Origin of the sequence: Streptomyces pacificus, from assembly GCF_011766325.1 — a bacterium.
Taxonomy (GTDB): Bacteria; Actinomycetota; Actinomycetes; order Streptomycetales; family Streptomycetaceae; genus Streptomyces; species Streptomyces pacificus.
In genome coordinates, this window is sequence record NZ_BLLG01000019.1 from 57,672 (window position 1) to 115,093 (window position 57,422).

Consider the following 57,422-nt stretch of genomic DNA (forward strand, 5'->3'; position numbering starts at 1 on the left):
GGTCCGAGCGGCGGCTCGCCCCGGCCCGCGGCGCGCTCGCCACCCAGGTCGTCGACCTGCTCAGGGGCGCCGCGGAACTGACCGTCACCGGGGCGCTCCCCCGGCGGACGGCGAAAGCACGGGAGGCCGACCGCACCCTGACGCGGATCGCCGCGCGTGCTGCCTCCGCCACTGCGCTCGGCGGGGGACTGTCGGCCGTGGCCTGCGGTCTCACCGTGGCCTTCGCGGCGTACGCGGGCGTCGCCGCCGTGCACTCCGGCCGGATCGGGGGAGTCGAACTCGCCGTCGTCGTCCTCACACCGCTCGCCGCCTTCGAGGCCGTCATGGGACTGCCCTCGGCGGTGCGGTACCGGCAGCGGGCAAGGCGCAGTGCCCTGCGGGTCTTCGAGGTGCTCGACGCCCCGGTGCCGGTCAGCGAGCCCCCGCAACCCGTCCCCGCGCCCGCCTCCCCCTTCCCCCTGGAGGTCCGGGGGCTCACGGCTCGCCATGCCGGCGGGCGCCAGGACGCGCTCTCGGGGTTCGACCTGACGCTCACCGCCGGCCGGCGCGTCGCCGTCGTCGGCGCCTCGGGCTCCGGCAAGACCACACTCGCCCAGGTTCTGCTGCGCTTCCTCGACCTCCGGGCCGGGACGTACACGATCGGCGGGACGGATGCGACCGCGCTCGACGGGGACACCGTCCGCAGCCGCGTCGGACTCTGTGCCCAGGACGCCCATCTCTTCGACAGTTCGATCAGGGAGAACCTGCGTCTGGCCCGGACCGGTGCCACCGAGGGGGAACTGCGCGCGGCCCTGGCCTCCGCCCGGCTGCTGGAGTGGGTCGACGGTCTCCCTGACGGGCTCGACACCCTCGTCGGTGAGCACGGTGCCCGGCTCTCCGGCGGTCAGCGCCAGCGTCTGGCGCTGGCCCGCGCACTGCTCGCCGACTTCCCCGTTCTGCTGCTCGACGAGCCTGCCGAGCATCTGGATCTCGCCACGGCCGACGCGCTGACAACGGACCTGCTTGCCGCGACCGAAGGACGTACGACGGTTCTGATCACCCATCGGCTCCGGGGCCTCGAGGCGGTCGACGAGGTGCTGGTGCTGGACGGGGGCTGCACCGTGCAGCGCGGGTCCTATGCGGAGCTGGCCGCGGCGGAGGGTCCGCTGCGCCTCATGCTGGAGCGGGAGCGTGCCGCCGACCTCCTCGGAGAGCGGTACAGGGGGCCCGCTCTCCCCACCGCGTAGGATCCGAGCGCCCTCAAGACCATGAGCGCCCGAGCAGCGCGGCCCCGGACTGCCGGTGCCCCCGGCGCCGAGACACCGCACGGCCCCCGGGTCGGCCGGAGTCGCCTTCGCCGGGCCCCCGGCCCCCGGCACGGCGGGGCGAGGCTGTGCGGGACGGCCCGAGATGGCCGAGGGCGGAACAAGGCGGCCCCAAGACGGCCCAGGACACTCCAGGATTCACAAAACGGCACGAAGTCGCGGAGGAGGGAGGGCAGGCGCCCTGCGGTCGACGTTCCGTCAGAAGCCGGTGGCGGCCCCCGCCGAGCAGGGAGAGGCGGTGCTTCCCGGCCCGTTGCACGAGGGTCGTGTGGTGGGGGGAACCGCGCCGACTGGGCCGGATGGCCGTATGGATCAGGCGAAATGTGGCAAAGGCCCCATGGCGGATGTGACCATCCGGGCATGGGACACCGACAACGAGACTGCCACCGACGGCTGTTCAGGCCCTTGCTGGGGGCGCTGCTGGTCGCCTCCCCGCTGCTTCCCGCGCCCGCCGCATCCGCGAACGACGGCCCCGAAGTGAGCGTGCAGGTCGCCCAGCTGCTCGAAGAGGTGTCCAAGGCCACGGTCACGTACCAGCGCGGGCTGCAGGCGTCGGTGGCCGAGCGAGCCCGGCTCGACCAGTTGCAGTGGCAGCTCGCCGACAGGCGGCGCGAGATGCGGAGGATGCACGACAAGCTCGGTGCGGTAGCCAGGGCCCAGTACCGCAGCGGGGGGAACCTGGCACCCACCCTGGAGCTGATGTTCGCCTCCGACCCCGAGGAGCTGCTGCGCGGGCAGCGGCTCTACGCCAAGGCCACGGCGACGGTGAACCGGTTGCTGGAGGAGGCCGGGGAAGCCGAGCACCTGACATCCGTGGCGGAGGAGAAGGCCCGCGAGGCCTGGTACCGCCTGGATGCCCGGACGGCGGAGCTGGCGCAGATCAAACGGGGCATCGAGACCAAGCTCGACGCGGCGCGGTGGTCGCTGCAGGCGCAGGCGGACCGGAGCGCGGCTTCCGGGCAGTGCTCAGGTTCGGTCCCGCTGCCGCAGACGGACTTTCCGGAGGGCTCCGCCTGGGTGACGCCCGTGCAGCGCTACACGCTGTCGGCGGGCTTCGACAGCGCCGGAACCCGCTGGGCGAACCGCCACACCGGGCAGGACTTCGCCGTCGGGATCGGCAGCCCGGTGCGCTCGATCGGAGCCGGCCGGGTGGTGTCCGTCTCCTGCGGAGGAGGCTTCGGCATGCAGGTCGTCGTCCAGCACAACGACGGCTGGTACTCGCAGTACGCGCACCTCGCCTCGGTCACGGTGGACCAGGGCGACAGGGTCCGCACCGGGCAGTGGCTCGGCCAGGCCGGCACCACGGGCAACTCGACCGGTCCCCATCTCCACTTCGAGGTGCGGCTCACCCCGGACTTCGGCTCGGCGGTGGATCCGGTGAGCTGGCTGCGGAACCGGGGAGTCTGGCTCTGACCGATCGACCTGTGACCGATCGACCTGTGACCTGTGGCCCCTGAGCGGTGCGCCGCCGCTCCGTGACCCGCGGCACCGCTCACCGGCGCACCGCGGCGCCGGTACCGAGACCGTGATCCTACGACCGCGGCCGGGATCCGTCTGCGGCCAGAATCCGCTCGATCACCACCGCGACACCGTCGTCGTTGTTCGCCAACGTCCGGCCGGACGCGGCGGCGACCACATCGGGATGGGCGTTGCCCATGGCGAACGAGGTGCCCGCCCAGGTGAGCATCTCCACGTCGTTCGGCATATCACCGAAGGCCACGACCTCGTCCGACGAGATACCGCGTTCCGCGCAGCACAGTGCGAGCGTCGAGGCCTTGGAGACTCCCGGCCCGCTCACCTCCAGCAGCGCGGTCGGGCTGGAGCGGGTGATCGCGGCCAGTTCCCCTGCGGCCGTCCGCGCCACGGTGAGGAAACCGTCCGGTGTCAGCTCGTCGTGCTGGGCGAGCAGCTTCAGCACCGGGGCCGAGGACCCCGGCCCGTCCTCGTGCAGCAGTTTCTCGGCGAGGGCGACCGTGGCGCCGGGATCGAGGTGGAACGGCGGGTAGCCGGGTTCGCAGTGGATTCCCGTGGTGGTCTCCACGGCGAACGAGGTGCCCGGAGCCGCGTCGCGCAGCCGCTGTACGACGTCGAGCGCGGTGCTCCGCTGCAGGGGGCGGACCTCCAGCAGCCTCCCGCCGGAGTGCAGATCGACCACCGCCGCGCCGTTGGCGCAGATCGCCAGCCCATGGCCGTGTACATGAGCGCTGACGACGTCCATCCAGCGCGCCGGGCGGCCCGTGACGAAGAAGACCTCGATCCCCGCTTCCTCCGCGGCGGCGAGTGCGGCCACGGTCCGCCCCGAGACGGACTTGTCGTCGTGCAGCAGGGTGCCGTCGAGGTCCGTGGCGATCAGCCGGACGGTCGGGGGAAGCGGCAGGGGGTCGGTAGCTGGGGTCACCTACGCATTCTCCCGCACCCCCTGCACGACCGTGCGCGGGGTCGCACATCTGAGTGGTTCCTCGAGGCGCCGACCAGGCCCCGAGCGGGTCCCGAGCGGGTCCTCGACTGGGCCCGTGCCTCTGCTGCCCGACGGCACCCGGCCCGCCGAGCACCTCCCCCGGCCACGAAGGCGTGGTTCCGGATCCGCTCGGCCGGCACCTGCATGGCGGTGGGAAGCCCGCGTTATCGTCGGGGGCATGCGTCTGAGCACCGTGATCCTCCCCATCCACCGGTGGGCCGAAGGACAGAAGAACTGGCGACGGGCCGAAGAACTCGGGTTCCACGCCGCGTACACCTATGACCATCTGTCCTGGCGGACCTTTCGCGACGGGCCGTGGTTCGGCGCGGTGCCGACCCTCACGGCGGCAGCGGCCGTCACCGACAGGATGCGCCTGGGCACCCTGGTCACCTCGCCCAACTTCCGGCATCCGGTCACCCTCGCCAAGGAACTGATCACCCTCGACGACATCTCAGGGGGCCGCGTCACGTTGGGCATCGGATCCGGTGGCAACGGATTCGACGCCACCGCGCTCGGGCAGCAGGCGTGGACTCCGCGGGAGCGGGCCGACCGGTTCGGCGAGTTCCTTCCCCTGCTGGACCGGCTGCTCACCGAGGGCGCGGTGAGCCACACCGGCACCCACTACTCGGCGGGGGAGGCCCGGAACATACCCGGCTGCGTCCAGCGCCCCCGGCTGCCGTTCGCGGTGGCCGCGACCGGCCCGCGCGGACTCGGACTGGCCGCCCGCCACGGCCAGGCGTGGGTGACCACCGGTGATCCGAAGCTGTTCGAGAAGGGCACCCCTCAGCAGTCGGTGCAGGCCCTTCGCGGCCAGATGGAGAGGCTCGGCATGGCGTGCGCGGACATCGGCCGGAGCGTCGCCGAACTCGACAAGATCCTGCTCACCGGCTTCACTCCGGACCGCGGCACCCCGCTGGAATCCGTGGACGCCTTCGTGGACTTCGCCGGGCGCCACCAGGAGCTGGGCTTCACCGAGATCGCTGTCCACTGGCCGATCCCCGACTCCGACTTCGCCGCCGACCAGGCCGTCTTCGAGCAGATAGCCACCGAGGCCTCCGGTCAACTCGCCTGATCGGATGCTTCCACCGGTGACGCCGCGGTGGGAGGCATCGGGGCCGCAAGAACGGCGACGTGCCTGGCGCGGAGCGCACGCCAGGCACGTTCGTCGTCGAAAGCCCGGGGTCGGATCGGGACGGACGGACGGACGAGGACGGGCCGAGATGCCGGCGTCGCCCGGTCGCATCCTGATCGGTGAGGTCCGCTGCCGCCGTGCGGGTCGGTACCGTGCCGAACCACGGCCCCTCGCGAGAGTTCCGCCGGGGCAGCCGGGCATGGGCGCACACGGCGTGGAGTGCGGACGCCTCTCCCTGGCCCGCTCATCTGCCGCACGGCCGCCGAAGGCGGCACGGCTGGATCACGGTGCCCGGGCGCAGGCCCACGGCTCGCAGCCCCGGGGCTGACGCACGGGTGCGCCCGGCTTTCGGGACTCGCGGCCGTGGCCGCGCCGGTCCTGTCCAGGAGCGCTGTGACGACGGGGCGGACGACGACGCCCGGCGGGGCCCATCCGGGCCGCCGCCCCTCGTCCGGGTGAAAAGGCGCCTGAATGTTTGATCCACAGCCAACGCGACTTATCCACAGGCTAGTTGATCAATCTGTGGACAACTGGCCTCGTATACATGCGCCTTGCCCAACCCTGCGGCAATCAGGGTGCCTTGTCGTCATTGCGTGCAACGCCCTTTGGTGCACCTCCCTTTCAGCGGCGGCGGTGATGAACGCCGCGATGCGGTCGGAGCCAACAAGCCTCTCCACGGCTCTGATCGTCCCTCCGGGGAGAGCGACCTGGCACTGGTCGCCATCGCCTTCCCGCGGAGTCCCGGCGGCCAGGTGGTACCGCAGTTGCCGGACGGCGAAAAACCGCATGGCGCCGTCCAGTTCGGCATCGAAGGCCGGCTCGGTGAGCGGCCGTGACCGACGACCCGCCGATGCGCACACCGCCCCGTCTGCCTCCGGCGGGCTCGCCGCATCCCCGCCTGCCGAAGGTCGACGGCCGGGACAGCGGGCGAGGTTGCGGCGGGGAATGAACTCCCGCAAGTGCGCGACGATATGCTCCACGTGTCCGTGAAGTTCCCTCAGCTGTCCGGTGATGGCCGCGAGCGGCACTCCGGCCGTGGACAACTCGGCTGCCACGGCCAGCTCCTGGGGGCTCCGTACCAGAAACTCGGCCTCCCCGCCCGGAACACGCTCCAGCACGCCCAGTTCCACCACTTCGGCGATCGCCGCTTCACCCGGCTCGTCCCCGAAGGCCGCTGCCAGTTCGGACCGGCTGATCCGGTCGGCCTTCTCGCCGGCCGAGAGGCCGTGGCACTCGGCAGCGGGCGCTGCGAGACGCTCGTCCGCCCGGGCCTCGGCGCTGAACCCCAGTACCCCGCCGAGGCCGCGCCCCGCGTCCCAGGCCTCCAGGAGTTCCTTGATCGAGGCAAGGGTGTATCCGCGGTCGAGGAGGCCCGCGATCCGGAGCAGCCGGGCCAGATGGGACTCCCCGTACACGTTGGACCTGCCGCGCCGCTCCGGTCTGGGCAGCAGTCCGCGGTCCTGGTAGGCGCGAATCGTCCGGACCGTCGCCCCGCTGTGATGGGCGAGATCCTCGATCCGGTATTCCACCGCCTGCGTCCCGGACACGGCAACTCCTCACTGCTCCACGGCACACCGCGCCGACCGGGCCGGCCCGCGGGGGCGCCCCGGGCCGCGGGCACCGCCCGGACAGGTGGCCGGCGGCGCGATCGCGTCATGACCACGCACAGCGGAGGCCCCCCACCGGGCTAGTGTCTGCTGCAGCGCGTCCCCCGCCGGACCCGTCAGCGCCTGTGCGCCGAACCCCGGCAGTGTCGGGGGCCAGCGCCGCTGTCCCACCCGGCCGGCCTGGCGGGCGAGGATGCCGAAGGGGTACGCCCGGTGCCGGCCGTCCTGCCCCTGCCACACCATGAGGCGGTCACCGTCCTCGTAGACCGCCCCTCGGGGGGCGGCGCTCGCGCACCTCGCGTGACACCGACGAATGTGACAATTCCCGGAGGCTGCGTCAAGAGCCCTGCAGCCGACTGTGGATGACCACGGGCGCACCCGGAGTGACCACAGATGCACCCGGGGTGATAACCGGCTCCCCTGGGATGACCACAGGCTGACCACCGGCGCTCCCGGGACGGCTGCCGGCGCACCTGTGGACGACCACCGGCGCCCTCGCGGACGGTTCCGCTTCGGCGCCGCCCCCTACGGGTCCGTACGCCTTGAGTCTGACCCGGAACCAGCCGCCAGGGCTGACGCCCGCTGTGGCGCCCGCCACTACCGTCGAGGCGTGACTGTGATCGTGACCGAAAGCCTGAGCAAGCGGTTCCCCCGGGTGACCGCGCTTGACCGGCTCTCCCTGGACATCGGGCCCGGTGTGACCGGACTCGTGGGTGCCAACGGGGCCGGCAAGTCCACACTGATCAAGATCCTGCTGGGTCTGTCCCCCGCCACGGAGGGCCGTGCCGAGGTGCTCGGCCTCGACGTCGCCGCCTGTGGTGCCGCCATCCGCGAGCACGTCGGCTATATGCCCGAGCACGACTGCCTGCCGCCGGACGTCTCGGCCACCGAGTTCGTCGTCCATATGGCGCGCATGTCCGGACTGCCGCCGTCCGCGGCCCGCGAACGCACCGCGGACACCCTGCGCCACGTGGGCCTGTACGAGGAGCGGTACCGTCCCATCGGCGGCTACTCGACCGGTATGAAGCAGCGTGTGAAGCTCGCCCAGGCCCTGGTCCACGACCCGCGGCTGGTGCTGCTGGACGAACCGACCAACGGCCTCGACCCGGTGGGACGCGACGAGATGCTCGGCCTGATCCGCCGCGTCCACACCGACTTCGGGATCTCGGTCCTGGTCACCTCGCACCTCCTCGGTGAACTCGAGCGCACCTGCGGCCACGTCGTGGTCGTCGACGGCGGGAGGCTGCTGCGCTCCAGCTCCACCAGCGACTTCACAAGGACGACCGCGACCCTCGCGGTCGAGGTCACCGACTCCGACACCCACCCGGACGGCACGGCGGCACTGCGCGAGGCGCTGACGGCGGCCGGAGTCACCCTGCGCGCGGGGGTGGAGGACGGGCTGCCGGGCGCCGGTCACATCCTTCTGCTGGAGGCCGCCGGCGAGGAGACGTACGACACCGTCCGGGACACCGTCGCCGCCCTCGGCCTCGGCCTCGTACGGATGGAACAGCGCCGCCACCACATCGCGGAGGTGTTCCGCCCCGAGGCGGCCCCGCAGCCCACGGAGGTGCCCGCGTGATGAGCAACGGGACAACCCGCACGGGGACGGCGCCCGCCGAGACCACCCGCATCCACAACATCGGCTACCGCAACTACGACGGTGCGCGGCTCGGCCGCGCCTACGCCCGCCGCTCGCTCTTCGCCCAGTCGCTGCGCGGGGCCTACGGACTCGGGCGCTCCGCCCGGTCGAAGGTGCTGCCGATGATCCTCTTCGGGGTGATGTGCGTGCCCGCGGCGGTCATCGTCGCCGTCGCGGTGGCCACCGAGATGAGGGAACTGCCACTCGACTACACCCGCTACGCGATCTTCACCCAGGCGGTCATCGGCCTCTTCCTCGCGGCCCAGGCCCCCCAGACCGTGTCACGGGACCTGCGCTTCAGGACCGTGCCGCTGTACTTCTCCCGGCCCGTCGAGCGGGTCGACTACGTCCTCGCCAAGTTCGGTGCGATGGCCTCGGCGCTGTTCGTGCTGACCGCCGCCCCGCTGCTGGTCCTCTACCTCGGCTCGCTGCTGGCGAAGATGGACCTCGCCGACCAGACGAAGGGCTTCGCACAGGCACTGGTCTCCGTGGCGCTCCTGTCCCTCCTCTTCGGCGGCCTCGGCCTCGTCATGGCCGCGCTCACCCCGCGCCGCGGATTCGGTGTCGCGGCGGTCATCGCCGCCCTGACCATCACCTACGGCGCGGTGTCCACCGTCCAGGCCATCGCCTACGAGACCGGGTCCGGGGGCGCCGTGCAGTGGCTGGGCCTCTTCTCCCCCGTCACCCTGATCGACGGGGTGCAGACCGCCTTCCTCGGCGCGTCCTCCTCCTTCCCCGGCGGGCTGGGGCCCGGCACCGGTACCGGGGCGGTCTATCTGCTGGCGGTCCTCGTACTCATCGCCGGTTCGTACGGCGTTCTGATGCGCCGCTACCGAAAGGTCGGGCTCTGACCATGACCACTGTCCGCATCGACCACGCCTCGCGCTGGTTCGGCAACGTGGTGGCCGTCAACGACGTGACCATGGACATCGGGCCGGGTGTCACCGGACTCCTCGGGCCCAACGGTGCCGGCAAGTCCACGCTCATCAACATGATGGGCGGCTTCCTCGCCCCCTCGACGGGCACCGTCACCCTCGACGGGGAGGCGATCTGGCGCAACGAGTCGGTCTACCGGCGGATCGGCGTCGTGCCCGAGCGGGAGGCGATGTACGACTTCCTCACGGGACGGGAGTTCGTCCTCGCCAACGCCGAGCTGCACGGCCTCGGAGCAGGGGAGGCCCAGCGGGCCCTGGCGACGGTGGAGATGGAGCCGGCCCAGGACCGCAAGATCGCCACCTACAGCAAGGGCATGCGCCAGCGGGTCAAGATGGCGTCCGCCCTGGTGCACGAGCCGGATGTGCTGCTGCTCGACGAGCCGTTCAACGGGATGGACCCGCGCCAGCGCATGCAGCTCATGGACCTGCTGCGGCGGATGGGAGGCGAGGGACACACGGTCCTGTTCTCCTCCCACATCCTGGAGGAGGTCGAGCAGCTGGCCTCCCACATCGAGGTGATCGTCGCGGGACGGCACGCCGCGAGCGGCGACTTCCGCAGGATCCGCCGGCTGATGACCGACCGGCCCCACCGCTATCTGGTGCGCTCGAGTGACGACCGCGCCCTCGCCGCCGCGCTGATCGCGGATCCGTCGACCGCGGGCATCGAAGTGGACCTCCAGGAAGGAGCGGAAGGCGCGCTGCACGTCCAGGCGGTCGACTTCGGCCGGTTCACCGCACTCCTGCCGAGAGTGGCCCGCGACCACTCGATCCGGCTGCTCACGGTCTCGCCGTCCGACGAGTCCCTCGAATCGGTCTTCTCCTACCTCGTAGCGGTCTGAAAGGAGCCCACGACATGTACGACCCGACAGTCGCCCGGCTCACCTACCGGGCCCTCCTCGGCCGGCGCCGCGCGGCGATCCTCCTCGTCCTCCCCGCCCTGCTGCTGCTCATCGCGGCCGGGGTGAGGGCCTTCAACGGCGCGGACGACCAGATGGCCGCCGGCGTGCTGGGCGGATTCGCCATCGCCACGATGGTGCCGCTGATCGGCGTGATCGCCGGAACGGGTGCGATCGGTCCCGAGATCGACGACGGCTCGATCGTCTATCTGCTGGCGAAGCCGGTGAAGCGGCCGGTGATCGTCGTCACCAAGCTGGTCGTGGCGATCGCCGTGACGATGGCGTTCTCCGCGCTCCCGACATTCGCCGCCGGGTACATCCTCAACGGCAACGGGCAGCAGATCGCAGTGGCCTACACGGTCGCCGCGCTGGTGGCGTCGATCGCCTACGCCGCGCTGTTCCTGCTGCTCGGCACGGTCAGCCGGCACGCGGTCGTGATCGGTCTCGTCTACGCCCTGGTGTGGGAGACGCTCTTCGGCAGTCTCGTCCCCGGGGCGCGGACACTCAGCGTGCAGCAGTGGTCGCTGGCGCTGGCCGAGCGGATCGGGGGCGAGGGGATGATCACCTCCGAGGTGGGCCTGCCGCTCGCGGTGGCGCTGCTCGCCGGGGTGACACTGCTCGCGACGGGATACGCCGGGCGGAAGCTGAGGACGCTGACGCTGGCCGGCGAGGAGTAGCGGGGCGGGGGGCGGGGCCCCGCGGCGCCCCGCCCCACCATGCCCTCGACCTTCACGCAGGCCTGACAGGCCGGCGGGGACACTGGAGGACGAGGAGGAGGCCGCCATGCCGGAGGAGCCGAACCGTCAGCCGCAGGCAGAGCCGGACCGTGAGCCGGGTCGGAAGCCGGACCGCCCGCCGTATCGGGGGATGGACCGGGAGGAGAGCCGCCCGGGGCCGGACCCGGCGGCGGGCGCGCCGGGCGCGTCCGAACCGTCCATCCCGTCCGAACCGTGCATCCCGTCCGAACCATCCACCGGGAGCAGCCCGGCGGACGGTGCCGGGGCAGGCGGGGCAGGCCGCGGCCGTCAGGGGGCCGACGCGGGCCGGGGCGCTTCCGGCTCCGCAGCTGAAGCGGATCCCCGCGGGGACGACTGGGACGAGGCGGTGCTCGACGAGGACTTCGTGCGCGCAGCGGAGACCACCGAGCCCTCCGCCCGGGCCCGGATGCTGGCCGCCCGGTGGCGCGGCTCAGCGCCCGAACCGCAGCCCTGGCGCTCCGACGAGCCGCCTGCGGGCTGGTTCTGGAGCCGTGGCCGAGCGCGGCGCGGGCGCCGCTGGTGGCGCCGGTCCTGAGCCCCGCGTGGGGAGAGCACGGTGGACACGGGCCCTGAGCCCGCTCAGACGGCGCTGGTCGCGCCGGATCCTCAGACCGGTCCGCGGGAGAGCGCGGTGGACGCGGGTGCTCTGAGGCCGTCCCGCACGGAGAACCGGTGGCAGCGCGCTCTTCGGACCGGGCGGTCCGCCGGTGCGCCCGTCGGTTGCACGGCGGGTCCGCAGGGCCGCCACAGGTCTGACGACACGGCCCGGGGGCTTCTTCCGGACCCTGTCGGCTGCGGGGAGTATGTGCCGTGCGCCGCAAGCCGGGAGGGACCTCGGCAACCCGCCCTAACCGGGTTGCCCCAGCAGCTCCTCCAGTACCAGCGCGATGCCGTCCTGCTCGTTCGACGCTGTGATCCGGTGTGCCACGGCCTTCAGCTCGTCGTGGGCGTTGGCCATCGCCACGCCGTGGGCGGCCCAGCCGAACACGGGGATGTCGTTCGGCATGTCGCCGAAGGCGATCGCCTGGGTGGCCCGCACCCCCAGTCTGCGAGCCGCCAGCGAGAGGCCGGTGGCCTTGCTCAGACCGAGAGGCAGGAGCTCGACGACTCCCGGGCCTGCCATCACCACGTCCACCAGCCCGCCGGCCACCGAGCGCGCGAGCCGGGTCAGCTCGTCGTCGTCGAGGTCCGGGTGCTGCATGTAGAGCTTGGTCAGCGGGGCCGCCCACAGCTCGGCCGGGTCGTCGACGGTGACGAACGGGAGCGGACCGTCCTGGAACCGGTAGCCGGGACCGGCGATCACCTCCCCGTCCAGGCCGTCGCGGTTCGCGGCCAGCGCGAGCGGACCGGTCTCCGCCGCCAGCTTGGACACGGCGAGTGCGGCGAGCCGGCGGTCCAGCGTCACGGAGGTCAGCAGCCGGTGCTCGCCGGCGTGGTACACCTGGGCGCCCTGACCGCAGACTGCGAGGCCCCGATAGCCCAGGTCGTCGAGGACGTGCCGGGTCCACGGGACACCCCGGCCCGTGACGACGACATGCGCCGCGCCCTCCGCTGTGGCGGCGGCGAGCGCGTGGCGCGTACGGGGCGAGACGGAGTCGTCGGAGCGCAGCAGGGTCCCGTCGAGATCTGTGGCGATCAGGCGGTACGGAAAGCTCACCGGGCGACCGGCTCAAGGACCTCACGGCCGCCGAGGTAGGGGCGCAGGACCCCGGGCACCCGCACCGAGCCGTCGGCCAGCTGGTGGTTCTCCAGGATCGCCACGATCGTGCGCGGCACGGCGCACAGCGTGCCGTTCAGCGTCGCGAGCGGCTTGACCTGCCTGCCGTCGCGCATCCTGATCGACAGGCGGCGGGCCTGGAAGCCGTCGCAGTTCGACGCCGACGTGAGTTCGCGGTACTTGCCCTGGGTGGGGATCCAGGCCTCGCAGTCGTACTTGCGCGACGCCGAGGCGCCCAGGTCGCCGGTGGCCACGTCGATCACCTGGAACGGCAGCTCCAAGGCGTTCAGCCACTGCTTCTCCCACTCCAGCAGACGCCTGTGCTCGCTCTCGGCGTCGTCGGGGTGGACGTAGGAGAACATCTCGACCTTGTCGAACTGGTGGACGCGGAAGATGCCGCGGGTGTCCTTGCCGTAGGTGCCGGCCTCGCGGCGGAAGCACGGCGAGAAGCCGGCATACCTCAGCGGGAGCTTTCCGCCGTCGACGATCTCGTCCATGTGGTAGGCGGCGAGCGGGACCTCGGACGTGCCGACGAGGTAGAAGTCGTCCTTCTCCAGGTGGTAGACGTTCTCGGCGGCCTGGCCGAGGAAGCCGGTGCCCTCCATGGCACGCGGGCGGACCAGGGCCGGGGTCAGCATCGGGGTGAAGCCCGCCTCGGTCGCCTGCGCCATCGCGGCGTTGACCAGGGCGAGTTCCAGCAGGGCGCCGACGCCCGTCAGATAGTAGAAGCGGGAGCCGGACACCTTCGCTCCGCGCTCGACGTCGATGGCGCCGAGCGCCTCGCCCAGCTCCAGGTGGTCCTTGGGCTCGAAGCCCTCGGCGCCGAAGTCCCGGACGGTGCCGTGCGTCTCCAGCACGGTGAAGTCCTCCTCGCCGCCGACCGGGACGTCGGGGTGGACGAGGTTGCCCAGGCCCAGGAGCAGCCGGCGGGCCTCTTCCTCGGCCTCGTGCTGCTCGGCCTCGGCGCTCTTCACGTCGGCCTTGAGCTGTTCGGCCTTCTTCAGCAGCCCGGCGCGCTCGTCCGGGGACGCCTTGGGGATGAGCTTGCCGAGCGACTTCTGCGCGGAACGGAGTTCGTCGAAGCGGACACCGGACGACCTGCGCCGCTCGTCGGCGGAGAGCAGGGCGTCGACGAGTTCGACGTCCTCTCCACGGGCGCGCTGGGAGGCGCGAACACGGTCGGGGTCCTCACGGAGCAGGCGAAGGTCAATCACCCCACCAGGCTACCGGTGTGCGAACCCGGCTCCCCAGTGGATAGGGCCATGCCTCTTTGGATAAATTGCCGGATTTGATCCAAATTTGACCAGTTATGCACGAATTGCCCAGGAATTCGATGGGCTCGAAGGCTCCCTCCCTCCGTCCTCGCTCGTCCTCGCTGCCCATGTGTGCCATCTGCCTCGCCCGCCCCGCCTACCACCTCGTCTATCCCCTTTGCCCTATCCGTATTCGCCGTCTCGCCGTCTCGTCGTCTCGCCGTCCCGCCGTCCGCCGGTGAATGGCGTGAGCGGTGGCCGTATCTGTCTCCGGGGCACCGGCCGCTGAGCTCAGAGGCCGTTGTCCACAGGGGTGGAGGGTGCGTGCGAGTTATCCACAGGATGGGGGAGGGGTCTGTGGATTACAGAGTTGATCATTCTGAAGGGCGGCAGAGATCCGGGAAGTGCCTCCTCAAACGCGGTTCATGCGCTCGTTCGAGTGTTAATTCCTCGCTCTTCTTCGCTCTGGAGAGTTGATTGTCGGAATTGGGCTGACATGGGCAATAGTCGTGCCCCGTGAGTGGAGGGGGACGAGCGAGGGAATTTGTCGACTGAGTGCAGCCGCGTTGTCGACTTGTCCCCAGATCGAGAAGCCGCCCTGTGGATAACTCTGTGGGTAACGGCAAGCGGGAGCGGAGCCCGGTGGGCGCGGCCCGGGGCGGCCCCCGGGCTATCCGCGACCGTCCTGACAGCGCGCCAGCCACTCGGCCGCCTCCACGAACTCCGCGTCGGAGGTCCCCGGGCGCAGTGGCCGGCCGTCCTGCCCCGGAGCAGGGACACCTGCCCGCGGATAGGACCCGAGGAAGCGCACCTCCAGGCAGATGCGCTTCAGACCCATCAGCGCCTCCCCCACCCGGCGGTCACCGATATGGCCCTCGGCGTCGATCGCGAAGCAGTAGTTCCCGATGCCGGCACCGGTGGGACGTGACTGCAGCAGCATCAGGTTGACGCCGCGCACCGCGAACTCCTGGAGCAACTCCAGCAGGGCGCCCGGACGGTCGTCGCGCTGCCAGATGACCACCGACGTCTTGTCCGCCCCCGTCGGGGCCGCGGGTCGCGCCGGGCGGCCCACCAGCACAAAGCGCGTCTCCGCGTTCTCCGCGTCGTGGATCTCGGTGACCAGCGCCTCGAGCCCGTACGTCGCCGCAGCGAACTCGCCCGCGAAGGCCGCGTCGAAGCGCCCCTCCTGGACCAGCCGCGCGCCGTCCGCGTTCGACGCCGCCGACTCCCACACCGCGTCGGGCAGCTGGGCCCGCAGCCAGTTCCGCACCTGCGGTTGGGCGACGGGGTGACCGGTCACCGTCTTCACGTCCGACAGCTTCGTCCCCGGCCGCACCAGCAGCGCGAACGCGATGGGCAGCAGCACCTCGCGGTAGATCGTCAGCGGCTCGCCGGAGACCAGCTCGTCCAGCGTCGCGGTGACGCCCCCCTCCACCGAGTTCTCGATCGGCACCAGCGCGGCCGCGGCCTCACCGCAGCGCACGGCGTCGAGCGCGGCCGGCACCGACACCATCGGGACCAGTTCGCGGGTGGCGGCCTCCGGGAGGGTGCGCAGGGCGGCCTCGGTGAAGGTGCCCTCGGGGCCGAGGTAGGTGAAGCGCGTGGCGGACATACCCGTCACCCTAGTGCCGCGTGAGCCGAAGTTCGCCCCGTCGTGACGGCTGCCTCGCCGTGATGCCCGGCCCGTCGTGATGCCCGGCCCGTGCGGTTCGTGTCACGGTTCCAGCAGCCGCCGGCCCACGTACCCGTCCTCCGCCGCGCCGCCCGGGACGGCGAAGAGACCGCTCGTCTCGTGCCGGACGAACCGGGACAGCGCATCCCCGCGGTCCAGCTTCCGCTGCACCGGTACGAAGCCCCGCAGCGGGTCGGCCTGCCAGCACACGAACAGCAGCCCCGCGTCGGGGGTGCCGTCGGCCGCCATGCCGTCGTGGTACGAGAACGGCCTGCGCAGCATCGCCGCACCCGCGTTCTGCTCCGGGGCGGAGATCCGCGCGTGCGCGTCGGCCGGGATGACCAGGGATCCGTCCGGCCCCACCCGGTCCAGGTCGAGTTCCGCCGCCTCACCACCGCCGGTCAGCGGGGCGCCGTCCGACTTGCGGCGGCCGATCACCCGCTCCTGGTCCTTCAGGCTCAGCTCGTCCCAGTCGTCCAGCAGCATCCGGATACGGCGGACGACGGCGTACGAGCCGCCCGCCATCCAGGCCGGCTGCGCCGCCGAACCCGCCCCGGACCCGGTGGCCGGGACGAAGACCCGGCTGTCGAAGTCGGCATCGGACGGCTTGGGGTTGCGGGTGCCGTCCACCTGCCCCATGAGGTTGCGGCTGGTCATCGGCCGTGCCGTGACACCCGGCGAGCGGTTGAAGCCGGTCATCTGCCACCGAGTCCGCGCCGCGCTTCCCGCCGCCTTCTGCAGGGCGCGCAGGGCGTGGAAGGCGACGAGCCCGTCGTTGGCGCCGATCTGCACCCAGAGGTCCCCCTCCGAGCGGCGCGGATCCAGCCGGTCGGAGGAGAACGCGGGCAGCGGGTCGAGCTGGACGGGGCGCTGCGCGGTGAGCCCCGTGCGGTCGAAGAAGGTCCGGCCGAAGCCGAAGGTGACCGTGAGGGAGGACGGGCCCGCGTCCAGGGCGACCCCCGTGTCGTCGTCGGTCGGCTCGCCCGCCATCAGCCGGGCCGCGGTGGCCGACCAGCGGCGCATCAGGGCGGTCGCCTCTCTGCGGCCCGCTCCCTGCGCCAGGTCGAAGGCGGCGAGATGGCCGTGGGACTGCATCGGCGTGGTGATACCCGGCTGGTGCTCGCCGTGGAACGGCTCGGTGGTGGAGCCCACGGTGGCCAGCGCCGCCGCCGGGCCGGAGGCGGCCGCCGCGTACCCGGCGGCGCCGCCCGCCGCACCGAGGGCGAGTCCGGTCACGCCCGCGGCGCCGACCGTGCCGAGCAGCCTGCGCCGGGAGATCTCGTTGTCGTTCATGCCCTCACCACTGTCACTCGGCGGCCGGCCACGTCAGCCGATCCTCATGTTCTTCTCGACCGTCGTCTGGTCGATGTCCGACGTCCGTACGGTGATCCGGACCCGCCACTCGCCCGGCAGCGGGATCTGGATGTTGCTCGCGCTCCAGTGGCCGGCCGCGACGCGTTCCGGCACCAGCGGCAGCGGGCCGATCTTCTCCGCCACCAGGGTGAAGGAGACCTTGACCTCGGGAGCGTCCAGGGGCCGGTTGTCCGGGCCCGTGGTCCACAGGCGCAGTTCGTTGGCGCCCGAGCGGCCCGGACTGACGGTCAGCCGGGCCGTGCCGTCGCCGTTCGGGCCGCCGGTGTCGAAGGGCAGCGTGATGTCGACGGGCTTGGCCGGGGCGGCGGCGGACGGCCGGGCGCCGCGCTCCTGGGCGGCCCGTTCCTCCGCACGGCCCGGCTCGGTAGAGGTGAGGGCCGTCGTCACGGCGAGCAGCACGACGGCGACGCCCGCCTCCGCGAGGACGGAACGCCGCAGTCCCGAGCGCTCGGGGTCGGCGTCCCGGAGGCGCTTGCGGCCGGCTGCCGCCATCGCGGCCTCCTGTCTGGCGAGTTGCGCGGCGCGCACGGGATCGCCGGACGTGGCCGCTGCCTCAGCGGCGCCGCGGCCCGCGCTGTTCGCCCCGGCCGGTGTTGCTGCCTCCGCGGGTCCTGTCTGCGGGAGGCCTGCCCCGGCCGGTGCCGCCATCTCCGCGGCTCGCGTCCCGGTGGCGCCTGCCTCCGCCGCGGCGGGAGCACGGCCGGAGAGCCGTGCCGTCCAGCGCCGTGAGATCCAGGCGATCCCGACCAGGACGGCGACCAGTCCGACCTTGACCAGCAGCAGCCGACCGTAGGAGGTGCCGGCCAGCGCGGACCACGAGCCCACCTGCCGCCAGGACTGGTAGAGCCCCGTGGCGGCGAGTACGACGACGGACCAGAACGCCACCCTGGAGAAGCGCCGGACGGCCGCCCGTTCGATGGAGGGCGCTCGGTGGAGTGCCACGAGCAGAGCGGTGAGGCCGCCGAGCCAGGCTGCGACGGCCAGCAGGTGCAGCACGTCGACCGGCATCGCCACGCCCGGCTGGATGCCGGTCGAGGCGTGCTCGGACAGGGCCCAGGTACAGGCGATCCCGGCGGCGACGACCGTGCCGCCGATGCCCAGCCCAAGGGCGAGGTCCTGCTTCTGTCCGATCCGGTCGCCAGGCGCCCTCCGCCCGCCCTCGTCCGCGGCTGCGGCGCCCGCAGTTGCGGCGGTCCCGGGTCGCGCGGGTTCTCCCGTGCTCCCGGCGCGTTGCGCGCGTTCCGCGCGTTCCGCGCGTTCCGCGCCTTCCGTGCCTTCCGTGCCTGCCGTGTCTCCCGTGCCCCTCGTACGTCCCGTGCCGCCGATTCCCCCCGTACCTCCTGCGGCGGGTTCGCCGGGGGTACGGGGGACGCTGGTGCCCCCCGCGTCCCCCGCGGCGGGTCGCGTGGCCCGTTCCGCTCGGGGGGCCTGCTTCGCGTACGCCCCGAACAGCACCGCGACGAACAGCGCCGCCACGCCCAGCAGCAGCAGCCGCGACACCAGCGCGGCCCCGGTCTTGGTCGCGAGGACGGCCTGCAGCCCGGCCAGGTCGAACGCGTCGCCCAGCCGGCCCGAACCGGTGTAGGGATTGCGCAGCAGCAGCATCGCGACGGTGGCTGCGGTGAGCGTCACCCAGCCGTACGCCACCACCCGCTGCACCGCCCGGGTACCCGCCCCGCGCGGCCAGCAGGCCAGCACGAAGGCGGCTCCGCCGACCATGACGGTGAACCCCGCGTACGCCGCGTACCGCGCGATGCCGTACAGCACGCCGACCAGGCCGCCGCCCGCCTGCTGCTTCGGCAGTTCCACGACGGTCTTCGAGGGCGCCCCGATCGAGAAGGTGAACGCGCCCGCGATGGGGTGGCTGTCGGCGGAGACGGCCTGCCAGGCGACGGTGTAGGTGCCGTCCGGCAGGCCGGACTCGAGCCCCACTCCATAGCTGACGGCGCCCTCACCGCCGGGGCTCTTCAGCTCGGCGGTGTCGACGCGCCTGCTCCGTGGGTCGAGGACCCTGATCGAGTCGTTCCCCAGGGCGACCTGCTCGGAGAAGGTGAGCGTGACGTCCTTGGGGGCGACGGCCAGCACCGCCCCGTCCTTCGGGTTGCTGCCGGTCAGGGCGGCGTGCGCGTCCGCCGTGCCGGTGAGCACGGTCCCGAGCAGCGCCGCGGTGATCAGCAGCAGGCGCAGCAGAGTCGCCGTGCCGGCGTGCGGGGCGGTGGTGGTCATGGGGTGTCGTCAGTCCCTCGAACGGCCGGGAGCCTCGTCACGGGGCTCACCTGTGATCCGGGTTGTGGGTCCGCTCCTTCACGGGAAGCCGGACGCTGATCGGTTCCGACTTCTCGAAGTGCAGTTCGACGTCGACCTCCTCCCCCTGCTTCGGCTGCTTCTTGATGTCCAGGAACATGAGGTGGTCGCCGCCCCGCGCCAGCTTCAGCTCCCCGTCGGCGGGGACCGCGAGTGACGTGACCTGCCGCATCTTCCCGTCCTTCGACTCGTGGAGTTCGACGTCGTCCGAGAGGCTGCTGGTGACGGAGGTCAGCCTGTCCGCCGTGCCGCCCGTGTTGACGACCGTAAGGAAGCCGCCCGCCATGTCGCCCACGGGCTGCGGCATGAACGCCCCGTCGACCTTCAGCTCGGGCGCGGACGCGGAGCACCCCGCGAGCCCGAGGCCCGCGGCGAGAGCGAGGGCGGCGGCGAGAGCGGATGTCGTACGCCGGTTCACGGGTTCTCCCCCTTGACGATCTTGGGGAGGTCCTCGGCGAAGTCGTCCGGGGTGGTGTCCTCGCTGTACAGGACGTATCCCTGGTCGGTCTTGGGGGAGAAGGCCACGACCTGGGTCCCGTGCATCGAGACGATCTTGCCGTCCTGCTCCTCGGTGGAGGGCTCGATGCCGATGCCCAGCTGGCGTGCCCCCGCCTGGATCGTCGGGAAGTCGCCGGTGAGTCCGACGAAGGAAGGGTCGCCCGCCGCGGGGAGCCACTTGGCCAGTTCGGCCGCGGTGTCCCGCTCGGGGTCGGTGGTCACGAAGACGACCTGCAGCCTGTCCTGGTCAGCCTTGGGAAGCTGCTTCCTGGCGACGGCGATGTTGCTCATCGTCAGCGGGCAGACGTCGGGGCAGTGGGTGTAGCCGAAGTAGATCAGGGTCGGTTTGCCCTTGGTCCGCTCGCGGAGGTCGTACGGCTTGCCCGTGGTGTCCGTCAGGACGAGGTCCGGCTTTTCGAAGGGCCGGTCGAGGACGGTCGCCGCCTTGTCCTCGGCCGGGGCCGAGACGTCGGCGACCGAGCCGTCCGCACCGGCCGGTTCCCCGCCGGTGCCGCAGGCGGAAAGGGAGAGCGTGGCCGCCAGTGCCAGGGCGGCGGCCGTCACGGTCTTGTAGCGCATGGGGTGATGTCCTGGAGGTCGAGGAGGAGGGAGTCGGTCAGGCGGAGCGGCGGCGACCGGCCAGCATGCCGAAGGCCACGCCCGCGGCACCCACCAGGATGCCGACGACGGCGAGGATCCGGGCCGTGCTGTCCGTGGCACTCGCGGCGCTCGCGGCGACCGTGGCCTCGCCGTCTGTACCCGAGTCACCCGAGTCACCCGAGTTATCCGAGTCGCCCTCCTCGTCCGCGTGGTCGGCGGAGTGGGCGCCGTCGGCCGCCTTCCCGGTGCCGGAGCCGCCGTGGTGGTCGCCGGCCGCCGCGGCCAGGGTGAGCACGGGGGCGGGGAAGTCGGGCTCGGCCGCACCGTCCTGCGGCTCCTCGATCCAGCGCACGACCTCCTTGTTGTCGTACGTCTGGAGGGCCTTGAAGACGAGCTCGTCGGTGTCCTCCGGCAACTGGCCGAGGGACACCGGGAACTGCTGGAACTGGCCGGGGCCGATCTTGCCGCCGGTCGAGGTCCAGGTGATCTTCGAGGCCGCCTCGGTGACCTGCCGGCCGTGGACGCTCAGCGGCTTGTCCAGCTTGGCCCTGGTGACCTCGGCCTCCCAGCCCGGTACAGGCTGCGGCAGCGCGGAGGAGAGCGGGTGGTCGGCGGGCAGGGTGATCTCGAGCTTCACCGTCGAGGCGTTGTCACGCTCGTTGGGCACCTTGAAGTTGACGGTGGCGAAGCCGCCCTTCGCGGCCTCGCCCTCGGGCTGCACGCTGACGTGCGCGAAGGCGGGACCGCAGAGCAGGAGCGCGGACGAGGCCGCGGCACCGGCGGCGACGGCGAGACGGGAGACGTTGTTCATGGCGGAGTACTCCACGTGAGCAGGAAGGTGGTCGGGCCGCGCGGACGCGCGGGAGAGCCGCGGCACCGACCGCCCGGGACACCCGCTGCGGGGTACGTCGCCGAGTGGCGCCGCGTTCAGGCTGCGAGGACGCAGGCCGCGGGGATGCGGGCCGCGGGGATGCGGGCCGCGGGGATGCGTCGTGCGGGCGGGCCGCGCCTGACCACGGTGTGCTGGAGTGCCGCCACGGGAGGAGCGCAGTCCCCGGCCTCCGCCCCGGTGCGCCCCCGAGCGGTCCCCGGCATGGCCGGCAGCCCGCCGAGCAGTTGCCGTACCAGTACGAGGGCGGCCCGCAGGGCGCGCACCAGCGCGCCTTCGGCCACCATTCCGCCCGCTCCCTGGGCACCCTGGGTGGAGAGCTCGGTCAGCCGCAGCAGCGCGAGGTCGCCGCGGCGCAGCAGCCAGCCGGTCACCACCGCCGCCAGTAGGTGGCCGAGCAGCATGGGCAGGCTGGGCAGCAGCCCGCCCGACTCCAGGGCGGCATTCGGCACGGACTCGGCGAGACCGGGGCGACCGGCTCGGGCCGCGGCCGCCGGGTCGATGCCGGCAGCGGTGACGATCCGATGCGCCTCGGTCGGGTCCAGCGCCTCACCGGCGGCCCCGCACGTCAGCTTCGCCGCCAGCCGTACGACGATGTCGTCGGTGCCCGGCGCCACCCGGGAGGGGTGCTGGGCGAGCCCGAACAGGGAGTGCAGACCGAGCTGCCCGCCGGCCAGGGCGGCCACGAGGGCGGGCAGCGAGCGCGAGCGGCCGGCGAGCGGTGCCACCACCGCGGCCACCGCGAGGAAGCCGACGAGCAGCGTCCACCAGGGGACCGCTGCGCAGGCGGCCAGGACGTGGCCCAGTGCGGACAGCACGACGCAGACCGCGGCGAACACCGCGGCCCTCAGCATCCGCGGTCCGGTCGCGGCGGGCACGTCGCCGGGGGCGGCCGGCGGTTGGGCAGACATGGCCGGGACATCATCCCACCGGTCCGTGCGGGACCCCGAGGCGGGTCCGGAAGGTCACGTTTGGGGCCCGCTCCCCCGCCTGGCGTGCGCATACACGGGCATGGCCCAGCGGCGCGTCCGCCGAATGAGGGCAAACACGTCAACTCCGTGCTTACGGCAGGGAGGACGCGGCAATAGGTATCGGTATGTCGAGCCGCAGCCAGGAGGCTGGAGCATGAGCATCTGGTGGTCTCTGCGTCTGCGGCGCGAAGCTGCGAGCGTGCCGCTCGCTCGACGCCTTCTGCTGGGTGCCATGGAAACCGCAGGCGTCGACCCCGACATCTCCTTCGACCTCTCCGTAGCGCTGAGCGAGGCCTGCGCGAACGCCGTCGAACACGGCGGGCCCGGTGCGGCGGGCTCCCCGGCGGACGGTTACCGCGTGACGGCCTACCTGGACGGTGAGAAGTGCCGTATCGAGGTGGTGGACGCCGGACCCGGTTTCCCGGACCGCGCGTACCTCCCCGGCGCGGGCCCGGCCGCTGAGAGCGGTCGCGGGCTCTGTCTCATCGAGCAGCTCGCGGACCACGTGTCGCTGCGCAACCGTCCCGGCCGGGGCGCGGTGGTGAGCTTCGACAAGGTACTGAAGTGGCGGGACGGGGCCCTGCTCGGAGCGGTCTGAGCGAAGGGCGCCGTCTGCCCAGGGGCGAGGCAGCGGCTCCCGGTCCGGCCGCCGTCGCTCCGCCCTGCCACGGGTGCGCTCCCCGTGCGCAGGGGCATGCAGTCGTCGCCGCGAGGCGGGTGCGGTTCGGCTGCCCCGGTCCGGCCGCCGCTGCCTCGCCCCGGCACGGGGACTGCTCCGGTGCAGTCCGGTGCGGTGCTGTGTGGTCCGGTGCGGCGCGGTCGGGTGGCGGTCCTGTCCGGTCCTGTCCGGTCCGGTGCGGTCCCTTGCGGGACCGCACCGTCGACGGGCGTCAGCCCCTGAGCCGGGCCATCCACGTTTCGACCTCGTCGGCCCGGCGCGGCAGCGCCGCCGAGAGGTTCCGGTTGCCGTCCTCGGTGACGAGGATGTCGTCCTCGATCCGCACCCCGATGCCGCGGTACTCCTCGGGAACCGTGAGGTCGTCGGCCTGGAAGTAGAGCCCCGGCTCGACGGTCAGGCACATTCCGGGCTCCAACGTGCCCGCCACATAGCTCGCGCGGCGCGCTGCCGCACAGTCGTGGACGTCCATGCCGAGCATGTGGCCGGTACCGTGCAGGGTCCAGCGCCGCTGGAGACCGAGCTCCAGCACCTTCTCCACGTCGAGACCGTCGAGCAGGCCCCACTCCACCAGCCGGGTGGCGAGGACCCGCTGGGCCGCGTCGTGGAAGTCCCTGAAGAGCGCGCCGGGCCGCACGGCGGCGATTCCGGCCTCCTGGGCCTCGTACACCGCGTCGTAGATCCTGCGCTGCACTGCGCTGAAGCGGCCGTTGACGGGCAGGGTGCGGGTCACATCGGCCGTGTAGAGCTCGGTGGTCTCCACACCGGCGTCCAGGAGGAGCAGCTCGCCGGGGCGGACCGGGCCGTCGTTGCGGACCCAGTGCAGGGTGGTGGCGTGCGGCCCGGCCGCGCAGATGGAGCCGTAGCCGACGTCGTTGCCCTCGACGCGGGCGCGCAGGAAGAACGTGCCCTCGACATAGCGCTCGCTGGTGGCCTCGGCACGGTCAAGCACCCGGACGACGTCCTCGAAGCCGCGGGCCGTGGCGTCGCAGGCCTTCCGGAGTTCGGCGATCTCGAACTCGTCCTTGACCAGTCGGGCCTCGGAGAGGAAGACGCGCAGCTCCTCGTCGCGCTCCGCGGTGACCTTGTCGGTCAGGGCGGACTCGATACCTGCGTCATGGCCGCGGACGACGCGGACCGGGCCGGTGGCCTCGCGCAGCCTGCCCGGCAGCTCGCGCACGTCCTCGGCCGGGATGCCCAGCAGACGGGCGGCCTCGGCGAGGGAGTGGCGCCGGCCGACCCACAGCTCCCCCTGGCCGTCGAGCCAGAACTCGCCGTTCTCCCGGTTGGAGCGGGGGCGCAGGTGGACGGTCGCGGTGTGGCCGTCGGCGGTGGGCTCCAGCACCAGGACGCCGTCGTGGCTCTGGTCGCCGGTGAGGTAGGCGTACTCCGTGCCTGCCCGGAAGGCGTACTCGGTGTCGTTGGAGCGGGTGCGCAGGTTGCCCGCCGGGATCACGAGCCGCTCGCCGGGGAAGCGGGCGGAGAGCGCGGCGCGGCGGCGCTCGGTGTGCGCTGCCTGCGCGATCGGTTCCAGGCCGTGCAGCTCGGTGTCGGCCCACCCGGATCTCATGCTCTGGGCGAGCTCGTCGGAGATCTCCGGGTAGAGGCCGTTCCTGCGCTGCTCGATCGGCGGCTGCTCGATCGGCTCCCGGGTGTCCTTCGCTCCGGCGGCGCGGCCGGACTCGTGCGCCGGGGTCTCCGGGGTGAGCTCGTGTGCCACGGGTCTGCCTCCTGGTCGGTACGATGCTGAAGCCCCCACCCATCGTACGGTCGTACCGCAGAGGCGCCGGCAGCCTTGCGGACCCTGACCCGGTCCCGGACCCTGACCCGTCCCGCCGGAGCGCCACGCGATCCGGGCCCCGCCGTCAAGCGCACCGGTGGGCGTCACGCGTAGGGGGTGCTCGTCACACGCGTCGGGCCGCCGTCACGCGAACCGGGCCGCCAGCATCACCACGTCCTCGCCGTCCCGACCGGCGTCGAGCGCGCCGGGGAGCACCGTGCGCAGCACATGGTCGGCGACCGCTCCCGGGTCGTCGCGCACGGCCCTGGGCACACTCGCGGCGGCAGTGTGCAGCCGGGTGAAGGCACGGTCCATCGGGTCGCCGGTACGCCGCAGCAGTGCGTCGGTGTAGAGCAGCACCGTTTCCCCGGGGGCGGGGGAGAACTCCACGCTCGGCGCCTCCCAGCACGCCAGCATCCCCAGTGGCGCGGACAGCGATGTCTCGACGAACTCGGTGCGGTGCTGCCCGACGATGAGGGGCGGGGTGTGCCCGGCGCCGGCCAGCACGATCTTGCTGCTGCCATTGCCTCTGCCATCGCCTCCTCTGCCGTCGCCGTCGCCGCCGCCGCCTCCGCCGGTCCCGAGCGCCGTCGGAGCCGGTTCGCAGTAGGCGAAGAGCGCGGTCGCCGATCGGGCCGGTTCGGTGAGCCTCAGCAGCAGTTCCAGATCGGACAGTACGGCGACGGGGTCCTCCCCCTCCATCACCGCGTACGCCCGCAGGCTTGCCCGGAGCCTGCCCATGGCGGCCAGCGCGCTCGGTCCCGAACCGGAGACCGAGCCCACGGCGAGTCCCAGGGCCCCCTCGGGCAGCGGCAGCGCGTCGTACCACTCGCCGCCGCCGCGCGGTCCGGTGAGATGCCGGGCCGCGAGCCGCACCCCGGGGATCCGGGGCAGCCTGCCCGGCAGGAGTTCGTCGGCGATGGCGGCCATCTGCCGGCGGGCGCGTTCCAGTTCGAGCATCCGGGCGAGGTGCTCGGTGGCGTACCGGCCGTAGAGGCCGACGAGGTGGCGCTGGCGGTCCGCCGGCTCGGCAGGCTCGTCGTAGAACCAGACGGCGACGCCCAGCCTTCCTGCCTCCTCCGTGGCGAGCGGCAGGGCGTAACTGGCGGCGTAGCCGAGGCGTGCGGCGACCTCGCGGTGGCGTGGGTCGAGCGTCGCGTCGTGGAGGAGGTCCGCCTGGGCGACGGCGCCGGGGACGCCGGCCGTGCCGCTGTCGAGGATCCGGCCGTACCCGGTCGCGCTGCGGGGGACGGTCTCGATGTGGCCCAGGTCGGCGCGGGCGAGGCCGAGTCCGACGGTGCTGGCGGGGCCGCGGCCGTCGGCGGGTTCGAGGACGGCCATGCCGCGGCGGGCACCGACCAGGGCGGCGCCCGCGTGCAGCAGTTCGTCGAGCGCCTCGTCCAGCGAGCCGGTCCTGGCGAGGCGTTCGGTGAGTTCGTGGAGCGTGGTGAGGTCGGAGACCCAGCCGGCCAACCGGTCCTGGATCACGGCACCGGGCGCATGGGCGAATGGGGCGGAAGTGTGCGCGGGGGCTGGGACAGCTGGGTCGATTCCAGCCACTTTCGGCAGGTGAGGGGCGCTCATGGCAGCCAGCCGTCCGGCTGGTGCGTTGCGCTCAATAGCATCGCAAACCCCCATGTCAATCTGCGCCGCTATCACTGCATCCACATCTACACGCACACAAAGGGGGATGTCCAGCACTGGCCTGCTGGTATCGATGGTGTCCGCAGAGTTGCTAACTTGGCTGAAAAACGCCCCCCATGGGCGCGATTCGCGGTCGACTAGGCGCGTTCGACATGGGGACCCCACTCCGGGTGAAGTCCGAGGCGAAGCCCGAGGGGGGAGTCATCCCCGGCGTGATGGGTACGTAAACGGTGATGGCCAGAGGCGGTTGGAGCCGCCCCGGAACCTGGCGGGGAGTTACGGCGTCCTAGTCGCCGTGGGCCGCCGCCCCGTACCGAGCGGCGGTACGAGCACAGCGGGAGAGCAAGCGCCAGGCGCGCGCCACCCCTCGCCATGCGTTTAATGGACAGAGCCCATGGGACCGCCCGTGCCTGCGGCTAGGTGGTGCGGCGCCGCTTTGTACGCGCAGTGAAGTGATGCACACATGGTGTGATGGACCTCGGCGTTCAACGGAAAGGAACGAGCGCTCATGCGCGAGATCCTCGGAAGGCGACGCAGGCTCCGGTTCTGGCGCAAAGGGAGGCCTGCACCTCGACTCCACGCGGCGCTGACCTGCGCCACCGAGTGGAACTGGCCCGTGCTGCCCGGTGTGGGGCTCGACGCCGCCGGCCGGCGGACCGAGCATGGGCGCGGCTGCGCCTGCCCCGACCCCGAGTGCGTGGTCCCCGGCGGGCACCCCTTCGACCCCGGGCTCCTGGCGGCGACCACCGACGAGCGGATGGTGCGCTGGTGGTGGACCCAGCGACCCGCCGCACCCGTCGTGCTCGCCACGGGGGGCCGTGCGCCGTGCGCGGTGAGCCTGCCGGCGGTCGCCGGGGTCAGGGCGCTCTCCGTGCTCGACCGGATGGAGATCAGGCTCGGCCCCGTCCTCGCGACGCCGACCCGGTGGTCCCTGCTCGTCGCCCCCTACTCGATGGAACGGCTGGGCGAACTGCTGTACGCCAAGGACCGGGTGCCGAGTTCCCTTCGCTTCCACGGCTCGGGCGGCTATCTGGTGCTCCCGCCGTCGGAGACGGGCACGGGCCAGGTCCGCTGGGAGCGCGCCCCGCTGCCCGGCACTGCGGCTCCCTGGCTGCCGGACGTGGAGGCGGTCGTCGACGCCCTCGTCGAGGCGAGCGTCAACGCACCCTCTGGCGTGACCCCTCCGGAGACCGGCGAGGGATCCCGCCTCGCCTACTGACGGCGACCCTCCGGGTGGACACGGCCGGGCACGCCCGGGCACGGCCCCGGCGGCGCACTCGTACGGGTGAGCCGCCGGGGCGTGCCCGGGAGGAGTGCCCGGGAGGAGTGCCCGGGGCCGGACGCCGCCTCCCGCCGGTTTCCCCGGCGCCCGGACACGCGAGCCCGCGCTCATCGGTGGGCCGCGCTGATCGGCGGGCCGCGCCGATCCGGGACGATCGGGTCCCCCTCGTCGTGACGAGGCCCCTTCCCGGCCTTGCTCGCCCTTGTCCCCTTGCGTCCCTCGCTGTCGCCAGCCCGCGGCCCTTCGCGCGCCGCCTCCCTAATGGCGGAGTGCCTCGGCACGACGGCGGACGGCAAGAGGACGGGGCGGTCGGAAAGTGTGGCCGGAAACGATGCCCAGTCGGCCCCGCGGCAAGCGGCCGAGTCGCCCCGGTGCTGTCGGCGCACGACGCACAAGCGAACACCGCGCCCTCCCTACGTCCCACCGCACGGCGCCGACACGCGGACTCGTGTGCTCATCGGTGGTCCGGACGCCGGGGAGCGAACGTACTACCGCAACGCGGCGGCGGAGGGCCGGTGTCCGGTTGGGCCGCTCACGCGGGGGAGGGAGGGGGCCTCTCGGGCAGCAGTGCCTCCGGACCGGGAGGCACCGGACCGGGAGACGCCGGACCGCAGACCGGGAAACACGCTGTGAGAGGGGCGGAGGTGAACCGGGGGCTTCTCCGCGATCGCGGAGTTCGTACGTGCCGGAGAGGCCCGTTCGGCGGCGCCGCTACCCTGCCAGAAGCAACGCCGCGGCCATCGGCGGTGGTTGACGCACGGTGAGGCCCCGGGGCCATCGCCGGAGACGCAGACGCCCGGTCGCTGGCGACGGGGGATGCACCAGCGACCGGGCTTTGAGAACGGTAACAAGAGATCTGCCGTTCGCAAATTCGATCTCGGGTATTCGGACAGGGAATTACCGCACCGTAGGCACTGTTGTGACAGGGATCACCCGGCCCGGGGCGGGCTGTGCCATACGGCGGTGTACGGCGACTCGAGTCCCAGCCCTCGGCCGTCCGCCCCGGCCGACCGGGCACAGGAGCGACGCCCCGCGCCCCGTGGCCGGCCGGCCCGCTGGTCAGCTGAGCGTGACCTGGCGGTTGGTGAGACCGCTGCGGGCCCTGCGCTCCTCGCCCGTCAGCGGGGAGTCCGTGGCGAGCGCTTTGGCGAGCCGCTCGGCGAATCCCGCGGCCGGCTTCTCGCACTCCGCCGCGCCCATGCCGCCGGGAAGGTCCCACACGGGCACCACCAGGCCGTGCGCCCGGAACGACCCGACGAGACGGGTGTTCTCACCGAGGTCCGACGCACCCGCGGCGTGCAGCCGGGCGAGCGCGTCCAGCAGCCGCTCCTCGGGGTGCGGCATGACCCAGCGCAGGTGGTTCTTCTCCGGGGTCTCGCACCAGTACGCGGCGTCGACGCCGGACAGTTTCGCCGTGGGGATCGCGGCCGCGTTGGCACGCTCCAGCGAGGCGGTCACCTCGGCGCTCGTGGTCTCCATCGACTCCGGGATCCAGAACTCGAAACCGCTGTGCACGACCGGCTCGAACGGGGCGTCCGCGTCGATCAGGTCCTGCAGCCGCGGGCCGTCGGCCGGGGCGCGCCGCGGGGCCACCGCGTTGCCGGGCTTCGTGGCCAGCGCCCGCTGCAGGGTGTCGGCGAGGTCGCGGCTGAGGTCGCCGGAAGGCGTGTCGTTCTGCAGGGCGAGCATGACCGAGCCGTCCTCGCGGCGCAGCGCAGGCCACGCCATGGGAAGAACGGTCGCCAGGGTGAGCGAGGGGACGTCCTCGGGCAGCCCGTCCCTGAGGGTCAGGGCGACGGTGGCGGCGGGCACCAGCTCGCGGAGGGCGACCCAGTCGCCCTCGCCGGGGAGCCCCTCGAAGGGGCGCTGGACCAGCTCGGTCACGGCGTGTGCGGCGGCCCGCCCGTGGCAGGCCTTGTAGCGACGGCCCGAACCGCAGGGGCAGGGCTCGCGGGCGCCGACCACCGGGATCTCACCATCGGTGACCTGCGGCTTGGCGGCGGCCTTCGTCTGGGGGCGCTTCTTGGCCATGATGTGGCTTTCTCCTGGTGGCGGCGTGCGTGTCTCGGGCGCGAGCCTAGCCGTTGCGGCCGTGGCAGCGGTCACACCGGCACTTCACGTCGCGTGGCCGTCCGTCCGGAGCGCGCTGGCAGGACGGGGCTCGGCGCTGCCCGCGGACGGCCCGGTGCGGTCGGTGCCCCGCCCGGGGATCGCGGGCGGGGCACCGGTCCCGGTACGAGTCCCGGTGCCGGCCCCGCCGGGAGGGCAACTGCCGGTGTGGGTACGACTCCCGATGCGCTGCGATGTGACGCGATGCTTGAGCCGAAGCCGAAGCCGAAGCCGAAGCCGAAGCCGAAGCCTGCCGCGGCAGTCGTGGTGGACGCGCCGGCCGGCCCTCGCCGTGAGCGGCCCGACGGGGTCAGCCGGAAGGCGGACCCACCGGCAGCGTCAGCGCGTCACATCCTCATGGGCGGCCGATGTCGTCGTAGGCGTCCGCGAGCCCGAAGCCGGGTCCGGTGACGCGCGTAGCGAAATCGTCGCGGCGGTGCCCTTCCGTGACGACGACCCACACGGTGACCTCCCCCGCGGCGCCGTCCCGTACGCCCCAGTCCCGGGCCAACGCGCTGATGATGTTGAGCCCTCGGCCGCCGTGCGCCGTGACGGAGGGCGTCGACGGAACCGGGCGGGTGGGACCGCCCCCGTCCGTCACCTCGACGGTCAGGCCGCCCGACGCGTCGATGCGCCATGCGGCGCGGACGTCGCCGTCCCCGATCTCCGTGTGCTGCCCGAGCGGTCTGCCGTGACGGCAGGCATTGCTCAGCAGTTCGGAAAGGATCAGAACGGCATCGTCGACGACCGCATCGGAGACCCCGCTGCGCCGCAACTGCTCACGCATCCGGTGTCTTGCCTCACCCACGCCCGCAGGGCCATGGGGTACGGCCATGCTCGACGACGTGGGCACCTCCTGTGCCACCACCAACGCCACCCCCGAGACCTCCTTCGCCCCACGCCACGGAGTGGATGCCCCGATGACCTGGACCGGAAACCGGCCAATCCGCGTCCGGTGACGCACTCGTCACACTCGCGCACGGATCGAACGCGCCGGTGCACTCCCCGTAGTGGATCGGTCGCGGTGTGGAAGCGCTCAGCGTCGCCCCAGCCGGGAGAGGACCTGTTTCGGCCGGTTGGTGATGATCGCCTCGACTCCGAGGTCCACGCAGAGGTCGACGTCGGCCGCCTCGTTCACCGTCCAGACGTGCACCTGGTGACCGGCGGCGTGCAGCCGCTCGACGTAGGAGGGGTGGTTGCGTACGAGCCGGATCCCCGGGCCGGCGATCCGTGCCCCCGCCGGCAGCCGCGCCTCGCGCGCCCGCAGCGGGAGGAACTGCATCAGGTACACGGTCGGGATGTCCGGCGCCGCGTCCGCGATCCGGTGCAGTGAGCGGGCGGAGAAGCTCATGACGCGCACGGGGGACTCGCCGGGTGCCGATGGTGCGTCCAGGCCGAAACGCTTCAGCAGGTGGAGCAGCCGTTCCTCCACCTGTCCGGCCCACCTGGTCGGGTGCTTCGTCTCGATGGCGAGCTCGATCCGCCGCCCGGCGTCCGCCACCAGTTCGAGCAGCCGCTCCAGGGTCAGCACGGAGGTGAAGCCGGGGTCCTTCCAGTCCGGGCTCTCCTCGCTGTCCTTCCAGGAGCCGAAGTCGAGGGCTGCGAGGTCCGCCAGCTCCAGTGCGGAGACCGCGCCGCGGCCGTTGGAGGTGCGGTTCACCCGGCGGTCATGGACGCAGACGAGATGCCCGTCCGCGGTGAGGCGCACATCGCACTCGAGGCCGTCGGCCCCGTCCTCTATCGCTCTCACATAGGCGGCCAGGGTGTGCTCGGGGGCGTCTTCCGACGCGCCTCGGTGGGCCACGACCTGGATCCGGTGTTGAGTCACCGCGTCATGGTGCCATCGCCGGTGAGCGGGTGCCCGGCCCCTGTCCGTCATGTCCGGGATAAAGGAGAACGCTCCGAAGCACAGGTCCTGCTTACAGTGGCCTGACAGGCTGTGGGAAAAGCTGGGTAGAGCGCATCGGAGCGGTTCCGCGACCGCGGACCGCCGAATCGTGGAAACGAGGAAGAGGAAGCTGTGAGCACTGAGAACGAGGGCACCCCGGCGCACGCCGGCCCGTCCGTACCTCCTGTGCCGGCGGCTGATCCCGAAAGCGCTGCCGTGCACCGGCCCGCTGAGGAGGAGCGCCCGGCGCGGCCGGACCAGGCGGTGCCCCCCGTACCGCCCGGGCCTCCCGTTTCCCCTGGGCCCCCCGTATCACCCGGGTCACCCGGGCCGTCCGGGCCGTCCGGGTCGTCCGGGCCGCCTGCGGCCCACGGGCACGGCTCGTACGGCGATCCCCCCGGGGCAGCGGACGGGCACCCGGGGGCCGCGTGGCCCCCTCCCCCGCCGCCCGCCTCGCCCTGGGGTGGGCACCCGTCCGCTCCGAAGGCGCCGCGCGGGCGGACCGGCGGGCTGATCGCGTCCGTGCTCGTCGCCGCGCTTGTCGCCGGTGGCGTGGGCGGCGGCGTCGGCTACTGGGCCGCCGAGCGCAACGACAGCGGTGTCTCGACCACGGTGGCCGCCGGTGACGACCCCGCGGACTTCACGCGGGAACCCGGCACGGTCGCCGCGGTGGCGGGCAAGGCGCTGCCCAGCGTCGTCACGATCGAGGCGGCGTCCGGGAGGGCCCAGGGCGAGGCCGGCACCGGCACCGGCTTCGTGTACGACAAGGAAGGACACATCCTCACGAACAACCACGTGGTGGCCTCCGCGGCGGACGGCGGCACGCTCTCCGCGACCTTCTCCGACGGCAAGGAGTACGAAGCCGAGGTGGTCGGCCGCGCCCAGGGCTACGACGTAGCCGTACTGAAGCTGCGCGACGCGCCCGAGAGTCTCACCCCGCTGCCGCTGGGCAACTCCGACCAGGTCGCCGTCGGCGACTCGACGATCGCCATCGGTGCTCCCTTCGGCCTGTCCAACACGGTCACAACGGGCATCATCAGCGCGAAGAACCGGCCGGTGGCCTCCGGCGACGGCTCGGGCGGCAGGAACTCGTACATGAGCGCGCTCCAGACCGACGCCTCGATCAACCCCGGCAACTCCGGCGGTCCGCTCCTCGACGCGCGCGGCGCGGTCATCGGCATCAACTCCGCGATCCAGTCCGCGGGCGGCGGCAACGGCTTCGGCCAGCAGTCCCAGGCAGGTTCCATCGGCCTCGGCTTCGCCATCCCGATCAACCAGGCGAAGAACGTGGCGGAGCAGCTCATCCGGACGGGCAAGCCCGTGTACCCCGTGATCGGGGCCACGGTGAACATGACGGACAGGGGCGCAGGCGCGACGATCGCCCAGGAGGGCGCGGGAGGCTCGGCGGCCGTCACGCCGAACGGCCCGGCGGCCAAGGCGGGGCTGAGGGCCGGCGACGTCATCGTCGAGTTCGACGGCGAGCCGGTCGACAGCGGCCCGACGCTCATCAGCGAGATCTGGACGCACAAGCCCGGCGACCAGGTCCAGCTCACCTACGAGCGCGACGGCCGCGAGGCCACGGTCACGGTCACACTGGGGCAGCGCGAGGGCGACGGCTGAGGAGGACGCGCTCGGGCGCATGACGGGTCCTCGTTCCGCGGGGTCCGGTGAGCCCGTCGCCGTACCGCTGCCCGAACCCGCCGGGGGCGGTCGGGGCCGTGGCGGTCGCGGCGGCGGGGTAGCCGTGCGGTGCTACGGGTGGAGTACCACCTTGGTGTAGCCATCGACCCTCTTGTCGAACTTCTCGTACGCCGACGGCGCCTGATCGAGGGGGAGTTCATGGGAGACCACGAAGCCGGGCGTCGCCCTGCCCTCGATGATCATGTCGCGCAGGTACCGGTTGTAGCGCTTCACGTTGCACTGGCCGGTGCCCACCCTCAGCCCCTTCTCGAAGAGCCTGCCGATCGCGACGCTGAGCATGCCGTGCCTGGACTGCTCGTCGGGACCTCCGGGGTCCGACGGTACGTAGAGCCCGGGAACGCCGAGCATTCCGGTGGCCCTGACGGTGCCGATGAGCGAGTTCAGCACGGTCGCCGGCTCCTCGCGCCCGGTGTCGCGCACCGTGGCCTGGTAGCCGACCGCGTCCACGCCCTTGTCGGTGCCGATCCCCTCGGTCTGGTCCTTGATCTGCTCCACCGGGTCGCCCTCGGCGAAGTTGACCGGGGTCGCGCCGATCTCCCCGGCCTTGTCGAGGCGTTCGGTGACGCGATCCACGACGAAGACCTTCCTGGCGCCGCGCAGCAGGGCCGAGTAGGCGGCCATCAGGCCGACCGGACCGCCGCCGTACACGGCGACGCTCTCGCCCGGGCGCACCTGGGCGAGTTCGCAGCCGTGGTAGCCGGTGGGGAAGATGTCCGCGAGCAGGATGAAGTCGGTCTCGTTCTCGTTTCCCGGTGGCAGTTTCAGGCAGTTGAAGTCCGCGTAGGGGACGCGCAGGTACTCGGCCTGGCCGCCGGGCCAGGGGCCCATGGCGACGTATCCGTAGGCTCCGCCCGCGAAACCGGGATTGACGGTCAGACAGAATCCCGTGTATCCCTCGACGCAGTTCATGCAGAAGCCGCATGCGACGTTGAAGGGCATGACCACCCGGTCGCCCTGCTTGAGCGAGGTGACGCCGTCACCGAGTTCCTCGACGATCCCCATGTTCTCGTGGCCGAAGACGATGCCCGGCTCCGCCGCCGTACGGCCCTCGTACATATGCAGGTCGGAGCCGCATATCGCGGTGGAGGTGACCCGTACGACCACGTCGTTCGGATGATGGATCCCCGGCCTCTCGACATCCTCGACCGCTACCTGGAACGGTTCCCTGTACACCACGGCTTTCATTGCTGTGACCTCCGCTGCGATGCGTATGTGACGAGCCCCCGCTCCTCCTCCCCCCGGCGACCCGGTCGGTTGTGGCACATATCTCATGATTCTCCGGACCGGATAAACGGACAAGCCGGTAATCTCTGGACAGATGTCCGCCCAGGCCGACGCCCTGAGGTGTCGTGCCGAGCCAACCGAGTCGGAGGGCGAGAAAGTGGCAGCACAACGGCTGGGGACCCTGCTCGTCCCCGTTCCGGGCCTCTCCGGAGCCACCTACCCGGCCGGAACGACGGTGACGGTCCGCGGCCGTGGCGCGACCGTGGACGCCTTCGTCCACGGTGACTGGCTCCCCCTGTCGTGGTGGGAGTTCTCCGACGGCCTCCGCGAGGACATCGCCGACCGCTGAACCACCGCACCACCGCGTCACCGAGCGCCGGTCCGGACCGCGCTCCGGCGCGGGGGCCCGGCGCCGCCCGGGGGATTCCTCCCCGTGACCGCCCGCACCGAGGTCCCGGGCGCCCGACGGGCCGCTGCCCCCGAGGGGAACGCCCGGGGCGGGACCGGCGGCGAACCGGGACCGGCCGGGCGCCGGGGAGCCGGCCTCTGCGGGGTGTCAGCCGCAGCAGTCGCAGCCCCGTCGGCAACCGCACACGTCACCGGTCCGGGGGGCGACTGCGGGGGGCGTCACCGCCGAGGGCGCGCAGCAGCCTCTGCCCTGCCAGGCGTCGCGGCCCTCCTTGACGGCCGCGGCGGCGATGACGAGGGCGGTGACGGGGTCGGCCCAGGACCAGCCGAGTGCGGCATTGAGCACCAGGCCGACCAGCAGCGCGGCCGACAGATAGGTGCACAGCAGGGTCTGCCGGGAGTCGGCGACCGCGCTGGCGGAGCCGAGTTCGCGGCCCGCGCGGCGCTGGGCCGCGGACAGGAACGGCATCACCGCGAGGGAGAGGGCGGCGAGGGCGATGCCGGGGACGGAGCGCTCGGCCTCGCCGGCACCGGCCAGGGCGCGTAGGGCGTCGACGGCGACGAAGGCGGCGAGTGCGAAGAAGGACACCGCGATGATCCGCAGGGCGGTCTTCTCGCGCGCCTCGCGAAGGGCCTGCTCGCGGGCGGAGAACTGCCAGGCGACCGCGGCCGCCGAGGCGACCTCGATGACGGAGTCCAGGCCGAACCCGACCAGTGCGGTGGAGGAGGCGATGCTGCCCGCCGTGATGGCGACGACCGCCTCGACGGCGTTGTAGGCGATGGTCGCGGCGACCAGCAGGCGTATCCGGCGGGTGAGCACATCGCGACGGGCCGGGCTCGGGCCCAGGCTCAGGCCCACGGGTGCCGCGGTCATCAGCAGCATCCCTTGTCGCCGGCGTCCGGGCAGGTGCGGTCGGTCTCGACGGCCACCACGGCGGTGCGCAGGTCGTCCAGGGCGTGGCCGAGGCGCTCGTCGGCCAGTTCGTAGCGGGTGCGGCGCCCGTCGGGGGCGGAGACGACCAGGCCGCAGTCGCGCAGACACGAGAGATGGTTGGACAGCCGGGTACGGGAGACGCCGAGGCGGTCGGCGAGATCGGCCGGGTAGGCGGGGGACTCGCGCAGGGCGAGCAGGACGCGGCAGCGGATCGGATCGGCGAGCGCGCGGCCGAACCGGGCCAGCACCTCGATGTCGGTGGCGATGGTCAACACGAGGATGACGGTACAGCACATCCTGAATTCAGGAAACCGTGTATCAACGGATCCCGTGCCCCCGGGTATCCCGTGCCTTCGGCGATCCCGTGCCTCCGGCGACCCCGTGCCTCCCGCGACCCCGTGGCGGCGCTGCGGGGGTCGGCCGGCGGGACGTCACGGCCTGGGCGAGTGGGCGCACGCCGGGAGACGGGTACCGCCTGCCGGCCCGCTGCCCCTGGTGCGCCGGGCTGAGTGGCCGGTGCGGACGCAGGGGATCAGCCGGAATGGCCGTGTATGTGCGCAGGGGCGGCCGAAACCAGCTCCAACGGCTCCGGCTGCCCCTTGTCGCCGCCCCGTGTCGCCAGCCCTCGTCACAGGCCCTTCGTGCGCGGCTGGTTCGCGCCGAAGGCATAGGCCTGGAGGATCTTCCAGAGGGTGAGCGCACCGGCCTGGCACGGGGCACCGGCGCGTGCCCGTGAGGGCCGCCCTCTCCCCGGTGGGGCGAGGACGGGGCCGGTGTTCGAGGCGCCGCTCGACCTGTTCACCGTCGGCAGCCTCCAAGGCCCGCTCGATCTGTTCCTTCGGGCGTCGCGCACGAGCCGGTCGCCGTCGCCCTCCCGGCCGGCTGGCAGGCCGACGCCAAGGACGAGGGAACCCCGGAGGAGCGGCTCGCGCGGAACAGCGCCGTTCCGGGCGATCAACACCCTCCAGGAGCCGGTTCGCGGCGACCGCGGCGCTGATGGCGGCGCCTCCGGCGAGCGGCACCCCGAGAGGGACCTCCTGCTGCCCTCCGCGCGTTGCGAGGACGGCGCGCAGGGGTCCTGACTCCGGGGCCCCTCCGGCGGCGTGGCAGACTCGGGGGAGCCGCCTCCGTGGTCGGCTCCGACCGCCCGTGGCCAACCTGCGGCCGGACTTCCCTGCACGAGGTCCCCAGCCGGTAGGCTGTAGCCCGCTCCGCGGCAGGTGAGGCGGGGCGGAGGTGGGTTGCCCGAGCGGCCTAAGGGAACGGTCTTGAAAACCGTCGTGGCAGCGATGTCACCGTGGGTTCAAATCCCACACCCACCGCACCAGGTCAGACAACGTGCTGATCAGAAGGGGCGCCTCTCATCAGGGGCGCCCCTTCGTCATGGGGCCCCTGTCTCACTCTGAATCGCCTCTGTACCTCTTTGGATCACGATGTGTGGACCAGGCGTGGACCAGCCGCAGGTGTGCGTGGGCACGCAGATGCCACTGAGGTGGCGCATGAGGATCCGGACAGTTGTGGGACAGTGCGAGCCGGATCGCGTCTTGACCTGCGGCGTTCCGCCCATACCCCCCAGGCCCTCCCCGGAGATAATCCGCACCCGTCCCGGACAGCGTTGCCCGGCCAGCACCAGCATCGGACGGGGATCCCGTCCCTTGTGACGGCCATGCCGATCACGATCTGCGGCAGGTCGTCGCGGGAGTCCTTCGACTTGCCGTAGGTCCGGAATCCGGCGGGCTTCGCCTCGTTGCCTTCCTGGTCGTCGCCGAGGGGCCGGCCGGTGTCGTCGCGGGCGACGGGCTCGTCGGGCTCCTCCAGTTCGAAGTACGTGCTGGTGGTGTCGAAGAACAGCAGGTCCACTTCCAGGTTCAGCAGGTTCGCGACCTCGTCGAATATCTGCTTCTCCAGGTCGGCGGTCACCTCGTGGAGCCAGTCCATCGCCCGGTAGCAGGGCTGTTCACCGACCTCGGCCAGATGGTCGATGTGCGCGTCGTGGGTGATCCAGTCGGCGGCGGCCAGCTTGGACGACGGCGCAAGGGCCCGGTTGGCGACCAGGGCGAACAGCACCCGCTCGGTGGCGGTCATGTCCCGGCGGCGGCCCCGCTTGGGCTGCCCGACCCGGCCCACGATCTGATCGATCTTCAGCCGATGCCACAGGTGGTCGAGCACGTAGGTGCCGCCGAACGGCACCGAGGAGACGAACTCCAGGTCGGAGGCCGCCGTCGCGGCCAGCGCGTCGCCCGGCTGCAGCAGCCTCGATAGAGATGCGACCAGGCGCCTGACCGCGTCGCGGTCGAGCTGGTCCTCGCGTCCGAAGGTGAACAGCACCTTCGGCACCGCCCGCCCCTTGGCCGGGTCCCACTCGTTGTGGGCCAGGTGCAGGTACCGGACCGTGCCGGACTTGTTCTCCCGCTTCGTCGTCTTCACGTACACGACTCCAGACCATACGAGCCATGCTCAGGCCAGCGCACGAGAATCACGAAAGTCGCGTCTCTAGGCATTTCGGACCCGTGGAGCGACCTCCAACCCCGTGACCTGCACCTTCAGACCCGCAGAACCTCCAGGAGCCCCGAATTACGTCGAACCCGGGCCAAAGCCTGCCCGAGTTGCCGGCCAGCGTACGGCCCCCTGAACATGCCCGACCCCAACCCGAACAGGACACCGGCCAAAGCCGCTCCGGCCAGCCGCGATGCCAGGTGCAGCGCTCATCGCCAAACGCCAAAGAAGGGGCGGGAGTTGATGCAGGCGAGCCCCAGCGCGGAGGGGGGTGCGCTGGGGCTCGTGCAGGGGGCGCCGATCAGGCGTTCGGATGAGCGGGGGACGGATCAGGAGGGCGGACCCCCGTCAGGTCTTCTGAGCGCTGCCGCAGGAGCGGGGCCAGCTCGACGTACCAGCCACGGCCCACGGCCTGGAGCATCTCGGCGAGGGCGATCTGTTCGCCGATCCGGCCGGCGGGGGTGTCGAGGACGTGGGCGAACTCGGCGCGGATGCGGTCGGCGACGGCGGGGACGCGGAGGCTGTTCACGTAGAGCATCGCGGGGTCGTAGCCGATGGGGACGGCGCCCCAGCGCTCCCAGTCCAGGATGACGAGGGGGTCGTGGGTGAGGTTGGCCCACTGGAGGTCTGCGTGCCCGGTGACGCGTTCGGTGATGGCCGGGGCGGGGATCCCCAGGAACTCGGGGAACACCAGGTCGGCCCAGGACTGGCGAATGGTCTCGCGGGGCGGTTCGGCGGTGCTGAGAGCGTCCAGGCTCTCCCGCAGGGTCGCCCACCAGGAGTCCGGCAGCCCCGGATCCGCAGTGAGGTCGGGCGTTTCCGGGGAGATGACGGGCTGGGCGATGTAGTCGATCAGCTCCGCCTCGAAGACGTACTCGCCACCGCCCGAGGTCTTCACCGCCAAGGTGTTCACGGCGAGCATCACCATCAGGCTCCGCAATCTAGCCGCGCTCCTCGGAAGCGAGCCGTACCGTGGCGCACAGTCGGCAGTCGATCTCCGCGCGCACATTCACGAGGTGACCGTCCGGCCCGCTCTCGCCAGCAACCCCACGGAGCCCCGATGACCGCCCAGCCCATGCCTGATCATTTGGTCACCGACCGCAGCCTTCTTTCCACCAAGGCGTACGGCACGGGTCAGCACCTGGCCGCCCGCCAATCCCTCTACCAATGGCAGACCCCCAGCCACGACCTTCCGGGCATCGTCGTGAACGAACTGGCCGACGTACGCGGTGCGGTCGCGGACGTGGGGTGCGGAAGCGGGAAGTTCGTCGCCCGGGTGCGGGAGGACCGTCCCGACCTGGTGGTGCTTCCCATGGACGTGTCTCACGGCATCCTCGGTGCCATTCCGGGGGCCCTCGTCGCGGATGTCCAACAGCTCCCCATCACCACTGGAGCCCTTGGTGCGGTGCTTGCGCTCCACATGCTGTACCACGTCGAGGACCAGGCCCAGGCCGTGCGGGAGCTGGGCCGTGTACTGGCGCCCGGCGGAATCTCGATCGTCTCCACCAACAGCAGGACAGACAAGCTGGAGCTGGAGCACCTTTGGCGCCAGGCCGCAGGCGATGTGCTGGGCATCCAGGAGGGCCCGGCCCGAGTGCAGCTCTCTGCTCGCTTCACCCTGGAGGACGCGCCGGCGATCCTCGGTACGGTCTTCAGCGAGATCCGTACGATCCCCCTGCCAGGAGTGATCGAGGTGACCGACGCTGAACCAGTCGTCGCGCACTTGGCCTCGTACGAAGCCTGGGCGGACAAGATGGGCGTCCCGTTCCGGGAGACGATCGAGCGCGCGCGAGAGCGGGTCAACGAGACCATCCAGGCAGAAGGCGCCTTCCGGGTCGCCTGCTTGGGCGGCATACTCGTCTGCCAGGGACCGGCTCGGTAGAAAGATGCCACCTTCGGGCCCAGTGGACCAGGTGTGGACCGCCATCGGCGGCGAGGGGCCCCGGGGACGGGGAACCAGCAGGTCAGCCATGGTGTAGGCGCTTCCCGCAGCACTCTCTTGAAAACCGTCGTGGCAGCGATGTCACCGTGGGTTCAAATCCCACACCCACCGCAGTGATTGCGGCCCCTGACCAGGCATTACGGTCGGGGGCCGTTGGCGTGTGCGCTGCCCGCCGTACACCGCCGTTCCCCGCAGTTTGACGGGCCCCGGGGGCAGGGAACGTGCAGGTCATCCACCAGGTAGATGCTTCCCGCAGCACTCACAACCGGGTGATTCACTGACCGAGTGCACAAGCCGGTTGCTCTCGGGGTTCACGACCGGGCTGAACTCTGTCGCGCCCAGGGCTGGGTGCACGACCGAGTGGATGGACCAGTACCCGTCCCGGCCGCGACGCCGGCCCGTGCCCGCCGGAGTGCGGCCGTGCGACGCGGGGACCCCTGCGGACGGGGATCCCCGAACGCGGCGTTGCGCCGCGGATCGCGGAACCCCAAGGTGGAGGGGTGCCGCCTTGCGCGGCCCCGCTGGGCGTCGCAGCCGGGGGCTCGGCAGGGGCGCGGTACCGACCCGAGCCCGAGGAGGCCCGGCGAGGAAAGGGCGGATGAGCGTAGGCGGGAGAAGCCGGGAGAAGGCCTGGCCAGGGAGCCGCCCAGCGAACGGCGGACGAGCGAATGCCGGACCGGGCGAGGCGCGACCGGGGAAGGCCCGGACGGGAGGAGGAGGCCGTGGGCACATCCGGGAGTGAGCCGGGGGCCGTGCCGGTCGTCCGGCGCCGTCGTCCCGAGCCGCCGGACACCCTGGTCTGGGAACCCAGTGAACGCTGGGTGCGAGGGACGAAGGGCGGTGTCACCGTCGTCGACAGCCGCAGGCCGGTGCTGGTGTGGGAGCCGGGCGTCCCCGTCCCGATCTATGCGTTCCCGGCCGACGACGTCCGGACGGATCTGCTGCGGAGGTCCGAGCAGCCCCCCGGGCGGCGCCCCGCCGGAGCGGCCGTCTTCTACGACCTCGTCCTCCACGACCGGGTCGTCCGTTCCGCGGCCTGGGAGTGCCCCGGCGAGGATCTGGCCGGTCATGTCTGCTTCGCCTGGTTCGATCGTGAGGTCCTCGACCACTGGTACGAAGAGGAGGAAGAGGTTTTCGTGCACCCACGTGATCCCCACAAGCGGGTGGACGCGCTGCCCAGCACTCGGCATGTCCGGATCGAGATTGCGGGCGTCGTCGTCGCGGACACGCGGTCCCCCGTGCTGCTGTTCGAGACGGGTCTGCCGGTGCGCTACTACATTCCACGCGAGGACGTGCGGCTCGACCTGTTCACCCGGGCCGGCACGAGCACCCGCTGCCCGTACAAGGGGGTGGCGACCGAGTACTGGTCATGGGCGGGTGCGGGCGAGGGGCTGCGCGACGTGGCCTGGAGCTATCCCGACCCGCTGCCGGCGGTGGGCGTCATCAAGGGCCGGATCGCCTTCTACGACGAGTATGTCGACGTCATCGTCGACGGCGAGCGGCAGTAGCGCCCTGGCGCGTCTCCGGCGGACGCTGACGTCATGCACCGAGGGGCACCCCCCGATGGGAGTGCCCCTCGGTGATGCGCGCGCCGCCCGGATCAGGAAGCGGAGCCCGCTTTCCGGCGGCGCGCCGCGAGGACGGCTCCGGTGCCGAGCAGCACCGCCGCTCCGGCCGTCGCGAGCTGCGGCAGGCCCGCCGGGGAGCCGGTGGCGGCGAGGCTGCCGCTCGTGGTGGTGAGCGGCTGGGTGGCCGTGGTCTGGGCCTGTGTGCCGGTGCCCGTGTCCGTGCTGGTCGGCGAAGACGACGAAGACGACGAAGATGCCGACGACGAGGAGGACGGGGACGGGGAGGATGCGGGCTCGGCGGTGACCTCGAACTCGTACGGGGTCAGCTCCGGCGAGCCGCCGCAGGAGCCGTCGTCGTTGACGTAGTCGGCGGCGATGAAGGCCGCACCCGCGGCGGAGGGGGTGCCGGCGTCCACCGTCAGCCGCAGCTTGATGTCGGCGTGGGCACCGTCCTTCAGCGCGCTGACGAAACCGGCGCCGAAGTCGTCGGCGTCCGTCCAGCTCCGGGAGGCCGTCGCCCACTCCAGTCGCAGTCGTTCGTCGATCGGTGTGTAGCCGCCCTTCCCGATCCCGTGGAAGTAGACGAACGGCCAGACCTCGTCGAGTGTCCTGCCGGTGTCGTTGGTGATGCGGAGCCTCATCTCGACGGTCGAGCCGGCAGCGATCTCGGCGGGCAGGCCGGAGAGGGTCGCAGTCAGTCTGCTCTCGGGCATGCACGGAACCGGTTCCCGATCCTCGCGAGCGTCCGCGAGGGCCTTGTCGGCGGCCTTCTTGGCCTCCAGGGCCTGCTGCGCGGCCTCCCTGGTCCTGCTCAGTTCGCGTACGGCGGCGACACGGGCGTCGTCACGTGCCCTGCCGGCCTGCCTGGCCTCCTCGCCGGCCGCGGCACTGGCGGCCCCGGCGGTCTCGGCCGTGGCGGTGGCGTCCACGACGGCCCGTTCGGCGGCGGCCCGCTGCTCGGGGCCGGCGGTGTCGGGCAGTGCGGCGAGCGCGGCCTCGGCGTCGGCCAGGGCCTGGTCCGCCTGGGCCTTCGCCGCGGCGGCGTCGGCCGCCTCCTTCGCCGCCGCTCTGGCCGCGACGGCGAGCGGGAAGTCGTCGGAAACAGCAGCCTTCGCGGCGGCGAGTGCGGCCTCCTCGGCGGCGACGGCCTGGTCGTACGCCTGCTGCGCCCGTGCGGCGGCCTTCTCGAACTCCTCGACGGAGGGCGCTGCCCTCATGTCGGCCGCGCCCTCGGTGGCCGGGCTCTCGGCGGTGGGGGTCTTGGCGGCCAGTGCGTCGCTGCGCAACCGGGCCGCGTGCAGCAGGGCGTCCTCGGCGGCGGAGGCAGAGACACCGGTGGGTGTGGAGGCGGAGGCGCCGGGAGTGGCGTCGGCGAACGCGGTTGTGGCACCGAGCAGAACGATTGGCGTGGTCACGGCAGCGGCGACGGCCGTTGCCGCTATGCGGCGGAGTGTCACGTGCACCCTTCCGGGGTCCGGTGTGTGCGGTTCAGAATCGCGGTCGGTCGCCGCGGATTTCCTCACGCAAGGCGACTGGTCGCTGGTGATCGTATGGCTGACGCCCGCCGTGCGAAAGCGTGTTGGGCGCGCAGTCGCGTTGCTGACTGCGCCTCATCGGGGGATGAAGCGTGCATACCGGATAGTTGTCCTCGATCGGCGTGAATCTTCTATGACGCACATCACTGTGGTCGGCCGCGAGTTCCGTGTGTCCGCCGCCGCCGCTGTCGTGTCGGCAGGGGCAGGGGCAGGGGCAGGGGCAGGGGCAGAGGCACGGGGCAGAGGCACGGGGCACGGGGCCCGGACCGACGAGACAAGCCGCGGCGCCCCGGATGCCGATACCGGGGGTGAGTCGGCTCGCCGAGTTCGGCACCACGACGTCCGGCGGGCCGGTCAGCCACAGGTGGCGGCCGCCGCTCGCGGTGGCGACGGTGACGGTGTCCGGAACCCGTGGCGGGGGTTTATCGGCATGTCCTCACGCTTGAGGGCGAATCATCGCCTACGGGGTGGTTCGTCGGAGATCTGCTGGGCAACTCTGGAGGCGCGACGTCGTGAAGATCGACCGGGTGGTCGGCCAACCGCCCTGTTTCGAGCCGTAGTTCCGCACGCTCGGTGCGCCGCTGACCGGTGCACTTCCAATGCTTCGGAGGAATCGACATGGCAAGCACCCGTACCGTCCGCACCCTGGCCGCCGTCGCGGCGCTGCCCCTGGCCGCCGTCCTGTTCACCGGTGTGGCGCACGCCGACAACGGAGCCTTCGCGGGCGACGGATCGAACGCCGCCGTGGCCATCATCAGCGGCAGTGGTGTGGGCGGTCACAACCTCGGCAACTCGACCACCACCCAGCAGGTGGCCACCGGGGCCGGCGCGTCCAACCAGAACAACACCGCAAACGTCAATGGTTCGGCCCTCACGGCGATCGACCAGTCGAACGAGAACATCACGATCACCTTCCTCCCGCTCTGGTAGGGCCCCGGCAGGGGAGGGGCTGACCGGAGGCGCCGGGGGAGCGGTGTGGGGGATCTGAGGAGGGCCAGGGGGTCGCCCGGGGGGTGACGGCCTGCGTGGCGGTGCTCGGGCATCTCCGCGCAGGCCGTTTTCACTGCGGTGCCGTGGGTGGGCGGTGCTGTGGGTGTGTGGTGGGGTGTCGGGCGCGGTGGGGGCGGGTGCCCGAGCCGGGCCCTGGGGGCGGTGGTGTCTGCCGGGTGCCTGGGCGCCTGGGTGCCTCGGTGCCTGAGGGGGCCGGACGGGGCGGGGCGGGGCGGCGCCTGTCGCGGGGTGCCCCGAGCGTTCGGGGGCGTGTTCCGGGCGGCGACGGCGGGCGACCGCGACCTTGACACCCGGCTTCGCCTGACGGACAGTCAGAAACCCTGCTGGTTCACCAGCACCTGCCCTGCTCCGCCCGGGAGGCCATCGCCGTGTACCTCGCCCCGACAGAGCGACAAGAGCGGCTGCGCTTGGGACCCGGCGCGTACTCCGGCGCCCTGATGCCGCAGGGTGCGGACGCCGCAGGCGACCCCGCGGAGCCGGGCGAGGTGCTGCTGGAGGCCGCTGCGGCGACGCGGCTCGCTAGGGGAGCGGGACGGTGCGGGCGGGTGCCGAGGGGGAAGCGGTGACCGAGGACGAGCTGTATCCGCTGCTGAAGGCGTACGAGGGGCGTAGCGCCACGGCCCCCGGCATCGGCAAGGACCCGGTGAACGAGCCCATGATCAGGCACTGGTGCGAGGCGATGGGTGACCGGAACCCGGCGTACGAGGGGCCGGACGCGATCGCTCCTCCGACGATGCTCCAGGCGTGGACGATGGGCGGGCTGTCCGGTCACACGGGGCGCACGGGGGCGCACGACAAGCTGTTCGCCCTGCTCGACGGCGCCGGGTTCGCCGCTGTGGTGGCCACCGACTGCGAGCAGGAGTATCTCCGCCCGCTCCGTCCGGGGCAGCGGATCGACTTCGATTCGGTGATCGAGACGGTCTCGCCGCGCAAGAGGACCAAGCTGGGTGCGGGCTACTTCATCACGACCAGGATGGAGGTCAGAGCGGACGGTGAACTCGCCGGAACGCACTGCTTCCGGATCCTCAAGTACGCCCCGGCGGCCCGGAGCAAGACCCGTCCGCGGCGCCCGCGCCCGGTGGTCAACCGGGACAACGCCGGATTCTGGGCAGGCGTCGCCGAGCACAGGCTGCTGTTCCAGCGCTGTGCGTCGTGCGGGAAGTCGCGTTTCCCCTGGCTGCCGGGATGCGGGGGGTGCGGCTCCGCGGAGTGGGATGCGGTCGAGGCCGGGGGGGCGGGGACCGTCTACTCGTATGTGGTGATCCACCATCCGCGCTTCCCGGCCTTCAGCGGGCCCGGCGCCGACGGGTCCGATGGCGGCTCCATGCCCGCCACCGGCAGGGACGGTGCGGGGCCCGACGGGACGGGGCCCGACACGGCTGGTGCGGATCGGGCGAGTGCGGACGGGGCGAGTGCGGACAGGACGAGTGCGGACGGGGCGGGTTCCGGCGAGGCGGGTGCTGGCGGGGTGGTTGCTGGCGGGGCGAGACCGTATGCGGTGGCACTCGTCGAGCTGGCCGAGGGCGTGCGCATGGTCAGCAACGTCATCGGGGTGCCGTACGACCGGGTGCGCATCGGGATGCCCGTCCGGCTGGAGTTCACGAGGGCCGACGAGGAACTGGTGCTGCCGGTGTTCCGGGCCCTGCGGCCCGGGGCGGGCTGAGACGGCCTCCACCGGTCGACCGGCGGGCGGTCACCGGGAAACCCGAGCAGCAGGAGGAGACGGCATGAGCATGAGCATGAGCGGTACCGGGGCCTCCGCCCCGCGCGTGGGCGACGAACTGCCGCCGCTGACCGTCCCGATCACCCGTACGCTGATCGTCGCGGGGGCCGTCGCCTCCCGGGACTTCCAGGACGTGCACCATGACGCGGAACTCGCCCGGGAGAAGGGCTCGCCCGACATCTTCATGAACATCCTGACGACCAACGGCCTCGTCGGACGCTACATCAGTGACCACTTCGGTCCGGACGCCGTACTCCGCAGGGTGTCGATACGGCTCGGCGCCCCCAACCACCCCGGTGACACGATGACGTTGACCGGAACTGTCGTCGAGGCCGAAGGGGACACGGCGGTGGTGCGTGTGGTCGGGGCCAACGGTCTCGGCCACCATGTCACCGGCACGGTGAGCGTCGGCCTGCCCGGGGAGGCGCCGGAATGAGCCTGCGCAGGGCCGACTCGCTCGGCGGCCGGGCGGCCGTCGCCGGCATAGGCGCCACGGAGTTCTCCAAGGACTCCGGACGAAGCGAGCTGAGGCTGGCCGTCGAAGCGGTTCGGGCCGCGCTGGACGACGCCGGTCTCTCCCCCTCCGATGTCGACGGCATGGTCACATTCACCATGGACACCAATCCCGAGATCACCGTCGCCCAGGCAGCCGGGATCGGGGAGCTGTCGTTCTTCTCCCGGGTCCACTACGGCGGCGGCGCGGCGTGCGCGACCGTGCAGCAGGCGGCTCTCGCCGTGGCCGCCGAAGTGGCCGACGTCGTCGTCTGCTACCGGGCGTTCAACGAGCGGTCGGGCCGAAGGTTCGGATCGGGTGTGCAGCGGCGCGAGCCCTCGGCGGAGGGTGTGGCCCTCGGCTGGAACCTCCCGTTCGGGCTGCTGACTCCGGCCTCCTGGGCGGCCATGACGGCCCAGCGCTACCTCCACACGCACGGGCTGACGCCGGAGGCGTTCGGGCAGGTGGCCGTTGCCGGGCGGCGGTACGCGGCGCGCAACCCGGCGGCGTACTTCCACGGCAGGCCCATCACCCTCGACGACCACGCGGCCTCCCGCTGGATCGTGGAACCGCTTCGGCTGCTGGACTGCTGCCAGGAGACGGACGGCGGGCAGGCCCTCGTCGTGACCTCACTGGAGCGGGCGAGGGACTTGCCCCACCCGCCCGCGGTCGTCCTCGCCGCTGCCCAGGGCGCGGGCCCTGCCCAGGAGCAGATGACCAGCTACTACCGCGACGATCTCGCGGGCCTGCCCGAGATGGGTGTCGTCGCCCGGCAGCTCTGGCGGACCTCCGGGATGGGCCCCGCCGATATCGACGTGGGCATCATCTACGACCACTTCACGCCCTACGTGCTGATGCAGCTGGAGGAGTTCGGCTTCTGCGGGCGGGGCGAGGCGGCGGAGTTCGTCGCGGCGGACGGACTGCCGCTGAACACGCACGGGGGCCAGCTGGGCGAGGCGTATCTGCACGGCATGAACGGCATAGCCGAAGCCGTGAGACAACTGCGGGGCACCTCCGTGAACCAGACCGCGGGGGCGGCCAGCGTCCTGGTCACGGCCGGCACGGGCGTCCCGACCTCGGGGCTGCTCCTCGGGGCGGACGGGTGAGACGGAAAGCCGGGTGGGGCGGCGGGATCGATCAGCGGGATCGATCAGCGGGGCGGACGGGCCGGTCCCGGTGAGCCGGACGCGTCCGACGGGTCACACGCGCCGGACGTTCTGGATGGACCGGACGCCCCGGACGCCCCGGACGCACAGCACCCACCAGACGCACCGGTCCCTGAGGCGGAGCCGGGGAATCCTCCACCCAGAGGAGGTGGGGACCGACTCACCCCTACAACCTGAGGCGGATCGGGGTTCGGGACCTGGGGCCGATCCGGTGGGAGGCTCCCGCTCCTAGCGTGGAGCCATGACCACGTCAGTCTGCACGACCGCCTCCAGCGCCGCCGTGCTGCCGACCTCCTACGCGTCGTTCTCGTCGTATGTACGGGCGCGGGGGCCCGTGCTGCTGCGGACCGCCCGCTCCCTCACGGCCAACCCGTACGACGCCGAGGACCTGCTGCAGACCGCCCTCGCGAGGACCTTCGTCGCCTGGGAGCGGATCGAGGACCACCGCGCCCTGGACGGCTACGTCCGCCGGGCGCTGCTCAACACCCGTACGTCGCAGTGGCGCAAGCGCAAGGTCGACGAGTTCTCCTGCGGGGAGCTTCCGGAACCCGCCGTAGCGGCGCCCGCCGACCCTGCCGAGCAGCAGGTCCTGCACGACGTGATGTGGCGCGCCGTGACGCGGCTCCCGGACCGGCAGCGCGCGATGGTGGTCCTCAGGTACTACGAGGACCTGAGCGAGGTGCAGACTGCGGAGGTGCTGGGCGTGTCCGTGGGCACGGTCAAGAGCGCGGTGTCCCGAGCACTGCGGAAACTCCGCGAGGATCCCGAGCTGGCACGGGTTCGCTGAGTTTTCTTACCCGGGGGTAGTGACATACCGGTCGGTATGTGTTGAGAATCTTCACACCTTTGAGAGCTGTGCGCCCACCGGGAGGACGCCGTGCTGAGCACCATGCAGGACGTACCACTGACCGTCACCCGCATTCTGAACCACGGGACGACGATCCACGGAAGTTCGCACGTCACCACGTGGACGGGCGAGAGCGAGCCGCATCGCCGCAGTTACCGGGAGATCGGCGAACGCGCCGCCCAGCTGGCCCACGCCCTGCACGGCGATCTGGGCGTCACCGGTGACGAGCGCGTTGCGACCCTCATGTGGAACAACGCCGAGCACGTCGAGGCCTACTACGCGATCCCCTGTATGGGCGCGGTCCTGCACACGCTCAACCTGCGGCTGCCCGTCGAGCAGCTGGTGTTCATCGTCAACCACGCCGCCGACCGGGTCGTGATCGTCAACGGTTCGCTGCTGCCCCTGCTCGCCCCCCTGCTGCCGCATCTGCCGACGGTCGAGCACGTCGTGGTCTCGGGTCCGGGGGACCGCTCGGTGCTGGACGGCGCCGCGGCCCGGGTGCACGACTACGAGGAACTGCTCGCCGGGAAGCCGACCGCCTACGACTGGCCGGAGCTGGACGAGCGCTCGGCCGCCGCCATGTGCTACACCTCCGGCACCACCGGCGAACCCAAGGGCGTGGTGTACTCCCACCGCTCGATCTATCTGCACTCCATGCAGGTCAACATGGCCGAGTCGATGGGGTTGACGGACGCCGACACCAGCCTGGTCGTCGTGCCCCAGTTCCATGTCAACGCCTGGGGGCTGCCGCACGCGGTCCTGATGACCGGCGTGAACATGCTGATGCCCGACCGCTTTCTGCAGCCGGGCCCGCTCGCCGAGATGATCGAGACCGAGCGTCCGACCCACGCGGCGGCCGTGCCCACCATCTGGCAGGGACTGCTCGCCGACCTCACCGCCAAGCCGCGCGATGTGAGTTCCCTCACCCAGGTCACCATCGGCGGCGCGGCCTGTCCGCCGTCGCTGATGGAGGCGTTCGACTCGCTGGGCATGCGGGTCTGCCACGCCTGGGGCATGACCGAGACCTCGCCGCTTGGCACCGTCGCCCGGCCGCCGGCCCACGCCGTCGGCACGGACGCGGAGTTCGGCTACCGGCTGACCCAGGGCCGCTTCCCGGCGGGTGTCGAGGCGCGGCTGCGCGGACCGGACGGGGAGTTCCTGCCGTGGGACGGCGAGTCCGCCGGCGAGCTCGAGGTACGCGGTCCCTGGATCGCGGGCGCCTACTACGGCGGCGCCTCCGGAGAGCCGCAGCGGCCCGCCGACAAGTTCAGCGAGGACGGCTGGCTGAAGACCGGTGACGTCGGCGTGATCGGCCCGGACGGCTTCCTCACGCTGACCGACCGTGCCAAGGACGTCATCAAGTCCGGTGGCGAGTGGATCTCGTCCGTCGAGTTGGAGAACGCGCTGATGGCGCACCCGGAGGTGGCCGAGGCCGCCGTCGTGGCCGTACCGGACGAGAAGTGGGGCGAGCGCCCGCTGGCGACGGTGGTCCTGACGGAGGGCGCGACCGCCGACTACGCGGCGCTGAAGGAGTTCCTCGCCGGGCGGATTGCCCGGTGGCAGCTGCCGGAACGGTGGGCCGTCGTCCCGTCCGTGCCGAAGACCAGCGTGGGCAAGTTCGACAAGAAGGTGATTCGGCGCCAGTACGCGGACGGCGAGCTGCAGGTCACCGAGGTGCGGTAGCACGCCCGGTTCGGGTACGGCCCGGTGCGCGCGGTGCACCGGGCCGCCGACCCCCTGCGCGGCTGGACCGGGTCAGTTGGTGCCGATCTTCGCGAGCAGGTCCACGATCCGGCCCTGGACCTCGGCGTTCGTGGAACGCTCCGCCAGGAAGAGGACGGTCTCGCCCGAGGAGAGTCTCGGCAGCTCCGCCTGATCGAGTCCGGCCGAGGTGTAGACGACGAGCGGAGTGCGGTTCAACTGCCCGTTCGCGCGCAGCCAGTCGATGATCCCGGCGCGGTGGCGGCGCACCTGCATCAGGTCCATGACCACCAGGTTCGGGCGCGTCTGCTGGGCGAGCGCCACCGCGTCCGCGTCGGCGGCCGCCCGCGCGACCTGCATTCCGCGCCGCTCCAGTGTGGCCGTCAGCGCGGCCGCGATGTCTTCGTGCTGCTCGATCAGCAGTACCCGGGACGGGTGCTGCTCGCTGTCGCGCGGCGCCAGGGCCTTCAGCAGCACGGCGGGGTCCGCCCCGTATGCGGCCTCGCGCGTCGCCTGGCCCAGCCCGGCCGCCAGCAGCACGGGGACCCCGGCCGCCACCGCGGCCTGGCGGAGCGCCTGCAGCGCAGTACGGGTGATCGGCCCGGTCAGCGGGTCGACGAACAGAGCGGCCGGGAACGCGGCGATCTGCGCGTCGACTTCCTCACGGGAGTGCACGATCACCGGACGGTACCCGCGCTCGATCAGCGCCTTCTGGGTGGCGACGTCCGGCGCCGGCCAGACCAGCAGCCGGCGAGGGTTGTCCAGGGGCTCGGGAGGGAGTTCGTCGTCCCGCGGCAGCGGCGTCGGCCGGTTGGCGACCTCGATCGCGCCTCCGGGGCCGTCCAGCGGCTCCGGCCCCTCCGCGCCCTCGTCCGGCGCACCGATCGCGTACGCCCGGCCCTCGGTCGGGGCGCCGAGCCGCTGGGACGGGCCGGGGGCGGGCGCCGGGTGGGAGGCCGGGTGCGGTCGAGCCCCTGCCTCCGACACCTGGGGCTCGTCCTCCTGCCGGGTGGCCAGCTTGCGGCGACGACCGGAGCCGAGGGTCTGACCGCCCGAGGAGGACGGCTGCGGGGGCGCGGTGGGCGCGGTGGGAGCGGTGGGCACCGCCTGTGGGTCCTGCTGCCGGGCGTGCCGCTGCGCGAGCGACACGCCCTGGCCGAGGGTGCGCACGCTGAACGCCCTGCCATGCGAGGCGTCGGGGTCGACCGGCTCCGCTGCGGGCATCGGCGCGGCCGTCCCCCGCCCCTGCGTGCTCCCCCCGGCCGCGGGAGCGGGAGCCGGTGCCTCGGCGGGGAGGGGCTGGGCGGCTCGGCGGCTCGGCGTGGGCGGCTCGGCCGGGACCGGCGCCGCCGGAGGCAGCGGCACGGAACCGGTGTCACCGGGGGGTGCGGTGTTCGCCACGGGATCCGTACCGGTGCGCGGTGGCACGGGTGCGGTGGGCGTCGCGGGGCTGTCCGGCGGGGGCGGGGTACCGGTGTGCGGTGGCACGGGACCGGTTGCGGCGGGTGGTACCGGACCGAGGGGGGTGGCCGGCAGAGGGCCGGGCATGGCGGGTGACGCCCGGTCCGGCACGGCGGGTGGAACCGGACCAGGTGCGGCGGGCATCGCGGAGCCGTTCGGCGGCGGGACCTGGCCGACCTGCGCCGGGATGTCCTGCGCCGGGATGTCCTGGGCCGGGATGTCCTGGGCCGGGATGTCCTGCTCTGGTGTTCCGCCCTCGACCGGCCGGGCGCGCCGGCGCCCTGCGGGCACGGGGTGTGGTCGCGGCGGGGTGTGGTCGGATTCGGGCTCTGGACGTACCAGGTCGTGGCGGCCCGTGTCGGAAGCGCCCGATGGCGGGGTGCGGTCCGCCTCGGCGGGGGGCAGAGCGAAGGGGCCCCGTGGCTCCTGCGCCGGGACCTGGCGGTCGGTGCCGGTCGCGAGCACCCGGCGCGCTCGGCGGCCGTCCTGCGGCGCTCCGGTGCTGCCACCCGTGCTGTCGCCTGTGCTGCCTGTGCCGCCGCCCGTGCTCGAAGCCGCTGCCGCGGCGGCGGGCTCCAGCGCGGGGAGGTCCTGACCGCCGGCCTGACCGCCGCTCCGGCCACCGGCCCGACGGCCGCCCTGGCCGTCGCCGCCGCTCCCGCCGGCAGCCGGTCCGATGGCCGGGGAGGCGTCCGGGGCCGAGCCCGCCGAGGGCAGCGCGGGAAGAGCCGCCCGGGCGCGCCGGGCCCGCCGCCCGGTGCCCTCCCGGGGCGCGGCCTCCGGTCCCACACCCTGGGGCGGGACCGTGTCACCCAGCGCCGGGCGGCCGGCGCCGGCCTCCGCCGCGGTGACCACCAAGCCGTCCTGCACGGCCGGGAGCGCGGCCAGTCCGGACTCGACGGGGCTCGGCCGGCCGCGTCGGCGACCCGTACCGCCGGTCGCCGCCGGGGACGATTCGCCGCCGGTTGCGGTGCCTTCAGATCCGCCCGCCCCACCGCTCGTGTCCGTGCCCCTACCCGCTGCCTTGGGCAGCCCTGGCAGTCCGGGGGCCGCCGGGATGCCTCCCGGCCCCATGGCCGGGTCACCCGGGGCCCCGGGGGTGCCGCCTGGGCCCACCGGCAGGTCACCCGGGCCCACCGGCAGGTCACCCGGGCCCACCGGCAGGTCACCCGGGCCCACCGGGCTCTCCAGGAAGGCGTCCGTCGAGGCGCGCCGCGCCCGCCGCCGCCCGCCGCCGGACGTGGTCTGGGCCGGGAGGGTGACGGACGCCTGCTGCTCCGGTGCCGCCCCTGGTTCCGCTACCGCCGGCGCCCCCGTGGGCGCCGGCGCTCCTGCTCCGCCGCCGAGTGGCACTTCCAGGACGTAGGCGCTGCCGCTGGTGCCCGGCACCTCGTGCGTCTGCAGCACACCGCCGTGCGCCGTCACGATGCCCCGGACGATGGGCGCGTGCACCGGGTCGCCGCCGGAGTAGGGGCCGCGCACCTCGATCCGTACGACATCGCCCCGCTGCGCCGCGGCAACCACGATGGTCGAGTCGACGTACCCGGTCACGGGTACCGTCCTGGCCTTGCCCGTCGAGTCGATCCCCGCGACATCGGCGACGAGATGCGCCAACGCGGTCGCCAGCCGAGCGCCGTCGACCTCGGCTTCGATCGGCGGGGCGTGGACTGCGAACTGGGCCCGTCCGGGACCGATCAGCTCGACCGCGCCCTCGACACCCGCGGCCACGACCGCGTCGAGCAGCACGACGCCCTTGTGCAGCCCCTCCGCGCCGGAGTCCAGCATCTGGTAGCCGAGGACGTTGTCGACCAGGGTCGTCATCCGGGCGTAACCCGCGGCCAGATGGTGGAGGATCTGGTTGGCCTCCGGCCACAGCTGTCCGGCCGGATCGGCGGCCAGCTTCCCGAGTTCGCGGCGCAGCTCCTCCAGGGGGCCGCGAAGCGCGTCCCCGAGTACCGCGGCCAGCTGGGCGTGCCGGGCGGTCAGCGAGGCCTCCCGCTCCTCGCGGGTCTCGATCTCGGTGGTGTACTGCTCGGCCCTGTCGGCGATCTCCGCGAGGTGCCTCTCGGTCAGCTCCGCCAGCTCCGCCGCGTGCCGCTCGTCCCGCTCGGCCATGTCGGCCGCGTACTTCTCGTCCCGCGCGGCGATTTCGGCGGCGTGCCGCTCCGCCTGCTCCTCGTAGGGCCGCCGGTCGGTGAACGTCATGACCGCCCCGACCAGCTGCTCCCCGTCCCGGACCGGCGCGGTGGTCAGATCGACCGGTACCCGCTTGCCGTTCTTGGCCCACAGCACCTGGCCGCGAACCCGGTGCTTGCGCCCGGACTTGAGCGTGTCGGCGAGCGGGGACTCGTCGTACGGGAACGGTTCGCCGTCCGGGCGCGAGTGCAGGATCAGCGGGTGCAGTTCCTCGCCGCCGAGGTCGCTGGCGCGGAAGCCGAGGATCTGGGCGGCCGCCGGGTTGACGAGGACGACGCGGCCGTCGGTGTCGGTGCCCACCACGCCCTCGGCGGCGGCCCGCAGGATCATCTCGGTCTGCCGCTGGGAGCGGGCGAGTTCGGCCTCGGTGTCGATGGTGCCGGACAGATCGCGCACGACCAGCATCAGCAGTTCGTCGCCGGTGTAGCCGCCGCCTCCGCCGGTCCCGGCGGGCGAGGCGTACGCCGCACGGCCGTCCTCCAGGCCGGCGCTGGTCACCTCAGCGGGGAACTCGCCTCCGTCGGTGCGGCGGGCGACCATCCGGGTCGGCTTGGTGCGGCCGCGCTTGCCGACGGAGTCGGGGCGCCGCATCGAGCCCGGGATGAGCTTGGAGTCGAAGGCCGGCAGCAGGTCGAGGAGCCCGCGCCCGACGAGCGCGGTGCCGGGGGCCTCGAACATCTCGAGGGCGATGGTGTTGGCGTTGACCACCGTGCCGTTGCAGTTGACGAGGACGAGCCCGTCCGGGAGCGCGTCGAGTATGGCGGCGAGGCGAGCAGCGCCTCGGGATGGCCTGCTGCTCACGACGACGCTTCCTCTCTGACTTACAGCGACCTACGGCATCTTGTGGCGGACGGCCGGGGCCTGCTGACCTCGCGACCGCAGCGTGTCACAGGAGGGAGTCTAAGGGCTGGAGATACGGCAGCGGCGGTGGATGAGGGGGAGCTCCCACCGGGGTCCTGTGTTCACACGGTCGTGCGGTGCCGACCGCCGGGTCCGCTGACCTGGGCGCGGCCGGACCGTCCGGGGCGCCGGGCCCCGCCTCGGGGCTCGGGCACGCGTCGGCTGGGGCCGGGGCCGAAACCCCGGGACGGGTTACGCGCGGGCGCTGGACGGGCTGTCCGCAGGGGGCCTCCGCGGTGGCGCCGAGCGGACGACCGCCCCGGCACGAGACCGGCGGCGCCCGCCCGGAAGCGCCGGATGACGTTCGGGAGCGGACGGCCGGGGAACGGCGGGGGCGGCCGGGGTGGCCGGACCGTCCGGGGCGCCGGGAACGGCCGGGGCGGGCGGACGCCGGGTGGGTGGGGGATGAGGGGACGAGCCGGCCGGGGCGCCGTCCCCCATCGGGGTGTTGTACCGGGGCGTCATGTCCGGGCAGCGCCCGCCCCGCGGTCCCCCGCGGTCGCTGCGTCCCCTGCGTTCCGTGCGGTCCCTGCGTTCCGTGCGGTCCCTGCGTTCCGTTCAGCCTGTGCGGGCGTCGCCGTGGCGGGTGGTCGGGAGGAGCGGCTCCAGGGCCTCCCAGCGGCGGATCTCGCAGCCGTTCGTGCGGTCGAACGCGGCGTCGACGCGCTGGCCGTGCCAGGTCCCGGTGATCCGCGCGGTGGCCGGGCCGCCGTGCTGCATCGTGCACATGGCGTCCCCGTCGACCGGGCGGAACGGGTCCTGCCGCTCCGTCGCGAACTCGGCGAGCCGCTCGCAGGCGGCCCGTGCCTCGGGGTGCGAGCCACCCGCCGTACCGTTCCCGGCGCCGCACGTCAGCTCGTATGTGCCGTCGGCGCGGGGGTTCCCGGTCTCCGCGGTGGTCACGGTGAGCCGGTCGCCGGGCGCGGACCCGGCCTGTTCCCGCGGGCCGGCCTCGAGCAGCGGCAGCGGCAGCGGGGCGCGCGGGGCGGCGTCCGCGGTCGGCGCGGCGGCTGCCAGCGCGGCGAGGGAGGCCGTCGCCGTCGCGGCGGCGGTGAGGACGAGACGACGCAGCATGCGTACTCCTGGTGGCGAAGGTCTGGGGGCGGAGCCCCGCTCCGGGGTCGGCGCTCCGGCATCTCCAACGCTCCGGCTGCCGCGGCGTTGCGCAATCCCGACTGCGCCGATCGGGGCGTGTGCGGGTCTTTGCCCGGGAGCCCGCGTGCCTAGTACCGTGGGGAGCGATTGGTGACACCCCACCCGGCTGTGTCATCATCTGCACGCACCACTCGCGACCGCGCGAGTGGGCTGGAGGCGTCGCCTAGTCCGGTCTATGGCGCCGCACTGCTAATGCGGTTTGGGGTTTACCCCCCATCGAGGGTTCAAATCCCTCCGCCTCCGCCCCTTGACCAGGGAGTCCGGCTGATTCCGGCCGGGCTCCCCGAGTCGTTCTCAGAGCCATTCTCAGCCGCCGGACGGCATGCTGATGGCACCGGCAACCGCGGGCCTGATGGCACGCGGGATGAACGCCGCGATCCGGCGCGTGGCGTCCGCCGCCCTCTCCTCGGCTATGTCCGCGTACACGTCCTTCGTGAACGCCACGGAGGCGTGCCCGAGGACCTCGCTCGCGAACCTGTCGTCGACCCCGGCGGCGATCGGCATCGTCGCCGCGCCGTGCCTCAGGTCGTGGAAGCGGACGGGCGGGAGCACCATCCGCAGCGCGACGTCCACGGCGGCCTCCGTCGTCCGGTGCTTCCGGGCGATCCGCGCGACCGGTCAGCCCTCGCCGACCCTCTTCCTGATGTTGCCGTACCGCTCGATCAGGATCCCGAACCGGCTGGAGAGGTACGCGGGCTTGAGCGCTTGCCGTCCTCGTGGCAAGTAGACGTGGCCCCACGGCCAAGAGCTGAGGGGTCCCGGCGCCCTCGATCGCCACCAGTTCACTCCTCCTCTGGAGCGGGCCGGTCCACATCGATGAACACCGACGAAACGGATCAAGGAGGGCGCTCATGGATGACGGCCTGCTGTCGACCTCATCCCAGACCGGTGCATACCTCCTGCGTCGGCTCGACGGCGTCCACCAGGGCGCCGTACCTGCGGGCCAGGTGGACGGCCTGGTGGCCGGGGCCCGATCCGACGGCCAGGACTCTCCTTCCGCGGACTGGGCCGAGCACTTCGGCACCCGGTCCCACGCCGTCCGAGAACCCCCGCCTGATCACGTCGGGGACCGGCGGCATGGAGCCGCGGTCCAACTGCATCTGCCCGTAGCGGACCCAGCTCTCCTCGTTCGCCGCGTAAGCCTTCAACTCGATCGTTCTCCCTCGTGTCGAAGACGGGGCGTTCACTTGCTGGTGCAGGACGAAGCGACCTCAGACATCGGAGATCTGTCCGGCGAGTTCAGCCGCCGTTGGCCGCTCTCCGGCCGGGGCCAGTAGCGCGCCCTCGAGGAGCTGCTGCAGCTCCGGCCAAGGACGGTCCGCGTCCAGGGGGATCCCGCCCGTAGCGATCGCTTCGCGGACTCCCGCAGCGCCGAGCTCGCGCGGCAGGAGGCACGCCCGCTCGTAGTCGAGCGGCCAGCGCCCGGTGATGCAGGTCCACAGCACACCCGCGAGCGTGTACACCTCGGCGGCCGGGCTCGGCGCGACCGGGCGGACGCCGGCGACCGACCACCGCTGCGGCCGGCTCGGGGGCGAGGAGATGCGGGATGCCGCCGCGGAACATGCCGCTCGGCTC

Annotated in this window: 47 protein-coding genes, 2 tRNA genes and 2 pseudogenes (1 of these 51 only partly in view); 22 read left to right on the plus strand and 29 right to left on the minus strand. The window is 72.6% G+C overall.

Features of this window, described 5'->3' with window-relative positions:
- Positions 1-1,226: the 3' end of a thiol reductant ABC exporter subunit CydD gene (gene cydD / locus SCWH03_RS23660; RefSeq protein WP_254076970.1), read on the plus strand. It extends 2,476 nt beyond the left edge of the window; the window shows 1,226 of its 3,702 coding nt (coding positions 2,477-3,702); its start codon lies off the left edge, out of view; it ends in the stop codon at positions 1,224-1,226.
- Between the two features lie 438 nt (positions 1,227-1,664).
- Positions 1,665-2,717, plus strand: a complete 1,053-nt coding sequence (locus SCWH03_RS23665; RefSeq protein ID WP_173266330.1) for a M23 family metallopeptidase — start codon at positions 1,665-1,667, stop codon at positions 2,715-2,717.
- A 118-nt stretch (positions 2,718-2,835) separates the two neighbouring features.
- Here the strand turns inward: SCWH03_RS23665 and SCWH03_RS23670 are convergent, their stop codons facing one another.
- A complete protein-coding gene (locus SCWH03_RS23670) occupies positions 2,836-3,702 on the minus strand; it encodes an HAD family hydrolase (protein ID WP_173266331.1) in 867 nt (288 codons plus the stop codon).
- Between the two features lie 238 nt (positions 3,703-3,940).
- On the opposite strand from SCWH03_RS23670, the gene SCWH03_RS23675 reads away from it, so the two are divergent.
- On the plus strand, positions 3,941-4,834 hold the full coding sequence (locus SCWH03_RS23675) for an LLM class flavin-dependent oxidoreductase (protein ID WP_173266332.1): 894 nt from the start codon (positions 3,941-3,943) through the stop codon (positions 4,832-4,834).
- 575 nt (positions 4,835-5,409) lie between these two features.
- On the opposite strand, the gene SCWH03_RS23680 is transcribed toward SCWH03_RS23675, so the two are convergent.
- On the minus strand, positions 5,410-6,441 hold the full coding sequence (locus tag SCWH03_RS23680) for a MerR family transcriptional regulator (RefSeq protein ID WP_173266333.1): 1,032 nt from the start codon (positions 6,439-6,441) through the stop codon (positions 5,410-5,412).
- A gap of 676 nt (positions 6,442-7,117) precedes the next feature.
- Between SCWH03_RS23680 and SCWH03_RS23685 the strand changes: the two genes are divergently transcribed.
- The 5 genes from SCWH03_RS23685 (at position 7,118) to SCWH03_RS29960 (ending at position 11,264) form a co-directional block, all read left to right on the plus strand.
- On the plus strand, positions 7,118-8,080 hold the full coding sequence (locus tag SCWH03_RS23685) for an ABC transporter ATP-binding protein (protein WP_173266370.1): 963 nt from the start codon (positions 7,118-7,120) through the stop codon (positions 8,078-8,080).
- On the plus strand, positions 8,080-8,991 hold the full coding sequence (locus tag SCWH03_RS23690) for an ABC transporter permease (protein WP_173266334.1): 912 nt from the start codon (positions 8,080-8,082) through the stop codon (positions 8,989-8,991). Before SCWH03_RS23685 ends, SCWH03_RS23690 begins: the two co-directional genes overlap by 1 nt.
- 2 nt (positions 8,992-8,993) lie before the next feature.
- Positions 8,994-9,914, plus strand: a complete 921-nt coding sequence (locus SCWH03_RS23695; RefSeq protein ID WP_173266335.1) for an ABC transporter ATP-binding protein — start codon at positions 8,994-8,996, stop codon at positions 9,912-9,914.
- 14 nt (positions 9,915-9,928) lie between these two features.
- Positions 9,929-10,648: an ABC transporter permease subunit gene (locus SCWH03_RS23700; RefSeq protein WP_173266336.1), complete on the plus strand. Its 720-nt coding sequence runs from the start codon at positions 9,929-9,931 to the stop codon at positions 10,646-10,648.
- Positions 10,649-10,838: 190 nt separating this feature from the next.
- Positions 10,839-11,264 (plus strand): SGM_3592 family protein, encoded by a 426-nt coding sequence (locus SCWH03_RS29960; protein WP_443098666.1) that lies wholly within the window; start codon positions 10,839-10,841, stop codon positions 11,262-11,264.
- Positions 11,265-11,576: 312 nt separating this feature from the next.
- Here SCWH03_RS29960 and SCWH03_RS23705 read toward each other — a convergent pair whose 3' ends face one another.
- From SCWH03_RS23705 to SCWH03_RS23745, 9 genes are all read right to left on the minus strand, one after another.
- Positions 11,577-12,386, minus strand: coding sequence for an HAD family hydrolase (locus SCWH03_RS23705; protein WP_173266337.1), 810 nt, complete (start codon positions 12,384-12,386; stop codon positions 11,577-11,579).
- Positions 12,383-13,660, minus strand: a complete 1,278-nt coding sequence (gene serS / locus SCWH03_RS23710; RefSeq protein WP_173266338.1) for a serine--tRNA ligase — start codon at positions 13,658-13,660, stop codon at positions 12,383-12,385. Before serS ends, SCWH03_RS23705 begins: the two co-directional genes overlap by 4 nt.
- 709 nt (positions 13,661-14,369) lie before the next feature.
- Positions 14,370-15,311 (minus strand): prephenate dehydratase, encoded by a 942-nt coding sequence (pheA, locus tag SCWH03_RS23715; protein WP_173266339.1) that lies wholly within the window; start codon positions 15,309-15,311, stop codon positions 14,370-14,372.
- A gap of 102 nt (positions 15,312-15,413) precedes the next feature.
- Positions 15,414-16,664 (minus strand): iron uptake transporter deferrochelatase/peroxidase subunit, encoded by a 1,251-nt coding sequence (efeB, locus tag SCWH03_RS23720; protein ID WP_173266340.1) that lies wholly within the window; start codon positions 16,662-16,664, stop codon positions 15,414-15,416.
- 33 nt (positions 16,665-16,697) lie between these two features.
- The gene (locus SCWH03_RS23725; RefSeq protein ID WP_173266341.1) at positions 16,698-18,971 is read right to left on the minus strand and encodes a copper resistance CopC/CopD family protein; all 2,274 of its coding nucleotides are present in this window, start codon (positions 18,969-18,971) and stop codon (positions 16,698-16,700) included.
- Between the two features lie 46 nt (positions 18,972-19,017).
- Positions 19,018-19,467 (minus strand): copper chaperone PCu(A)C, encoded by a 450-nt coding sequence (locus SCWH03_RS23730; protein ID WP_173266342.1) that lies wholly within the window; start codon positions 19,465-19,467, stop codon positions 19,018-19,020.
- Positions 19,464-20,126 carry an SCO family protein gene (locus SCWH03_RS23735; RefSeq protein ID WP_173266343.1) on the minus strand — a complete coding sequence of 221 codons (663 nt, stop codon included), beginning with the start codon at positions 20,124-20,126 and terminating at the stop codon, positions 19,464-19,466. Before SCWH03_RS23735 ends, SCWH03_RS23730 begins: the two co-directional genes overlap by 4 nt.
- A gap of 37 nt (positions 20,127-20,163) precedes the next feature.
- Positions 20,164-20,958 carry a YcnI family copper-binding membrane protein gene (locus SCWH03_RS23740; RefSeq protein ID WP_173266344.1) on the minus strand — a complete coding sequence of 265 codons (795 nt, stop codon included), beginning with the start codon at positions 20,956-20,958 and terminating at the stop codon, positions 20,164-20,166.
- Between the two features lie 116 nt (positions 20,959-21,074).
- A complete protein-coding gene (locus SCWH03_RS23745) occupies positions 21,075-21,947 on the minus strand; it encodes a hypothetical protein (protein WP_173266345.1) in 873 nt (290 codons plus the stop codon).
- A gap of 214 nt (positions 21,948-22,161) precedes the next feature.
- Here SCWH03_RS23745 and SCWH03_RS23750 point away from each other — a divergent pair, with 214 nt between their 5' ends.
- Positions 22,162-22,605, plus strand: coding sequence for an ATP-binding protein (locus tag SCWH03_RS23750; RefSeq protein WP_173266346.1), 444 nt, complete (start codon positions 22,162-22,164; stop codon positions 22,603-22,605).
- Positions 22,606-22,897: 292 nt separating this feature from the next.
- Here the strand turns inward: SCWH03_RS23750 and SCWH03_RS23755 are convergent, their stop codons facing one another.
- Positions 22,898-24,403, minus strand: a complete 1,506-nt coding sequence (locus SCWH03_RS23755; protein WP_371872757.1) for an aminopeptidase P family protein — start codon at positions 24,401-24,403, stop codon at positions 22,898-22,900.
- 204 nt (positions 24,404-24,607) lie between these two features.
- Positions 24,608-25,951: a PP2C family protein-serine/threonine phosphatase gene (locus SCWH03_RS23760; protein ID WP_254076972.1), complete on the minus strand. Its 1,344-nt coding sequence runs from the start codon at positions 25,949-25,951 to the stop codon at positions 24,608-24,610.
- Between the two features lie 664 nt (positions 25,952-26,615).
- Between SCWH03_RS23760 and SCWH03_RS23765 the strand changes: the two genes are divergently transcribed.
- Positions 26,616-27,326, plus strand: a complete 711-nt coding sequence (locus SCWH03_RS23765) for a bifunctional DNA primase/polymerase (protein WP_173266348.1) — start codon at positions 26,616-26,618, stop codon at positions 27,324-27,326.
- Positions 27,327-28,448: 1,122 nt separating this feature from the next.
- On the opposite strand, the gene SCWH03_RS23770 is transcribed toward SCWH03_RS23765, so the two are convergent.
- The 3 genes from SCWH03_RS23770 to SCWH03_RS23780 all read right to left on the minus strand — a co-directional run bounded on the left by SCWH03_RS23770 (position 28,449) and on the right by SCWH03_RS23780 (position 31,302).
- Positions 28,449-29,420 (minus strand): DUF5926 family protein, encoded by a 972-nt coding sequence (locus SCWH03_RS23770; protein WP_173266349.1) that lies wholly within the window; start codon positions 29,418-29,420, stop codon positions 28,449-28,451.
- 433 nt (positions 29,421-29,853) lie between these two features.
- Positions 29,854-30,462: an ATP-binding protein gene (locus SCWH03_RS23775; RefSeq protein WP_173266350.1), complete on the minus strand. Its 609-nt coding sequence runs from the start codon at positions 30,460-30,462 to the stop codon at positions 29,854-29,856.
- A gap of 72 nt (positions 30,463-30,534) precedes the next feature.
- Complete coding sequence (locus tag SCWH03_RS23780; protein WP_173266372.1) at positions 30,535-31,302, minus strand: glycerophosphodiester phosphodiesterase; 768 nt, start codon at positions 31,300-31,302, stop codon at positions 30,535-30,537.
- A gap of 216 nt (positions 31,303-31,518) precedes the next feature.
- Here SCWH03_RS23780 and SCWH03_RS23785 point away from each other — a divergent pair, with 216 nt between their 5' ends.
- Positions 31,519-33,006: a S1C family serine protease gene (locus SCWH03_RS23785; RefSeq protein WP_173266351.1), complete on the plus strand. Its 1,488-nt coding sequence runs from the start codon at positions 31,519-31,521 to the stop codon at positions 33,004-33,006.
- 132 nt (positions 33,007-33,138) lie between these two features.
- On the opposite strand, the gene SCWH03_RS23790 is transcribed toward SCWH03_RS23785, so the two are convergent.
- On the minus strand, positions 33,139-34,272 hold the full coding sequence (locus SCWH03_RS23790; RefSeq protein WP_173266352.1) for a glutathione-independent formaldehyde dehydrogenase: 1,134 nt from the start codon (positions 34,270-34,272) through the stop codon (positions 33,139-33,141).
- Between the two features lie 196 nt (positions 34,273-34,468).
- On the opposite strand from SCWH03_RS23790, the gene SCWH03_RS23795 reads away from it, so the two are divergent.
- Positions 34,469-34,660 (plus strand): hypothetical protein, encoded by a 192-nt coding sequence (locus SCWH03_RS23795; protein WP_173266353.1) that lies wholly within the window; start codon positions 34,469-34,471, stop codon positions 34,658-34,660.
- 207 nt (positions 34,661-34,867) lie between these two features.
- On the opposite strand, the gene SCWH03_RS23800 is transcribed toward SCWH03_RS23795, so the two are convergent.
- The 3 genes from SCWH03_RS23800 to SCWH03_RS23810 all read right to left on the minus strand — a co-directional run bounded on the left by SCWH03_RS23800 (position 34,868) and on the right by SCWH03_RS23810 (position 36,455).
- Positions 34,868-35,602 (minus strand): cation efflux transmembrane domain-containing protein, encoded by a 735-nt coding sequence (locus SCWH03_RS23800; RefSeq protein ID WP_173266354.1) that lies wholly within the window; start codon positions 35,600-35,602, stop codon positions 34,868-34,870.
- Positions 35,593-35,928, minus strand: coding sequence for an ArsR/SmtB family transcription factor (locus SCWH03_RS23805; protein WP_173266355.1), 336 nt, complete (start codon positions 35,926-35,928; stop codon positions 35,593-35,595). Before SCWH03_RS23805 ends, SCWH03_RS23800 begins: the two co-directional genes overlap by 10 nt.
- Before the next feature lie 353 nt (positions 35,929-36,281).
- Positions 36,282-36,455, minus strand: coding sequence for a hypothetical protein (locus tag SCWH03_RS23810; protein WP_173266356.1), 174 nt, complete (start codon positions 36,453-36,455; stop codon positions 36,282-36,284).
- A 433-nt stretch (positions 36,456-36,888) separates the two neighbouring features.
- On the opposite strand from SCWH03_RS23810, the gene SCWH03_RS23815 reads away from it, so the two are divergent.
- Positions 36,889-36,975 (plus strand) — tRNA-Ser (locus SCWH03_RS23815).
- Between the two features lie 292 nt (positions 36,976-37,267).
- Here SCWH03_RS23815 and SCWH03_RS23820 read toward each other — a convergent pair.
- A pseudogene (locus SCWH03_RS23820) lies at positions 37,268-38,086 on the minus strand (IS1634 family transposase); the annotation flags it as partial.
- Between the two features lie 364 nt (positions 38,087-38,450).
- A complete protein-coding gene (locus SCWH03_RS23825; RefSeq protein ID WP_216854790.1) occupies positions 38,451-39,089 on the minus strand; it encodes a hypothetical protein in 639 nt (212 codons plus the stop codon).
- Positions 39,090-39,209: 120 nt separating this feature from the next.
- Between SCWH03_RS23825 and SCWH03_RS23830 the strand changes: the two genes are divergently transcribed.
- Together SCWH03_RS23830 and SCWH03_RS23835 are read left to right on the plus strand one after the other, a co-directional pair.
- Positions 39,210-40,031, plus strand: coding sequence for a class I SAM-dependent methyltransferase (locus SCWH03_RS23830; RefSeq protein WP_173266357.1), 822 nt, complete (start codon positions 39,210-39,212; stop codon positions 40,029-40,031).
- Positions 40,032-40,813: 782 nt separating this feature from the next.
- A complete protein-coding gene (locus SCWH03_RS23835; protein ID WP_254076974.1) occupies positions 40,814-41,599 on the plus strand; it encodes a DUF427 domain-containing protein in 786 nt (261 codons plus the stop codon).
- Positions 41,600-41,691: 92 nt separating this feature from the next.
- Here SCWH03_RS23835 and SCWH03_RS23840 read toward each other — a convergent pair whose 3' ends face one another.
- Both SCWH03_RS23840 and SCWH03_RS23845 read right to left on the minus strand, forming a co-directional pair.
- Positions 41,692-43,074, minus strand: a complete 1,383-nt coding sequence (locus SCWH03_RS23840; RefSeq protein ID WP_173266359.1) for an LPXTG cell wall anchor domain-containing protein — start codon at positions 43,072-43,074, stop codon at positions 41,692-41,694.
- A 325-nt stretch (positions 43,075-43,399) separates the two neighbouring features.
- Positions 43,400-43,603 (minus strand): annotated as a pseudogene (locus SCWH03_RS23845) (bifunctional DNA primase/polymerase); the annotation flags it as partial.
- Positions 43,604-43,812: 209 nt separating this feature from the next.
- Between SCWH03_RS23845 and SCWH03_RS23850 the strand changes: the two are divergent.
- From SCWH03_RS23850 to SCWH03_RS23875, 6 genes are all read left to right on the plus strand, one after another.
- On the plus strand, positions 43,813-44,124 hold the full coding sequence (locus SCWH03_RS23850; RefSeq protein ID WP_173266360.1) for a hypothetical protein: 312 nt from the start codon (positions 43,813-43,815) through the stop codon (positions 44,122-44,124).
- A 643-nt stretch (positions 44,125-44,767) separates the two neighbouring features.
- The gene (locus SCWH03_RS23855; protein ID WP_254076975.1) at positions 44,768-45,868 is read left to right on the plus strand and encodes a bifunctional MaoC family dehydratase N-terminal/OB-fold nucleic acid binding domain-containing protein; all 1,101 of its coding nucleotides are present in this window, start codon (positions 44,768-44,770) and stop codon (positions 45,866-45,868) included.
- A 70-nt stretch (positions 45,869-45,938) separates the two neighbouring features.
- The gene (locus tag SCWH03_RS23860) at positions 45,939-46,364 is read left to right on the plus strand and encodes a MaoC family dehydratase (RefSeq protein WP_173266373.1); all 426 of its coding nucleotides are present in this window, start codon (positions 45,939-45,941) and stop codon (positions 46,362-46,364) included.
- The gene (locus SCWH03_RS23865; RefSeq protein ID WP_173266361.1) at positions 46,361-47,527 is read left to right on the plus strand and encodes a lipid-transfer protein; all 1,167 of its coding nucleotides are present in this window, start codon (positions 46,361-46,363) and stop codon (positions 47,525-47,527) included. The genes SCWH03_RS23860 and SCWH03_RS23865 overlap by 4 nt, the downstream gene beginning before the upstream one ends.
- Before the next feature lie 301 nt (positions 47,528-47,828).
- Complete coding sequence (locus SCWH03_RS23870) at positions 47,829-48,374, plus strand: SigE family RNA polymerase sigma factor (RefSeq protein ID WP_173266362.1); 546 nt, start codon at positions 47,829-47,831, stop codon at positions 48,372-48,374.
- Positions 48,375-48,464: 90 nt separating this feature from the next.
- Complete coding sequence (locus SCWH03_RS23875; protein ID WP_173266363.1) at positions 48,465-50,117, plus strand: long-chain fatty acid--CoA ligase; 1,653 nt, start codon at positions 48,465-48,467, stop codon at positions 50,115-50,117.
- A 72-nt stretch (positions 50,118-50,189) separates the two neighbouring features.
- Here SCWH03_RS23875 and SCWH03_RS23880 read toward each other — a convergent pair whose 3' ends face one another.
- Both SCWH03_RS23880 and SCWH03_RS23885 read right to left on the minus strand, forming a co-directional pair.
- The gene (locus tag SCWH03_RS23880) at positions 50,190-54,593 is read right to left on the minus strand and encodes a PAS domain-containing protein (protein WP_173266364.1); all 4,404 of its coding nucleotides are present in this window, start codon (positions 54,591-54,593) and stop codon (positions 50,190-50,192) included.
- Between the two features lie 657 nt (positions 54,594-55,250).
- Positions 55,251-55,766 (minus strand): SSI family serine proteinase inhibitor, encoded by a 516-nt coding sequence (locus SCWH03_RS23885; protein WP_173266365.1) that lies wholly within the window; start codon positions 55,764-55,766, stop codon positions 55,251-55,253.
- Between the two features lie 233 nt (positions 55,767-55,999).
- On the opposite strand from SCWH03_RS23885, the gene SCWH03_RS23890 reads away from it, so the two are divergent.
- Positions 56,000-56,090: transfer RNA gene (locus tag SCWH03_RS23890), tRNA-Ser, on the plus strand.
- A gap of 63 nt (positions 56,091-56,153) precedes the next feature.
- Here SCWH03_RS23890 and SCWH03_RS23895 read toward each other — a convergent pair.
- The 3 genes from SCWH03_RS23895 to SCWH03_RS23905 form a co-directional block, all read right to left on the minus strand.
- On the minus strand, positions 56,154-56,420 hold the full coding sequence (locus tag SCWH03_RS23895; protein WP_254076976.1) for a tyrosine-type recombinase/integrase: 267 nt from the start codon (positions 56,418-56,420) through the stop codon (positions 56,154-56,156).
- A gap of 302 nt (positions 56,421-56,722) precedes the next feature.
- On the minus strand, positions 56,723-56,995 hold the full coding sequence (locus SCWH03_RS23900) for a class I SAM-dependent methyltransferase (protein WP_216854791.1): 273 nt from the start codon (positions 56,993-56,995) through the stop codon (positions 56,723-56,725).
- A gap of 63 nt (positions 56,996-57,058) precedes the next feature.
- The gene (locus SCWH03_RS23905) at positions 57,059-57,292 is read right to left on the minus strand and encodes a hypothetical protein (RefSeq protein WP_173266366.1); all 234 of its coding nucleotides are present in this window, start codon (positions 57,290-57,292) and stop codon (positions 57,059-57,061) included.
- Positions 57,293-57,422 lie beyond the last annotated feature (130 nt).

What these genes read in the sequence shown, in the direction of transcription:
- SCWH03_RS23665 (WP_173266330.1), top strand. Translation starts at nt 1,665, where the DNA reads ATGGGACACCGACAACGAGACTGCCACCGACGGCTGTTCAGGCCCTTG.
- SCWH03_RS23675 (WP_173266332.1), top strand. Translation starts at nt 3,941, where the DNA reads ATGCGTCTGAGCACCGTGATCCTCCCCATCCACCGGTGGGCCGAAGGA.
- SCWH03_RS23690 (WP_173266334.1), top strand. Translation starts at nt 8,080, where the DNA reads ATGAGCAACGGGACAACCCGCACGGGGACGGCGCCCGCCGAGACCACC.
- SCWH03_RS23695 (WP_173266335.1), top strand. Translation starts at nt 8,994, where the DNA reads ATGACCACTGTCCGCATCGACCACGCCTCGCGCTGGTTCGGCAACGTG.
- SCWH03_RS23700 (WP_173266336.1), top strand. Translation starts at nt 9,929, where the DNA reads ATGTACGACCCGACAGTCGCCCGGCTCACCTACCGGGCCCTCCTCGGC.
- SCWH03_RS29960 (WP_443098666.1), top strand. Translation starts at nt 10,839, where the DNA reads ATGGACCGGGAGGAGAGCCGCCCGGGGCCGGACCCGGCGGCGGGCGCG.
- pheA (WP_173266339.1), bottom strand. Translation starts at nt 15,311, where the DNA reads ATGTCCGCCACGCGCTTCACCTACCTCGGCCCCGAGGGCACCTTCACC.
- efeB (WP_173266340.1), bottom strand. Translation starts at nt 16,664, where the DNA reads ATGAACGACAACGAGATCTCCCGGCGCAGGCTGCTCGGCACGGTCGGC.
- SCWH03_RS23725 (WP_173266341.1), bottom strand. Translation starts at nt 18,971, where the DNA reads ATGACCACCACCGCCCCGCACGCCGGCACGGCGACTCTGCTGCGCCTG.
- SCWH03_RS23735 (WP_173266343.1), bottom strand. Translation starts at nt 20,126, where the DNA reads ATGCGCTACAAGACCGTGACGGCCGCCGCCCTGGCACTGGCGGCCACG.
- SCWH03_RS23740 (WP_173266344.1), bottom strand. Translation starts at nt 20,958, where the DNA reads ATGAACAACGTCTCCCGTCTCGCCGTCGCCGCCGGTGCCGCGGCCTCG.
- SCWH03_RS23745 (WP_173266345.1), bottom strand. Translation starts at nt 21,947, where the DNA reads ATGTCTGCCCAACCGCCGGCCGCCCCCGGCGACGTGCCCGCCGCGACC.
- SCWH03_RS23750 (WP_173266346.1), top strand. Translation starts at nt 22,162, where the DNA reads ATGAGCATCTGGTGGTCTCTGCGTCTGCGGCGCGAAGCTGCGAGCGTG.
- SCWH03_RS23765 (WP_173266348.1), top strand. Translation starts at nt 26,616, where the DNA reads ATGCGCGAGATCCTCGGAAGGCGACGCAGGCTCCGGTTCTGGCGCAAA.
- SCWH03_RS23770 (WP_173266349.1), bottom strand. Translation starts at nt 29,420, where the DNA reads ATGGCCAAGAAGCGCCCCCAGACGAAGGCCGCCGCCAAGCCGCAGGTC.
- SCWH03_RS23790 (WP_173266352.1), bottom strand. Translation starts at nt 34,272, where the DNA reads ATGAAAGCCGTGGTGTACAGGGAACCGTTCCAGGTAGCGGTCGAGGAT.
- SCWH03_RS23800 (WP_173266354.1), bottom strand. Translation starts at nt 35,602, where the DNA reads ATGCTGCTGATGACCGCGGCACCCGTGGGCCTGAGCCTGGGCCCGAGC.
- SCWH03_RS23830 (WP_173266357.1), top strand. Translation starts at nt 39,210, where the DNA reads ATGACCGCCCAGCCCATGCCTGATCATTTGGTCACCGACCGCAGCCTT.
- SCWH03_RS23850 (WP_173266360.1), top strand. Translation starts at nt 43,813, where the DNA reads ATGGCAAGCACCCGTACCGTCCGCACCCTGGCCGCCGTCGCGGCGCTG.
- SCWH03_RS23860 (WP_173266373.1), top strand. Translation starts at nt 45,939, where the DNA reads ATGAGCATGAGCGGTACCGGGGCCTCCGCCCCGCGCGTGGGCGACGAA.
- SCWH03_RS23865 (WP_173266361.1), top strand. Translation starts at nt 46,361, where the DNA reads ATGAGCCTGCGCAGGGCCGACTCGCTCGGCGGCCGGGCGGCCGTCGCC.
- SCWH03_RS23870 (WP_173266362.1), top strand. Translation starts at nt 47,829, where the DNA reads ATGACCACGTCAGTCTGCACGACCGCCTCCAGCGCCGCCGTGCTGCCG.
- SCWH03_RS23885 (WP_173266365.1), bottom strand. Translation starts at nt 55,766, where the DNA reads ATGCTGCGTCGTCTCGTCCTCACCGCCGCCGCGACGGCGACGGCCTCC.